A 55,031-nucleotide genomic window follows, 5' to 3' on the forward strand; every position below is an offset into this window, starting at 1 on the left:
GCGCCGGTTATGTCGCCCGCCAGGTCGCGGGCTGGTCGCGGCGTTTCGTGGACGCCCGCACCGACAATGTCAGCGATTTCGCCGCGGTGATGGCCTGGCTCGACGCCAACCAGCCCGCGGACGTCGCCACCACCGTCATCCACAACGACTTCCGGCTCGACAATCTGGTGCTGGACCCTGCGGGCTCGGGCGCGATCGTCGGCGTGCTGGACTGGGAGATGGCGACCCTGGGCGATCCCCTGATGGATCTCGGCGGGGCGCTGGCCTACTGGGTGCAGGCGGACGATGACGAGGTCATGCGCGCTTCCCGCCGCCAGCCGAGTCACCTGCCGGGCATGCTGACCCGCGCGCAGATCGTCGAGCACTATTGCGCGCGCACCGGCCGCTCGGCCGGGAACTGGCCGTTCTACGAGGTCTTCGGATTGTTCCGCCTGGCCGTCATCGCCCAGCAGATCTACTACCGCTATCACCACGGCCAGACCACGAACCCGGCGTTCAAGGACTTCTGGACGCTGATCAACTACCTGGACTGGCGCTGCCGGAAGGTCGCCGGGCTCGAGTAGGGCGGTTCGGAGACCCTCATCGCCCGAGCGCGATGGAGCCCATATCGGTGACGGTGCAGTTGTCCTGCACCGGCACTCCCGCGAACCGGTCGCGCAGCCAAGCGATCACGCGGTTCTCGGCGAGTGTGTTGAGGGTCAGGTGTTCGCTCGCGTGGTCGCGGATGTAGGTGACTCGCGCGGCGGGATCGCGGCAGTAGCTGGAGGCGAGCGCGTCGGCGGGGCCGATGGGGACGAGCCAGTCGGCGGTCGCGTGGTAGAGGAAGACCGGGGTGTCGGGGACCGACTTGCCCATCCTGGTCCGGTCGAAGACCGCGCGCAGCACCGGTGTGTGCAGTATGCCGCCTTGCACCAGGCTGTCTATGTCGAGGAATGGTTCCAGCGCGGCTTGGTGCAGCACGCAACCGCGGTCTTTCGCGGTCAGTAGCTGCCGTCCGCGTGGTGTGGCGTTCGCCCACAGGTAGGCGTCCAGTTCCGGTTCCTCGCGCGCGAGACCGATGATGGCGGCCGCGACCAGACCGGCGCCGGGCCCCTTGTTCGCCTCGCGGGACAGAACTTCGAGATCGACATCGGTGCCGCCGGAGACGACGCCGACGAGATTCACCTCCGGCGCGTAGGCGCTGCGCAGTTCCGCGCCGTGCAGCGTGGGGATCGACCCTCCCGAGTATCCCCACATCGCCACCTCGGTGGCCGCTCCCGGCAGGTGCAGCGGACCGAAACGCTCCGCGGCGCGGATGCCGTCCAAGGCGATCCGCGCGGCCAGCGGGCCGTGGGCGAACGCCGAATTCGGGCCTTGATGGTCCGGCACCACGACCGTCCATCCCTGCGCCAGCAACGCCGGGGCGCTGCGCAACGGGTCGATCTGCCCGTCCACCAGACCGGCCTGCGCCGACCGGCGCACCGTGTAGGACGGCGCGCAGAACAGTCCGGTGGAATCCTCGGCGGCGTGCAGGGACACCAATTTGCCGTTCGCCGCAGAGGGTTTCAGCAATGTCGCGACGGCGGCGATGGGCTGGTCGGCGCTGTTGCCGGACCGATAGGAGACCTGCCAGGCCTCGGCGTCCAGGGCCCCGTCGAGCTGATTGGCGATGGTGACAGGCCGCGCGGCGAGGATCTCACCGGGCCGCTTCGACGCGACCAGCTCGGCGGAAGGCCGATAGAAAGGATCCTGCTCGGGCGACGCCACCACCGGAAGTTCCGGCTCCGCCGCCGACGGTGCCGCCGGCAGCGCCAGCAGCATCGAAAAGGCCGTACCGGCAAGCACACACCACCGGGCGAACACCACCGACGACCTCCCCTGGAATCGATCGCAGATGCCATGCGTTTCGCGCCGATCAACCGCCCCGGCAGTGGCATCGTAGCGAAAGCCCACCTGCGCGAACGGCACAACGGAAGATCGGCCGAACTCAGTTCGGTGCGGCGATCTTGATGATGGTGGCCTTACCGTCGGTGGTGGCCACGGTGACGAATTGGCGATAGGTGCGATTGGCGGAGTCGGGGCGCAGCTCCGTGATGACCACGTCGTAGCGTCCGTCGAGCATCGGGGTGATCATGACGCAGTGCTGCGTTCCCGTGGGCACGGAGGCGATGCCCGCGTCGATCACGGCCACCGGCGGCACCGCGGCGTCCGGCACCGTCAACGATCGCGCGACCGCTCCCGAGCGAGTCACGTAGTAGGCGTGCTGAAACGCCAGGATCACCTCCGGCCCCGACGCGGTCGAGCCGGTGCCGTTTCCGCGCACCAACTGTCCGCCTCGGGTCGGCTCGCAGCCTGGGCCACCGCCGAGCACCGGGTCCGCCACCGTGGCCGATTGCCGTGGCGCGGAGGCCGCGTCCGTGTACACCAGGACCAGCGCGGCGGCGGCGAGCGATGCGGCCAGCCCGACGCCGCCGACCAGCCAAGCGCGGCGTGGGCCGCGACGAGGGCGGCGCCGAGCGCGGGACGCCCGATGCCGGTCGCTGCGGGGCGGCGGCTCCTGTCCGGAGATCATTCCCGGCCACGTGGGCACGCGTCCGGTCCGGACCTGGCCTCGGCGGGCGCGTCGGCCGCCGGGCTCGGACGTGTTCGACGACATGATCTCGCCGCACCCCCTTTTACCGGTGCCTACTCGGCCACCGTGGGTTCCCTCTCAATGCCGTTGCGCAATAACAACATTGCATATCTCCACGGATTCTGTCGGTCGAATGCTCAACAGAAGAGCCCGAATCGCGGCGCGGCGGTCGCGGAACACGCGATGCCGGCTGATCAGGACCGGGCGGTCGGTACGGTTCCGGACCGGCGGGCATGCCTCGGCCGCAACGGAATCGCCGCCGCCCGTAGCATCCCGCACATGAGCCAGCCGCCGCAGCCGTACTCGCAATATCCCGCGCACCAGCACCCACCCCAGCCGTATCCCCCGCCACCGCCACCCGGACCGCAGTTCCCGATCCTGGTCTCCACCATGAACGACGTGCCCGGCCAGGAGATCGTCCGGGTGTTCGGCGAGGTCGCCGGACTCACCGTGCGCAGCCGCAGCTTCGGGTCGAACTTCAGCGCCGGTTTCCGTTCGCTGGGCGGCGGGGAGATTCCCGAGTACACCCAGCTGCTCTACCAATCTCGGCACGAGGCGATCATGCGGATGTGCCAGCACGCGATGTCGTTCGGCGCGAACGCGGTCATCGCCATGCGCTTCGACTGCAACGAGATCGCGGGCACCATGAGCGAGGTGGCGGCCTACGGCACCGCGGTACTGCTTCAGCCCGCGACGTGACTCGGGCTATCCCCAGGTGAGCGGATCCAGATGGAGGAAGAACCGCTGCCGCTCGGCATCCAGATCGATGCCGTAGCGATCGGCGAAGACGCGGTCGGCGTTTCCGGCGCGCCGCTCGTCCTGCCACGACTCCCGAGCGTTGGCCAACAGCAGAGCGATATCGGCGTACGGATCGGCGATGCCGAGGCGGCCGAGATCGACGAATCCGGCGACGGTGTGCGTTTCCGGATCGAGGATGATGTTCGGCAGGCACAGATCGCCGTGGCAGACCACCGCTTCGGCGGACTCCTGCGTCATCCTGGGCTCCAACCGGGTGGCCAGCCTGGTGAGCAGGACGGTGGGCGGAGTGTCCTGCTGCTCCTCGGGAAGGAACTCGGTGCGCACCGCACCCCGGACCACCACATCCTGGGCGATCGCGAACATCCGCGCCAGGCCACGGTCGAACGGGCACTCCGCGGTGGGTAGATCGTGCAGGCGCCGCACCGTGTCCGCGATGGAATCCCATGCGAGCGCGAGATCTTGCGCGGAAACGGCGTTCGCGGGCACACCGGGCACGGCGCTGGTGACCAAGCAGGCGCCGTCGCCATCGGGCCGCCAGTCCAGTACCCGAGGGCCGGGTATATCGTGGCCGTCGAGCCAGGTGATCTTGTCCCGCTCCAGCGCGAGGGCGGCGACCTCGCCGGGGGCGACGCACTTGGCGTAGCGGGACCCGTCGGCGGACCGGAAAACCGGGGCGCCGGACTCCCCGCCGCCGACCGGCTCCCATCGGCAATCGGACGGCAGGGCTGCGCGGAAGCGAACAAGCGGCTCGGACACGCCATCGACGGTAGCAACGCGACTCGCGAGTGGCCCACCGCGCAGACCTCTGGCAACCCGGATGTATAGTTGCTCAAAGCAACTAGTTGTGGTTGCTAATCAAATCTGCTGGTGGGGAACATCGAGGTGGTGTCATGTCCGCAACCGCTCGCGAGCGCCGGGTCACGGCGGCCGAACTCGCGGCCGCCGACGAACTCGGTCAGCGACTGGTCCGGTTCATGCGCGCGGTCAACCGGGCGAAGTGGCTGCCCGCTAGGCCCGGTCCGGACGGCCTGGAACGACTCGCCTACTCCGTGCTCTTCTGCCTGGTGCACGAGGGACCACAGCGCGCGGGCAGGCTCGCCGAATTGCTGCACACCGAGGCATCGACCATCAGCAGACAGAGCAGATCACTCGTGGCGCACGGCCTGGTGGAGCGCCGGGCCGACCCGGTCGACGGCCGCGCGTGCGTGCTGGCGGCCACCGCGGAAGGCGTTCGCGTCTTCGAGGAGAACCGCGCACTGCGCAACCGGTGGCTGGCCGACATCCTGGCCGACTGGCCCGCGACCGACCGCGACACCTTGACCGCACTGCTCGACCGGCTCGCCGCAGGAATAGAGACCACCACTCCCCGACACCACGCCGATCCGAAATAGGGCTCATTCATGACGAACTCCACCACCCGGGCTCCGCGGAACCCGGACGCAGGCGCGGACACGTCACTGTCGCACCGGCAGATCCTGACCATCCTGTCCGGGCTGTTGCTCGGCATGTTCCTGGCCGCGCTCGACCAGAACATCGTCAGCGTCGCGATCGTCAAGATCGCCAACGATCTGCACGGTTTCGACGAGCAGGCGTGGGCGACCACCGCTTACCTGATCACCGCGACGATCACCACGCCGCTATACGGCAAACTGGCCGACATCTACGGCCGCAAACCGTTCTATCTCACGGCGATCGGACTGTTCGTCATCGGCTCGGTGGCGTGCACCTTCGCCGACTCGATGTACCAGCTCGCCGCGTTCCGCGCGTTCCAGGGCCTGGGCGCGGGCGGACTGATGTCGCTGGCGTTCACCATCATCGGCGATATCGTCCCGGTGCGGGAACGGGTGCGCTATCAGGGCTATTTCATGATGGTCTTCGGCACCGCGACGGTGCTCGGCCCGGTGCTCGGCGGCTTCTTCTCCGACTACGAAGAACTCGGCGGCATCGAGGGCTGGCGGTGGGTGTTCCTAGTGAACGTCCCGGTCGGCCTGCTGGCCCTGCTCGTGGTGGCCAAGGTGCTCAACGTGCCGCATCAGCGCCAGCACCACCGGATCGACTGGTTCGGCGCGCTGACGCTGACGATCGGCGTGGTACCGCTGCTGATCGTCGCCGAACAGGGACGCCACTGGGGATGGTCGTCGGAGAAGTCGCTGCTCTGCTACGGCATCGGGGCGGCGGGGCTGGCGCTGTTCGTCCTGGTGGAGTTCCTGATGAAGGACTCGGCGCTGATCCCCTTGCGGCTGTTCCGGAACTCGACCTTCAGCGTCACCATCGCCGGTGGATTCATCGTCGGTGTGGCGATGTTCGGCGCGATCACCATGGTTCCGCAGTACTTCCAGGTCGTGCGCGGCTACTCGCCGACGAAGGCGGGCCTGCTCATGTTGCCGCTGGTGCTCGGCATCACCGTCGGCTCGCAGGCGGCGGGGCGGATCACCAAGCAGACGGGACGCTACAAGATCCTGCCGGTGGCGGGCACATTCATCGTCGCGGTCGGTGCGGCCCTGTACGCGCAGGTGCACTACGACAGCCCGCTGTGGCAGCCGCTGGCGATCGGCGCGGTGATCGGGCTCGGGCTCGGCTGTTGCATGCAGACGCTGATCATCGCGGCGCAGAACGCCGGACCGCGTAAGGACATGGGTGTTTCCACCGCCGCGGCCACGTTCTTCCGGCAGATGGGCGGCACGCTCGGCGTAGCGGTGTTCCTGACCATCCTGTTCAACCTGCTGCCGAACCGGATCATCGACGCGTTCGGCGGCGCGCTGCCGCCCGGGTTCGGCGCCGACCAGCTCAGCGGCATGCAGTCCAACACCAGCGGCATCGCGGCGCTGCCCGACGTGCTGAAGGTGCCGATCCTCACCGGCTTCACCGACTCCATGCACGGCGTGTTCTACACAGCGGCCGGGGTCGCGCTGCTGGCCTGCGTGGTGCTGATGTTCATGAAGGAGATTCCGCTGCAGGACGCTCCGGCGCCTGTCGCGCAGACGCCGCTCGAGGAGCCGGAAGCCGCCGAGTCGCACTGGGACGCGGATCGGGTCTGGGAAGGCGCCGCGCAGGCGCTGTCGGAGCCGGAACCGGTGCTCGCCGCGGCCGCGGGCGGCTACGGCGCGGGCGATCCCGCGAGCAACGGCGCACACCGGCGCGAACCTCGGGCGAGCTTCGACAGCGCTGAGCACGAAGGGCGTTCGCTCAGCGGCTATGTCCATCGCGAGGACGGCCGTCCGGTGCCCGCGGCCGCGCTCACGCTGATCGACCAGCACGGGCGGCAGGCCGCGCGCACGGGCGGCGGCGCCGACGGCGGTTACCTCCTCGGCGCGCCCGACGCGGGCGGCTACGTGCTGATCGTCTCGGCCGCCGGGCATCAGCCCGCCGCGGTGAACGTCACCGTCGCCGACCGTCCGCAGCAACTCGACATCACCCTGCTCGGCTCCGGCGAGTTGTCCGGTGTGGTCCGGTCCGGCAGGCAAGGCGAGCCGCTGCCCGGCGCGACCATCACGCTGACCGACCTCGACGGCGAGGTGGTCGGCTCGGCCACCGCGGCGGCCGACGGCGCTTACCTGTGCCACGGCGTGGTGCCCGGCACGTACACCCTGGTCGCGGTCGCCGAACACATGCGTCCCAGCGCGGCCGCGCTGACCGTGCCGGACAGCGGGCTGCTGCACCACGACATCGAACTCACGCCGATGGCGGTGCTGGCCGGGTCGGCGTGGTCGGACGGCGGCCGGGCGGTCCCGGACGTACAGATCAGCGTGCTCGACGCCGCGGGCGTGCCGACCGCGACGACGCGCACCGACGAGAACGGGCGTTATGTCGTCACGGATCTCGCCGAAGGCGACTACACGATCGTCGCGCGCGGGTATCCGCCGGTGACCAGCCAGGTCACGGTGAGCGGCGGCGAAGTCGCGCACGATGTGCGGCTCGGTTACAGCAGCATCGAGGAAGAGGCGACCGGAAACGTCCCGCCCGCCCGCTGACGATCCGGCGGAGCGCTCGGAAGGGGCGGTGGCGATGCGGCCACCGCCCCTTGTCGTTTCCGCTCGCGCTGATCGAGGGGCGTCGCAGCTCGCACTGGCTCCGCGATCCCGAGCCGACGGGCGCTGAGGATCTCGGTGCCGGCGACCTCGTTCGGCAGCACCGGTACACCGCCGAGGAGACGGGCGCGATGTCCTCCACCCCTGAGCTGGAGTCGATGCCCGGTTTCGCTCCTGCGCGGACCCGATGCGTCGGCCGCTGTGCGAATTTCCGCGCGGCTCAGCAGGGGTTCACTCCTGCGCCCGATGCCGTTTGTGATCGCCGAACGGCTCGTCGCGTTCCCGGACCGCCTCGCGGAAACCGGTTGTGGCGGCACGCGTCTGGAAGGCGTATCCCTCGCTGGTGTGCCGGGAGATGCCGTCGAAGACGGTGCTGATCATGCCGGAGTTGGCCACCCCCTGTGCGTACAGCGCCGAGTTGAGCGCCAGCTTGGCCATAATCAGCTGGTTGACCGGCATGCACGCGATCCGGGCGACGAATTCCTCGGTGCGCGCGTCGAGTTCGGCGGCCGGCCAGGATTCGATGGCCAGGCCCCATTCCACCGCCTGCTTCCCGGTGAGGCAGTCGCCGGTGAACAGCAGGCGCTTGGCGCGCTGGTCACCGAGGCGATGCGCCCACATGCCCGCCGCCGGGACGCCCCAGACCCGGGTGGGCGGGTAGCCGATCTTCGTGTCGTCGGCACAGATGATCTGGTCGGCGAACAGCGCGATGTCGCTGCCGCCCGCGACGGCGAAGCCGTGCAGCTTGGCCACGGTCGGCTTGTTCGCCTGCATCAGGCTGGCGAAACCGCGGTTGAACCGGCTCATCATCGCGTAGTCGATCATCGGATCCCAGGTCCGCGCCGGATCGTGATTGCGGCCCTGCACCACCGGATCGACGACCGTTCCCGCCACCTCATCGGGCCCGCCCGTCACCGCGAAACTCTGCTCGGCGAACATGCTCAGGTCGTAGCCGCCGCAGAATCCCTTGCCGCGCCCGGATACCAGGATCACGTGCACTCGCGGGTCCAGATCCGCGCGTTCGACCGCGTGTGCCAGGTCGTGCGGCGTATCGGGCGTGATCGCGTTGCCTTTCTCCGGCCGGTCGAAGGTGATGCGGGCGATGCGGCCGTCCCGCTCGTAGGTCAGCGTCCGGTACTCGCGGGCGTCGTCCGGGTCGGGGCGTCCGGCCCACGGGGTATCCGGTGTCTCGGTCCAATTGCGATACCACGCGCCCGCCCCGCTGTCGGCCTGGCTGTCACTGTCGGTCATCGCTTTCCCTTCGACGCTGGTGCGAACCGGTCTCCGCAGTCTGGCGCACCCACCATTTGACAGTCAACATTGACTGTGAAAATGTCGCGCCGACGGGAGGAGCTGGTATGGCCGGACGACGCGAGGAACAGAAGCGGGCGACCCGCGTTCGCATCCTCGATGCCGCCGCCGACCTGCTGGCCGAGCAGGGCTACCGGGCGCTGTCCACGTTGTCCGTGCAGCGGGCCGCGAGCGTGAGCCGCGGGGCGCTGCTGCATCACTTCCCGACGCTCGGCGCGTTGATCGGCGAACTGGTCGGACATCTGGTCGCACGCAACGAGGCGGCGGTGCGAGAGGTCGCGGCCGGGCTCGGCACGGGGACCGATCCCCTACGCCGCGCCTTGACCGCCCTGTACGAGTCGATGGCGCGCCCGGCGGCGCAAGCCGAGTTCGAACTGTGGGCGGCCGCGCGGACCGATCCGGCGCTTGCCGAGGCGTTGCGCGCGGCCGAACGAAAAGCCGGGCGCGACTTGCGGCGCGTGGTGGACGCACTGTTCGGTCCGGACATGGCCGCCCATCCGCGCTACCCGGCCGTCCGCGACCTCACCATCGCGATACTGCGCGGCACCGCGATGTCCCGGCCGCTGCGCACCTCCGAGCGCGCCGCCGCGGCAACCATCGATCGATGGGCGGAGGCCATGACAGTTCTTCTCGCACAGGGCCACTAGCAATCGGCGAGCGCCGATGGTGCCGAATCGGCTGTGATACGCGTCACTTCAGACTCCGATTGTGCACTCTCCCACACTGTCGCTATCCTGGCTGCACTTTGAGACCAACGAGTCTCAATGCAGCCTTCGACGGGGCCGGGTCCGACCACCGCACGGCGCCCGCCGAGGCCGATTCCTGCCGGGGAGCGCCTGCGGCGCCTGTACTACCAGGAGCAAACGCCATGCGATCGAAGTTGATCTCGGCGGCCATCGGTTTCGCGGTGATGGCGCTGTCGTGTGTGGGACCGGGCAGCGGACCCGCCGTCGCCGCACCGGATTGCCCGAGTCTGTACGTGGTGGCGATCCCGGGAACATGGGAGACCACCGCGGACGGTGAGCGCCCCGGGCCCGGAATGCTGGCCGGAGTCACCCGCGGCCTGCCGTCCTCGGCGTGGGTGGACTACGTGAGTTACGCAGCGACCGCCTTCCCTTGGGAGAGCGAGGTATACGGCGCCTCCAAACGGGAGGCCGTCGACAACGCGCGCGGCATGATCGCGGCGATGGGCCGGGAGTGCGGCGCGACCAGGATCGCGCTGCTGGGCTACAGCCAGGGCGCGGACGCCGCCGGTGATCTCGCCGCCGAGATCGGCACCGGGCTCGGCGTCGTGCCGCCGCATCGGATCGCCGCGGTGGGGCTCATCTCCGATCCCCGCCGCTCCCCCACCGACGCGCTGGTCGGTCCACCGGTCGGCGGCGCGGGCGCGGGCGGTCCGCGCATCGGCGGGTTCGGTCTCCTCACCCCGCAGACCCGCACCATCTGCGCGATCGGCGATCTGTACTGCACCACGGCGTCGGACGATTTCGTGACCCGCTTCGCGGGCTTCCTGGCCCAGACCTCCCACCCCGATCCGGCCTACCTGTGGCGCTACCAGATGGAAATGGGCGCCATCCTCGGCGACCTGATGTCCAACGGCGGAATTCCCCTTTTGCAGAGCCAGCTCTCGGAGTCGGCGAACCAGGAACGGGCTCGGCTGCTGGACGAGTTCTACCGCTCCGAAGCGCACACCGCCTACGGCAACTACCCCGTGGGAGGCGGAGCGACCGCGCTGTCGTGGATGCACGACTGGCTCGCGTCGCTGGCCTGAGTCAGGGAGCGAGCCGCCGCGCGACCTCGCCCAGACTGTCCGCGACAGCGCCCTGCTGCGCGTCGGTGAGCACGTCGACGAGGACGCGGCGGACGGTCGCGACATGGCCCGGCGCGACCTCGGCCAGCCTTTCCCTGCCCGCCGCGGTGAGTACGGCGATGACCCCGCGCACGTCGGTCGGACAGGCCTCGCGTACCAGCAACCCGGCCTTCTCCAACTGCGTCACCTGATAGGTCAGACCGCTTTTGGAGGTGTAGAGCGCCTCGGCGAGTTCGGTCATCCGCAGGCGGCCCTCCGGCGCGTCCGCGAGCCGCACGAGCACCTCGTACTGGGTGTGCGACAGCCCTTCCCCCTTGAGCTGCCGCTCCACCTCGCGACCCACCAGCGCGCCGGCCGCCAGGAAGTTCTGCCACACCGCCATCTCGCGGACGTTCAGCCACGTGGTCTCCACGGCTCCACCCTATCGCTATTGTTCAAATTTGAACAACCAGCTACAGTCGAGTTCGAATTTGAACTACCTGAACGACCGAGCCGGGAGGAGCACTATGACCGTGGCCGCCGAGAGAATGCCGGTGCTGTATCTCTCGCATGGCGCTCCGCCGCTGGCCGACCACGAGAGGTGGCCCGCCGAACTGGCGGCGTGGTCGCGCGCGTTGCCGCGGCCCCGCGCCGTCCTGATCGTCTCCGCGCACTGGGAGGCCGCGCCGATCGCGCTCGGCGCCACCCGGACGGTACCGCTGGTCTACGACTTCTGGGGCTTTCCGGAGCGGTATTACCAGGTGCGTTATGCCGCGCCGGGCGCGCCCGAACTGGCCGACAAGGTGCGAAACCTGTTGCGCGGACCGGGCGCCGCGGTGGCGGACGTCCCGGATCGCGGGCTCGATCACGGCGCCTACGTGCCATTGAAGGAGATGTATCCGGGCGCCGACATCCCGGTGTTGCAGCTGTCCATGCCAACGCTGGACCCGCAGGTCCTGTTGCGCATCGGCCGGAAGCTGGCGCCGCTGCGCGACGAAGGCGTACTGATCGTCGGCAGCGGATTCTTCACGCACAATTTGCGCGCGCTGACCGCCGACGACGAGCACGTACCGTCCTTCACCGCCGAATTCGACGCGTGGGGCCGCGAGACGCTGGCCGCCCGCGACCTGGACGCGCTGCTCGACTTCGAGCGCACCGCGCCCGCGGCTAGCCTGGCCCATCCACGCGCCGACCACTTCGCACCGCTGTTCGTCGCACTCGGCGCGGGCGAGGAGGATCTCGGCACGCTGCGCACCGTCATCGACGGTTACTGGTTCGGCATGGCACGCCGATCCATTCAGCTCGGCTGAGCGCCGGTGCCGCCCGCCGCACCATCCGGCCTCCGCCGACGCCCGAGGTGATCGCGATCCGGCCCAGCTGGGTCGCGACGGACCCGGGCGGCGAGGGCCTCCGGAGTCGCGGTCGCCCGTCGGCACCTCGCCTGCTGAGGACCTGCCGCCGGAGGGCATCGACTGGAGCGCGCCGGGGCCGACGGTCCGCGCGGTGGCGGCACCGAGGTCGCGAGCCCGGAACGGCCGACCGCGTCATCGGATGCGCAGCGCCGTCAGCCGCCAGCCCGCCGAGCGGGTGCGCGCGATGCGCGCGGCCAAGGCGAAATGACGCCTGCCCCGGCCGTAGGTGGCGAAGACCTCGGCGGTCTTGGCGTCTACCAGCACCACGTTCACCCGCATCGGCACCGCGACGCCGAGGTCGCGGCCGGGCACGAGACCGGCGCCGATCAACGTGCGCACCGCGGCGACGACCGTGGCGTCGGCGACGACGGCCAGTTGCGGTACCGGCCTCCTTCGGTCGAGCACCTCGAGGACGACTCGCACCGCCGACTCGGCGAATCGGCGTGCCGCCGACCGTGACTCGTCCTCGGCCTGCGCCGTGGCGGCATGGCTTCGCCGCACCGCGCTGCGTATCCCGGCACTGGACCGACTGGAGGTCGCGTGCGGCCGCGGCCGGCACGGTAGCGCCCGAGCGGGTGCCGGATCGCAGGCCACCGGCTCCGCCTCGGCGCGGCGGCGACTGTCCAAGGGCGGCTCCGGATTCGGAGCAGGCACCAACCAATCCTGATAACCAGCCATGCACATCCCTTCGAGAACCCGGTGGTCGAAATCCTGTGGGGACCGATTCTGCGGACCGGCCACCGGAAGTCGCGCGTAGTCGGCTACCCGAATCCATCCCGGCACGCCACCACCGGAGACCGGCGGCCACGAAGACCGACCTATGTTGGAGCCGGCGAACCCGACCCTGAACCGGAGACCTTGATGACCGACGAGCGAGGAGCGGACGTGACCGTGCCCGGAAAGTCCGTGACCCCGCGTCGCCTGGTCCGCATCGGCCTGCTCGCGCTCGCCGGAGCGCTCGCCGCGTATCTCGCGCTCGCGCAACTGATCGCGATCCTGCCGGTTTCCTGGGTGATGCCGTTGCTCGGCAACGCGGTCGTGCAGTCGGCCGTGCTCTTGCTCGGCGCCGTCCGCGACGCGCTCGGCTCGTGGAACATGGTGCTGGCGGTGGTCGCGACCGCCCTCGCGCTGACGGTGTTTCGCGGGGGCGAGCGCGGACGGCGCCTCGCGGGCACGGTGACCGGCGTGGCCGCCGTCGGCCTGGTGCTGTCCGTGGTGACCAGCGCGACGCTGGTGTTCGCGGCGCGTGACGCCGCGGGCGTCTGGATCCCGTTCGCCCCGGCCGTGCCGTTCAGCACCGTCGGCGACGCGCCCGACGAGACCGTCACCTACGCGACCGTCGACGGACAGCCGATCCAGGCGGACCTGTACCTACCCGCTCCGGGGCCGCGACCGGCGCCGCTGGTGGTGAGCATTCACGGCGGCGCTTTCGTCACGGGCAGCCGTGGCACCGACGCCTACACGACCTGGCTGGCCGAGAACGGATACGCCGTCCTCGATGTGGACTACCGCCTCTCCGACGAAGGCAGCCACCGCTGGAACACCGCGGACGCCGATGTCGCCTGCGCACTGAGCTGGGCCGCCGCGAACGCGCAGCGATACGACTTGGACATGCGGCGAGTCGCCACGTTCGGCGAATCGGCGGGTGGCAATCTGGCCGTCAACGTCGCGAACAAGGTCAACGCGGGTGTCCTGCGGCCCAGCTGCGGCAGCGCCGCCGAGCTGCCGAAGGTGCGCGCGGCGGTGGCGCTGTACCCGGCGGTCGACCTCGCCGCGTCGGGCACCGAGACCGCGCTCGGCGTCGACGCCGCCCGGCAGTACCTCGGCGGAACGCCCGAGCGATACCCCGACCGCTATACCGCGACCGGCGCCGCCGCGCAGGTCACCGGCGACTCCCCGCCCACCCTGCTCATCCAGGGCGCCAATGATCACCTGGTGCTCGCCGAGCACACCGCCGCCTACGCCGCGGCCCTGGAGACCGCGCGCGTGCCGTACCGCTATGTCGAGCTCCCCTTCCTCGATCACGCCTTCGGCACCACCGAACTCGACACCGGCGCGCTGGTCACCCGCGAACTCACCCGCACCTGGCTGACGGAATACCTGCCGTAACCGACGCCACATCGCCAGAACGGGAATACCCGCGTACCCCACTCCGTTCCTTTGGTTGCCATATCCACCAAATTGAGACAGACTGAGAACGAAGGAGGCGTCGTGCAGTTCGGAATTTTCACGGTCGGTGATGTGACGACCGACCCCACGACCGGCCGGACGCCCAGTGAGCACGAGCGCATCACGGCCATGGTGACGATCGCGCGCAAGGCCGAAGAGGTCGGGCTGGACGTGTTCGCCACCGGCGAGCACCACAACCGGCCGTTCGTACCGTCGTCGCCGACCACCATGCTCGGCTACATCGCGGCACGGACCGAGCGGCTCCAACTCTCCACCGCCACGACGCTGATCACCACGAACGACCCGGTGAAGATCGCCGAGGACTTCGCCATGCTGCAACACCTCGCCGAGGGCCGGGTGGACCTGATGCTCGGCCGCGGCAACACCGGGCCGGTCTACCCCTGGTTCGGCAAGGACATCCGCGACGGCATCCCGCTGGCGATCGAGAACTATCACCTGCTGCACCGGCTCTGGCGCGAAGACGTGGTCGACTGGGAGGGCAAGTTCCGCACGCCGCTGCAATCGTTCACCTCGACGCCGCGCCCGCTGGACGACGTAGCGCCGTTCGTCTGGCACGGCTCGATCCGCAGCCCCGAGATCGCCGAGCAGGCGGCCTACTACGGCGACGGATTCTTCGCCAACAACATCTTCTGGCCGAAAGAGCACTTCCAGCGGCTGATCGCGCTGTACCGGCAGCGCTACGAGCACTACGGCCACGGCTCCGCCGACCAGGCGATCGTCGGCCTGGGCGGACAGGTGTTCATGCGCAAGAACTCCCAGGACGCGGTGCGCGAGTTCCGGCCCTACTTCGACAACGCGCCGGTGTACGGGCACGGCCCGTCGCTGGAGGAGTTCACCGAGCAGACCCCGCTCACGGTGGGCAGCCCGCAGGAGGTCATCGACAAGACGCTCACCTTCCGCGCGGCGTTCGGCGACTACCAGCGCCAGCTGTTCTTGATGGATCACGCGGGCCTTCCGCTGAAAACCGTCCTGGAGCAACTGGACCTGCTCGGCGAAGAAGTGGTTCCGGTGCTGCGCAAGGAATTCGCGGCTCTGCGCCCGGCGCACGTGCCGGACGCGCCGACACACGCGAGCCTGGTCGCCGCCCGTGACGCCGCACTGGAGGCGACCCGATGACCCGCATCGCCGTCGTCGCCGCGGGCCTTTCGCAGCCGTCCTCGACCCGACTACTCGCCGATCGGCTCGCCGCCGCCACCGGCGCGGCGCTGACCGCGTCGGGCGCGGACGTGGCATTCGATGTGGTCGAAGTACGCGAGCACGCCCGCGATCTGGCCGACAACCTGCTGACCGGGTTCGCGCCCGGCGGGCTGCGCGCGACGATCGACACGGTGACCGGCGCCGACGGCTTGATCGCCGTCACGCCGATCTTCAACGCGTCCTACAGCGGCCTGTTCAAGACGTTCTTCGACGTCCTGGAACCGGACGCGCTGGCCGGGATGCCGGTGCTGCTCGGGGCGACCGGCGGCTCGGCGCGCCATTCGCTGGCGCTGGAGCACGCCCTGCGGCCGATGTTCAGCTACCTGCGCGCGGTGGTCGCGCCCACCGCCGTCTACGCGGCGTCCGAGGACTGGGCGTCCGCGGCGGCGGGTGGACTGAGCACCCGGATCGACCGTGCGGCAGCGGAATTCGCCGCCCTGCTGACCGGCACACCGCGCGATCGCGCCGCCGATCCGTACGACGACCCGGTACCGTTCGCGCAGCTACTCGACACCCACTGACCCTTTCCCCACCGAGCGAACCCGACCCCCATCCAACTAGTTCAATTCTCAATCATCAAGGAGAACAACATGCCGACCGGAACCACCAACGCTCTCACCGCGGGCACCTGGGCCATCGACCCCGCCCACTCCACCCTGGGCTTCTCGGTACGCCACCTGATGGTCAGCAAGGTACGCGGCCGCTTCACCGACTTCTCCGGCAAGCTGGTCATCGGCGAGGACGGCAGCGCCTCGGCCACGGCCGAGATCCGGGTCGACTCGGTCACCACCGACAACGAACAGCGCGACGCGCACCTGCGCACCGCGGACTTCTTCCAGGCCGAGGAGTTTCCGGTGGCCACCTTCGAGTCCACCGGTTTCCGGGTGAACGGCGAGGACTTCATCGTGGACGGCGAGTTCACCATCCGCGGCGTCACCAAGCCGGTCACGCTGGACGTAGAGTTCCTCGGCGTCAACCCCGGCATGGGCCACGGGCCGGTCGCGGGCTTCGAGGCCAAGACCGTGATCAACCGCCGCGACTTCGGCATCACCATCGACATGCCCCTGCCCGACGGCGGCGCGGTGATCGGCGACAAGATCACGCTCACCCTCGAAATCGAGGTCGGTTTGCAGTCCTGAGTGATCCGGACGGTCCCGCGGGAGTCGCCTGCGGGACCGTTCTTCTCGTCAGAAGAGGGTCATCGGCTCGGCAGGTGTCGGCTCCGGCAACGGGTCGAGCTGTGGCAGCCGGGCGCGGACCTCGTCATGGAAGCGGCGGGCCAGCTCCAGCGAGCCCGCGTTGTCCGGGGTGTGCACGAACACCGTCGGCGACCGGCCTTCGCGCAGCCACTCGGCGACCGTGCCGACCCACGGCTGCCAGCCGCCGACGGTGCGGTCGACATCGTCGCGGCCGTGGTACCGCACGATCGGGTACTCGGTCAGGGCGCGCATCCTGCGCCGCACCCGCGGCTTCTTCGACGCCGCCTCCTGTTCCGCCGCACTGGTGGGCGGACCGTCGAAAAGCACGGTGGTGTCGAACGGAACCCATTCGGCGCCCACCCTGGACAAGACGTATTCCAGCCTGCGCGCCGCCTGCTCGTCGGCGAAGAACGCGGGATGCCGGACCTCGACGGCGGCCCGGTAGGTGCGCGGCAATTGCCGCAGAAATCCGGCCAGCGCACCGAGATCAGTGGGGCCGAACGAGCCGGGCAGCTGCACCCACAGGGCGTGGATACGTTCCCCGAGCGGCTCCATCGCGGCGAGGAACGAGCGCAGATCCTCCTCGACGCCGTTCAGCCTGCGTTCGTGGGTGATCGGCTTGGGCAGCTTGAGGACGAACCGGAACGCGGGATCGCATTGACTCGCCCACGATTCCACCGTGCGCCGCGACGGCGTCGCGTAGAAGGTCGTATTGCCTTCGACCGCATTGCACCACGTGGCGTACCAGCGCAGCCGCTCCCCCGGCGCGAGCTGCCTTTCCTGCCAAGCCGCGTGCGTCCACATCGCACATCCCACGTGAAGCCGCATGTTTCCGACGCTAACCCACCATCCCGACACGCTCGTCCCGGTGGCACGCCACCACGACCGGACTCACCGCCGCGCCCGCTTCGCCGACCGGACCCAGCCGAAGGTCAGCTCCACGGCGCGCTTCCAGTTGTCGTACTCCTCCGCTCGCAGCTCGGGGTCCATCCGTGGAACCCATTGCGCGGCAAGGCGCCGATTGTTCCGCAGACCTTCCAGGTCCGGCCAGTAACCGACGGCCAGGCCCGCGGCGTACGCGGCGCCGAGCGAGACCGTCTCGGCGACGAACGGACGCGACACCGGAACGTCGAGGACGTCGGCCACGATCTGCATGAGCAGGTTGTTGGAGGTCATGCCGCCGTCCACGCGCAGCGCCTCGGCGCGCAGGCCCGAATCGGCGTTCATCGCCTCCACCACGTCGCGGGTCTGCCAGGCGGTGGCCTCCAGTACGGCGCGGGCGATGTGGCCCTTGGTGATGTAGGAGGTCAGTCCGGCGATGAGACCGCGTGCGTCGCTGCGCCAATGCGGTGCGTAGAGCCCGGAGAACGCCGGCACGACGTAGCAGCCGCCATTGTCTTCGACGGTGCGCGCGAGGGTTTCGATCTCCGGCGCACTCGTGACGAGTCCGATGTTGTCGCGCACCCACTGCACGAGCGAACCGGTGACCGCGATCGGGCCCTCCAGCGCGTAGACCGGCTCCGGGCCGATCTGGTAGCCGATCGTGGTGAGCAGGCCGTGCCCGGAGCGCACCAGCTCACGCCCGGTGTTCATCATGAGGAATCCGCCCGTTCCGTAGGTGCACTTGGTTTCCCCACGCGCGAAACAGGTCTGGCCGAACAACGCGGCGTGCTGGTCGCCGAGCGCGGCGGCGATCGGGATGCCCGGCACCACCCGGCGCGTACTGCCGTAGGACGCGGTCGATGGTTGGATGCGCGGCAGCATCCCCGCCGGGATACCGAAGAACTCCAGCAGCTCGTCGTCCCAGGCGAGGGTGCCGATGTTCATCAGGAGGGTACGGCCTGCGTTGGTGACGTCGGTGCGGTGCAGGCCGCCGTCCGGACCGCCGGTGAGGTTCCAGATCAGCCAGGTCTCCATGGTGCCGAACAGCACCTCGCCCCGCTCGGCGCGTTCGCGCAGACCGGGCATCGTGTCCAGCATCCAGCGCAGTCGCGGTGCGGCGAAATAGCTCGCGAGCGGCAGACCGCACAGTTTGCGGATCCGGCCCGCGCCCGGTTTGCCCTCCAGTTCCCGGACCAGTTCTTCGGTCCGCACGTCCTGCCACACGATGGCGCGCCCGACCGGCGTGCCGGTGCGGCGGTCCCACACCACGGTGGTCTCGCGCTGGTTGGCGATGCCGAGCGCGACGATCTGATCGGGGGCCACACCGGAATCGCGCAGCGCCTGCGGCACGATCCGCTCGACGTTGCGCCAGATCTCCACGGCGTCCTGCTCGGCCCATCCCGGCCGCGGGTAGTGCTGCCGGTGCGGGCGCTGGGCGACCCCGACGAGCCGGGCACGCTGGTCGAACAGGATGCACCGCGTGGAGGTGGTGCCCTGATCGATGGCGAGCACGTAACGCTGCTTCATGCTGCTCCTGGAGGAAATCCGCTGGTCACCGGCGCGACGGCGGTCGGTCGCCCGCACCCAGATCGCGCGACACCGCCCGTGCGGCGTCCAGCACCCGGCCGACGAGCGCGGGTCGGTGCCGCGACTTCGCGTCACAGAGCCGGTCCACCGCGCCGGTGATGCCGATGGCGCCGACCACGAGCCCGCCCGGCGCCCGGATCGGCGCCGCGATACCCGCCTCGCCGGTCCGGAACTCCTCGATGTCGCCCGCCCATCCGGCCCGCCGCACGCCGGCCAGTTCCCCGGCGAGCGCGGCGCGGTCGACGAGGGTGCGGTGCGTGAGCGCGGCCGGCTCGACCCGGCGCACCGTCGCGGCCAGGTCGGCGTCATAGGCGAGCAGCACCTTGCCCAGCGCGGTGGCGTGCGGCGGCAGGAGTTCGCCGAGTTCGAGCGCCTGTTCGGTGTTGTCCGGCCGGAACACGTGGTGGACCACGACCACCGCGCCGTCCAGCGGCGCGCCGATCCGCACCGCCTCGCCCGTGCGCGCCGCCAGCGCGTCGGCCCAGTTGATCGCGCGGGAGCGCAACTCGTTCGCGTCGAGATACCCGCCGCCCAGGTGCGGCAACGCCGCGCCGAGCTGGTACTTGCCGGTCGCCGGGTCCTGGTCGACGAAGCCGACGCCCTGGAGCGTGCGCAGGATGCCGTGCGCGGTCGGCTTGGGCAGGTCGAGCGCGCCTGCGATGTCGCCGACGCCGAGACGACCGGAGCCGCGGGCCAGCAGTCGCAGCACGGCCGCCGCCCGCTCGATCGACTGGATCGGACCCGGCATGTCCGGAAACCTATCCCCCGTGTCGTGATTCGACAATCGTGTGCGACGCCCGGCGCACGCGGTATGAGCTGCGCCATACCTTCGCCTCGCCGGGCTCGGTAGCCATCGCGTTCTCCGCGACCATCCCGAGCGTTCGACATTGTCGAATGGCAGCGCTATCCGGGTCCGGCATTCCGCCGTAGTTTCCGTTTCGAGCACGGTCGCGCCCGCGGCCTGCGCGGCGAACGGAGGCTCAGCGATGACTCGGGGCGGAAGCCGGTACGTCGGCGCCATCGACCAGGGCACCACGAGCACCCGCTTCATGGTGTTCGACCACGGGGGCAACGAGGTCGCACGCCACCAACTCGAGCACGAGCAGATCCTGCCGCGCCCCGGATGGGTGGAGCACAATCCGACCGAGATCTGGGAGCGCACCCGCGCGGTCGTGCAGACCACGCTGACCAAGGCCGATCTCGTCGCGAGCGACCTCGCCGCGGTCGGCGTCACCAACCAGCGGGAGACCACGGTGGTGTGGAACCGCAGGACCGGGCGGCCGTACTGCAACGCGATCGTCTGGCAGGACACCCGCACCGATCGCATCGCCGCCGAATTGGAGCGGGCCGGGCACGGCGACACCATCCGGCGTAAGGCGGGCCTACCCCCCGCGACCTATTTCTCCGGCGGCAAGCTGCGCTGGATCCTCGACAACGTCCCCGGGGTGGCCCGGGACGCCGAACGAGGCGACGCGCTCTTCGGCACCACCGACAGCTGGCTGCTGTGGCAGCTGACCGGCGGGGTGGACGGCGGCGTACACGTCACCGACCCGACCAACGCCAGTCGCACCATGCTGATGGACCTGGAGACATTGGACTGGGACGACGAACTGCTGGCCTTGTTCGGGGTGCCGCGCGCGATGCTGCCCAGGATCGCGCCGTCGGCGAATCCGGACCTGTTCGGCCTCACCCGGCCCGACGGCCCGTTCGGGGGCGCGGTCCCACTGGCGGGTGTACTCGGCGACCAGCAGGCCGCCACCGTCGGACAGGTCTGCTTCCGGCCCGGCGAGGCGAAGAATACCTACGGCACCGGCAACTTCCTGTTGCTCAACACCGGGACCGAGATCGTGCGATCGCGACACGGACTGCTCACCACCGTGGCCTACCGATTCGGCTCGGAGAAGCCGGTGTACGCGCTGGAAGGCTCGATCGCGGTGACGGGCTCTGCGGTGCAGTGGCTGCGCGACCAGCTGGGCATCATCTCCGGTGCGGCGCAGAGCGAGTCGCTGGCCCGGCAGGCCGAGGACAACGGCGGGGTGTACTTCGTGCCCGCGTTCTCCGGATTGTTCGCGCCCTACTGGCGGTCGGACGCGCGCGGCGCGATCGTCGGCCTGTCCCGCTACAGCACCAACGCCCATCTCGCGCGGGCGACGCTGGAATCGATCTGCTACCAGACCCGCGACGTGGTCGAGGCGATGCAGGCCGACTCCGGCGTCCTGCTGGACGTGCTGCGGGTGGACGGCGGCGTCACCGCCAACGAGCTGTGCATGCAGTTGCAGGCCGACTTCCTCGGCGTGCCGGTGTCGCGCCCGGTGGTCGCCGAGACCACCGCCCTGGGCGCCGCCTACGCGGCCGGGCTGGCGGTCGGCTTCTGGAGCGGCACCGACGAACTCGCCGAGAACTGGAACGAAGCGAAGCGCTGGCACCCGACCTGGTCGCCACCGCAACGTGAGCGCGGCTACAGGCGCTGGAAGAAAGCGGTCGCCCGCACCCTCGACTGGATCGACGACGAGGACTGAGCCGGCGACCCCGTCGTACCCGAATATCCCCGAACAAGGAGAGACAGCGCTGTGTCCGCACGATTGGACGCCCGATACCGCGACCGCGCGGTGAACTCGCTCGGTGACACCGAGATCGACGTGCTCGTCATCGGCGGCGGCGTGGTCGGCGCCGGCGCCGCACTCGACGCCGCCTCCCGCGGCCTGACCGTGACCCTGGTGGAGGCAAGGGACTTCGCCGCGGGCACCTCGAGCCGCTCCAGCAAGCTCATCCACGGCGGGCTGCGCTACCTGGAACAGCTGGACTTCTGGCTGGTGCGGGAGGCGCTGAAGGAACGCGGCCTGCTGCTGCACCGGCTGGCCCCGCACCTGGTACGGCCGGTGTCGTTCCTGCTGCCGTTGCGGCATCGCGTGTGGGAGCGCGCCTACATCGGCGCCGGCGTCGCGCTGTACGACACCATCGGCGGCGCCCGCGCCCTGCCGATGCACCGGCACCTGTCGCGCACGCGCGCGCTGGAACTCGCGCCCGCCCTGCGCGCGGACGCGCTGACCGGGGCCATCCGGTACTTCGACGCGCAGGTCGACGACGCCCGGCACACGATGATGATCGCGCGCACGGCGGCCGGGCACGGCGCGACCGTGCTCACCCGCACCAAGGTGACGGCGCTGCTGCGCGACGGCGAGCGCGTCGTCGGCGCGGAGGTCACCGACCTGGAGACCGGGCGGGTGCACACGGTCCGGGCGCGCCGGGTGATCAGCGCCACCGGAGTGTGGACCGACGAGATGAACCGGATGACCGGCGTCGAGTTCCCCTTCCACGTCCGGATGTCCAAGGGCGTGCACATCCTGGTGCCGCGCCATCGCCTGCACCTGGACACCGGCCTGATCATGCGCACCGAGAAGAGCGTGCTGTTCGTCATCCCGTGGCACGGCCACTGGATCATCGGCACCACCGACACGGATTGGTCGCTGGACAAGGACCACCCGGCCGCCAGCGACGCCGATGTGCGGTACCTGCTCGATCACGTCAACCGGGTGTTGCGGGAGCCGCTCACCCGAGACGACATCGTCGGCACCTACGCGGGTCTGCGCCCGCTGCTGTCCGGAGCGTCGGCCGACACCGCGACGCTCTCCCGGGAGCACGCGGTCGCCGAACCGGCCCCCGGCCTGTTCGTCATCGCGGGTGGCAAGTACACCACCTACCGGGTGATGGCCGCCGACGTCGTGGACGCGGCGGTGGCGGGACTCGGCCGCGCGGTCGCGCCGTCGGTGACCGAGCACCTGCCGATCCTCGGCGCGGTGGGCTACCAGGAACTCGCCGCCGACCTCGACAGCCTGGCGCAGCGCACGGGCCTGCCGCGAGCGACGGTGCGGCGGCTACTCGGCCGTTACGGCTCGACGATCACCGACCTGTTCGACCTGATCGCCCGCGAGCCCGGGTTGGGTGAGCCACTCACCGGAGCACCCGAATACTTGGGCGCGGAGGTGGTGTACGCGGCGACGCACGAAGGCGCACTGCACTTGGACGACGTGCTCACCCGCCGCACCCGGGTGTCCATCGAAACGGCCGACCGCGGCCTGGCCGCCGCTCCAGGGGTGGCTCGGCTGATCGGCGCGCACCTCGGCTGGGACGCCGCCGCCACCGAGCGGGAGATCATCCGCTACCGCGATCGGGTGCAGGCCGAATTGGCCGCCAATCAGGCGGCCGACGACGAATCCGCCAACGCGGCCCGGCTGATCGCCGTTGCCTGAGCCCCTGGCACGGTTCCCGCACGGAACCGTGCCAGGCTTACTGATCCATGCCGCTGTGCCCGCTCGGCGTCGACTCGTCGGTCTCGAGTTCGGCGCCGGCCGGGTGCTCGTCGGCGTGCGTCGGCTTGGTGTGCTCGTCGGCGAAATCCGCGTCCTGCTGCATCGACTCCGCCGTCGTCGGATCGACATTCGGTGTGCTCATAACCCGCGCGTACCCAGCGGTGCGGCCCTGACGCACGCACCCCGGCCTCGGCGGGAAAGCAGGCTCGACAGTGGCGGGTTGACCTCGAGCACGGTTGAGGATGGAACATGGTGAGCATGACTCGTCCAGCTGATTTCTGGAACACCGTCTATGACAACGACACCGCCCCCTGGGTGATCGGCGAGCCGCAACCGGCCATCGTCGCGCTCGAGCGGGACGGCGGCATCACCGGACGCGTGCTCGACCCGGGCTGCGGCGCCGGTGAGCACACGATCCTGCTGACCAGGCTCGGGTACGACGTGCGCGGAATCGACATGTCGCCGAGCGCGGTGGCGTACGCGCGGGCCAACGCCGCCGAGCAGGGTGTGCCGTCGGCCGTCTTCGAGGTGGCCGACGCCCTCGCGCTCGGCGACCGGCCGGAGTTCGCCGGTGATCCGCCCGGCTCCGCGCCCGCGTTCGACACCATCGTCGACAGCGCGCTGTTCCACGTCTTCGGGACCGAGGACGAGCCGCGCGCCGCCTATGTCCGCAGCCTGCACGCGATCTGCAAGCCGGGCGGCACCGTCCATGTTCTCGCGCTCTCCGATGTCGAGCCGGGGTTCGGCCCGCGGATCAGCGACACCTTGATCCGGGAGTCGTTCCGCGACGGCTGGACGGTGGAAGACGTGCGGCAGGCGCGCTACCGGGGGCGGGTGACCGACCCGGTGGCCCAGGACGCGGCCAACCTGGAGGTTTCCGCGTCCGGCCACGTCGACCTCGCCGCGTGGCTGGCCCGGATCCGCCGCCTCTGAGTCACACGCCCTTCGGCGCTCTGCTTCCCATGAAACCGAACAGGTAGCCCGCCACCCGCCGCATCTGGATCTCCTCGGCGCCCTCGGTGATCCGGTAGCGCCGGTGGTGGCGGTAGATGTGCTCGAACGGCTTGTGCCGGGAGTAGCCGAGGCCGCCGTGCACCTGCATAGCGCGGTCGGCGGCCTCGCAGCACAACCGGTTGGCCCAGTAGTTGCACATCGAGACCTGCTCGGAGACGGCGAACGTGCCGTAGGTGTCCATCGACCAGGCGGTCTTGTGGATCAGGGCGCGCAACATCTCGCACTGGGTGTGCAGCTCCACCAAGGGGAACTGGATCGCCTGGTTGGCGGCCAGCGGCTTGCCGAAGGGCTTGCGCTGTTTGGCGTAGGCCACCGACTCGTCGATGCAGTACTGCGCCGCACCCAGACTGGACGCGGCCTGGCGGATCCGGTTCTCGTTGAAGAAGTGCTGCACCACCGCCAGGCCGCGCCCTTCGCCACCGAAGACGGCGCTGTCGGGGACCCGGACGCCGTTCAGGGAGACACGGGCGTGGTCGGTGGGCATGTTGAAAGTCCAGAGGTATTCCTCGACGACGAAGCCCGGGGCGTCGGTGGGCACCAGGAAGGCGGTGATGCCCGCCGCGTCGCCGGGGCCGCCGGAGGTGCGCGCGAAGATCAGGTCGGCGTCGGCGATGTGCACGCCGGTGTTCCAGGTCTTCTGCCCGGTGATCACCCAGTCGTCGCCGTCGCGGACCGCCGCGGTCTCCATGTGGGTGGCGTCGGAGCCGTGCTCGGGTTCGGTGATGCCGAAGGCGAAGAACTTCGTCCCCGAGGCCAAGCCGTCCACCCACTCCGCCCGCTGCGCGGGTGTGCCGTGTTCGAGCATGAGCAGCAGGCCGACGTTGTTGGCGACGATGGCGTGCTCGTTCTGCAGATCGCAGTGCAGGCCGAGGCCGCGCCGGGCCAGGTGCTCGCGGATCACGGCCATGCCCAGGTTGGTGCCGTCCCGGCCGCCGTACTGCGCGGGGAACGCGTACCGCAGGTGCCCGGCGGCGTCGGCGCGCCTGCGCACCTCGGCCAGCAGGTCCTCCCATCGCGCGTTCGGCAGGCCGCCGCGCTCCCAGTCGGTGCGGGCGTCCTCGCGGCGGTGGTCGAAGAAGCGGATGTTGTCGTCGGCCTGCTCGAGCGGCGTGATCTCGCGCTCGATGAACGCGTCGAGTTCGGCCAGGTAGTCGACCAGTTCCGCGGGTAGCTCGAAATCCATCGGGCATCAGCCTTTCGCAGTGGGTCGGATCTGCATCAGCAGGTCCCATTCGATTTCCGACACGCGGCGCCCGCTGGCCGCCATCACGATGTCTCGCACGCTGCCGTCCGAGTGTGCCGCGGCCTGCCCGGCAAGCCCGATGCCCCAGGCGAGCGTGCACATCACCTTCCACCAGCGGAACCGGTCCTCGTCGAAACCGCCGCCAGCGCGCCGGTAGCCGCGCACGAACGCGGCGCGGCCCGCTAGCCCGCCGAATTCCCGGTCGTCCGCGCGGAAGCGCCACATGCGCAGCGCGGGCCAGGCCACGTCGCGCATCGGATCGCCGTGGCGCTGCGCGCCTTCCCAGTCCAGCACGGCTCGCAGGCCGTCGGGCCCGACGACGATGTTGCCGTTGCGCATGTCGGTGTGCAGCAGCGCGGTGCGGGGCGGCGCGGGCGGGCAGTGGCGTTCCAGCCAGCGCAGCGCGAGGGCGAACACCGGCCGGTCCGGCAAGAGCGCGCGCACGTGCTCGCCCGCCTCGGTCAGCTGGCGTTCCGGATCGGCGGCCGCTTCGGGCAGGCGATCGGGCGCGATCGCGGGGTCGATGGCATGCAGACGGCCCATGGCCTCACCGAGCTGTTCGGCCACTCGTTCGCCGAGACCCGCCGCCTCCGTCAGCCGTAATACCTTGCGGGGCACGGTTTCCCCGTTCACCCGTTCGGAGACCACGAAAGGCCCGCCGACATAGGCGCTGTCGGTACAGATCGCCACCACGGGAGGTACCGGCACACCGTGCGTCCGTGCCAGTTCGCGGACGGCGGCCTCCACGTCGACCGGAACCAGCTCGATCGCGCTCGGCACGATGGTCGCGACCAAGCGTCGCGTCCCGCCCTCCAGGTCGGTTTCGAAGGCGACGTTACGGCGACGGGCGCCCGCGGAGAGGTATTCGACGTTCGACACCGTCACCGCGTGGCCGCTCCCCGACTCGAGGAACCGGGCCAAACCGCGTGCCAGGTCGGCGCTCACTCGCCCGCCCAGGCGTCGTACCCGGGTTTGGCGATCGCCAGATCGGCCCGCACGATCGAAACCAGCGCTTCCCAGAGTCGCTCGTCATCCCCCTCGGCCACCGCGTCGAGCAGCTCGCGCTCGTGCTCGGCCGCGGCGGGTCCCGATTCGATCTCCCTGCGCACGATCCTGGCGAGATTGGCGCCCACCCGCGCCTTGTGCTGCAACCCCGCGGGCAGGGCGGGCAGCAGCGTCTGCTCGAGCAATTCGGCGATCGATTCCAGCAGCTCCGCTGCCGATGGGCGATTCTGCATGCGTTCCCCTCGGTCGGTTCCGGCCCCCAGCATGGCACGCACCGGTACCCTCCCGATCGGCACTTTCGGCCGTCGCCCCTGGCCGCGCATCCGCGACGATCCCGCCGGCGAGTCGCTTTCTGTGTGCTGGCTGGGAATCTGCCGTGGACCCTTCTTCGCACGAGGTCGCGCATGGTCGCGGTCGGTAAAATGCGAGAGGGCAGTAGGCGCGGGGTGCGCCATTCGTTGTGGTGGGCTGAAACAGGAGAAATGCATTGGCGACCAGTCGCGTCCGATCCGGAGTCGTCGCGGGGATCGCCCTGGTCATGGCGGTGATCGTGGCGGCGTGCTCGTCGTCCGAGCCGGGCGGTACGCCGGGAGCGGCAGGCCCTGCGCCCTCGCCCCTCACCATCACGCCCGCGTCGGGGGCCCGCAACGTCGATCCGCTCGCCCCGATCCAGGTCAGCACCTCCGAGGGGCAACTGACCTCGGTCACCATGACCAACGAGCAGGGCAACGCCGTCGAGGGGATCATGACGCCGGACAAGACGGCCTGGAAGCCCACCGAGCCGCTCGGCTACGGCCGCACCTACACGGTGACCGCGGAAGGGCTCACCGTCACCGGCAGGACCGGGCCGGCCACCGCGACCTTCTCCACGCTGACCCCGAACAATCAGACGAAGGTGTCGCTGACCACCACGGGCGGCACTCCACTGTCCGACGGCGGCACGTTCGGGGTGGGCACCGTGGTGGTGGCCCACTTCGACGAGGACGTCCCCGACCGCGCCGTCGCCGAGAAGCACTTGTCGGTCACCACCGACCCGCCGGTGGAGGGATCCTGGTACTGGCTGGACGATCGCAATGTGCACTGGCGTCCGCGGGAGTACTACACCCCGGGCACCAAGGTCAGTGTGGCGGCGAACATCTACGGCCAGGAACTCGGCCGCGGCCTCTACGGCCAGGAGGACACCAAGACCACGTTCACCATCGGCGCGTCGCACGTCTCGATCGCCGACGACAACACCAAGCAGATCCAGGTCTTCGAGAACGGCAAGCTGATCCGCACCATGCCGACCTCTATGGGCATGGGCGGCAGCGAGGTCATCGGCGGCAAGACGCTCACGTTCTGGACCCAGCCCGGGATCTACACGGTGATGGACAAGGCCAATCCGGTGATCATGGACTCCTCCACCTACGGCCTGCCGATCAACTCCCGCCTGGGCTACAAGGAGTCCATCGGCTGGGCGACCCGGATCAGCACCGACGGCATCTACCTGCACCAGCTCGACTCCACGATCTGGGCCCAGGGCAACACCGACGTCTCGCACGGCTGCCTCAATCTCAGCGGCGAGAACGCCCAGTGGTTCTTCAATTTCGCCGTCCCCGGTGACGTCGTGGAGATCCGCAACACCGGAGGCGCCCCGCTGGAGGTCTGGCAGAACGGTGACTGGGGGCTGCCGTGGGATCAGTGGGTGCAAGGCAGCGCGCTTCGATAGGGTCCGTCCGGCCGACACGCTGGCCGCCCTTGCCGATGCCGGGAAGCTGCACTACATTCCTGCACTCGCGAGACCAATCGGTCTCCAATCCCTGCGCGGCGTACCCGCGACGGCACCGCGCGGGACCCGCGTTGACGATCGGAGCCGGCTCGATGGCGATGCTGCTGTACTACCTACTCCTACCGCTCTATCTCGCCGAGGCATTAGTCAACCAGCTGCACTGAGCGCCGCTCGGCCGCAACACACTTCAGCGGGCCGCTCCCGCGATCGACGCGCTGCGCTCCGCCTACCCGCTCTCCTACCGCTCGGACCAGGTGACGCCCACCGCGAGTTCGATGCGACGTCAGCGCCGATGCCCGGATGCTCGGCCCGAGCGATCTTCTCAACCGGCCTGTTCGGGGCCCGGTGGCTGGTGGAAGCCGGGGCCCGCCTTCGGTTCGACCTCGCGTGGGTCGATCGGCTCGCGGCAGTGGTCGCAGACCAGCATGGGTGAGGTCTCCTCCCCGCAGGTGCGATGTTCCAGGACGACCGGCCTGCCCTCCGGCCCGACCAGGTGGTGATCACCCCAGACCATCATCGCCGTGACGATCGGATACAACTCGCGGCCCGCGGCGGTGAGGTGGTAGTCGACGCGCCCGCCGCCGTGGTCGGTGCGAGTGAAGATGCCCGCGTCGATCAGCATGCGCAGGCGGCTGGTGAGCAGGTTGCGGTTGGTGATGCCGATATTGCGAGCGAAATCGCTGAAACGATGCACCCCGAAGAACGCCTCGGCGATGAGCAGGATGGTCCACCGGTCGCCGAGCAGTTCGACGACGCGGGTGACCGAATCGTCGACCGGGCGCCGCAGTGTCATGGCGCTATTTTCGCATCCCGTCACGGTATTGCTTTCCTACTGGCGGTATCGGAATAATACCGGCAAGACCGATGCCCGTTCCGGGCCGGACAGCTGGGAGCGTCGATGACGACCACGAACCACCCGACCGACGATTACGTGCGCCTGCTCGACCCCGCGGTGCGGCCGGATCCGTACCCGCTGTTCGCGCGGCTGCGCGACTGCGGCGCGTTCCGGATCGGCACCGCGCCGGTGGTCGTGCTGACCCGCTACGCCGACTGCGCCGCGGTACTGCGCGATCCGCGCGCGAGCGTCGACCGGTCACTGGCCCGGTTGCAGCTCGGCTCGATGCCGATCTACGACGGGACCCGCGAAGACGGTGCGGCACAGGCGAAACCGTCGTTCCTGTTCCTCGACCCGCCCGATCACACTCGCCTGCGCCGCCTGGTGTCCAAGGCGTTCACCCCGCGCGTCGTGCGGCAGCTGGAGCCCCGGATCACCGAGATCGTCGACGACTTGCTCGACCAGCGCGCTCCTACGGGACGATTCGACGCCGTCGACCACTTGGCCTATCCGCTGCCGGTGACCGTCATCTGCGAACTGCTCGGCGTCCCGCTGGCGGACGAGGCGCGGTTGAGCGCCTGGTCGGCGCTGCTGTCTCGCACGCTCGACCCGACGTCGCGCGCGGCCGCTCAATTCCGCGCCGACCCCGCCGAGATCCGGCGCGCCGGGACCGAATTGCACGCCTACTTCGAAGAACTCATCGACCGCCGCAGGCGCACCCCGGGCCCGGATCTGCTGTCCGAACTCATCGCCGCCGAAGACGCCGGGGACGTGCTCACCCACGCGGAACTGATCTCGACCTGCGCGCTGTTGCTGGTCGCCGGGCACGAGACCACCGTCAACCTGATCGCCAACGCGATCCTCGCCCTGCTGCGCAGGCCGGAGGAACTCGCCGCCCTCCGTGCGGATCCGGACCGGGCGGCGGGCGTCGTCGAGGAGACGCTGCGCTTCGACCCTCCGGTCCAGCTGATCCCGCGCGTAGCCGCCGACGGGCTCAGCATCGGCGGCATGGATATCGAGCCCGGCGATCTGGTGGTACTGCTGATCGCCGCCGCGCACCGCGACCCGTCGGTGTTCGGCGACCCCGACCGATTCGATCCGGCGCGCGAGAACCGCCACCTGGCCTTCGGCCTCGGGGCGCATTTCTGCCTCGGCGCTCCCCTGGCTCGCTTGGAGGCGCGAGTGGCGTTGACCCGGTTCGCGCAACGAGTCGAAGACCCCTCGCTGCCGGTGGACCCGCCGCCGTACCGGAAACACGTGAATCTGCGCGGGCCCGCGCATCTGCCCGTCGAGTTCGCGGCGATCCGGCCCAGGTAGTCAGCCGTCGTAGGAGACGTGCGGCGTCCACCCCTCGACGGGGCGGGTGGCCGCCGCGTGCAGCGCCGCGGCGACCCGGTCCCGCGTGAACGCGCCTTCGCCCAGCACCCCGTTGACCTGCACCGCGACGGCCCGTACGCCGACGGGCGCGAGGGTGGCGTCCAAGCTGGTGACCAGGTTGCGCACCGCCGCCTTCTGGACGCCGAGCGAGGCGGCCCGGTGCCACGGCTTGTCCGCGGCCGCACTGCCGGTGACCAGCACGCGGGCGCCATCGGCCAGGAATGGACGCGCCGCCTGGACCGCGGGCAGCAAAGCCGCGGCGCCCACGGTGAAGTCCTCGATCAACGCGGCGACCGAGAGCTGCAACGGATCGGCCTCACGGAAGATGCTGGGATTGAAGTGCAACACGTCGATGCGGCCGTAGCGCTCGCCCACCTCGGCGACGACCCGGCCCACATCGGCGGGATCGCGCAGATCCACCCCGGCGCCCTCCGCGTGGAACCCCTGCTCGCGCAACCGCGCCGCCAGCGGTTCGGCCTCCTCGGGTAACCGGCAGGCCAGCACGGTGGTGAAGCCGTCGGCGGCGAACAGGCCCGCGACCGACAGCCCGACACCGGGACCGGCGCCGAGCACGAGCAGCACGGGAGCAGTCGCGGTTTCCGTGGCCGGGCGGCTGTCGGGCGGGGTCATTCGACGACGGCCTTGATCCGGTTCAGCGTCTCGCGCATGCCCTCGACGTTGGTCTTGCCGCGCGTCCACCCGGCGAGCAACCAGTACAGCCGCAGCACAGGGTTGCTGTGCAGTTGGAACGACTCGGTGACATCGGTGCCGCCGTCGACCGGTTCGAAGACGTAGCGCCATGTGTTGACCGGCATGCCCTTCGGTCCGAGCACGGTGAACGCGAACTCGCGACCGGGCTCGCAGGCGACGATGCGGCACACGGTGGCGTACTTCAGCCCCCAGCCGTTGCGGTTGACGTGGCCGCGGAACTTCACGCCCACCGCGGGCCCGGTGGCGCCGCCGAGCCACTCCGCGGCGAACGTCTCCGGACTGAACCGCCCGGTGTTCTCGATGTCACTCACCAGTTCCCAGATCTTGTCGGCGGGGGCGGCCATCCGGACGGTCACGCTGTCATGCATGCGCCGAACGCTAGCAGGCGGTCCCCCCGTCGCCTCCGGGTCGAACCGGGCTGCCGTCAGGCGGGCCGCCCAGCCATCCACGTCGGACAGCCGATGTCCGGGTTGCAGCACCCAGCAAGCGGCCAGCAGATCGTGGCCGAAGTGCGCGAGGGCCGCGTGCTCCGGCCAGTACTCGCTGGTCCACTCGGGATCGTCGGTCGCCGAGTCGATGCCGCTGCGGACCACGCCGACCAGTTCGAATTGCAGATGCTGGACCAGCACCCACGCTTCGGCGTCCATCGGCTTGCGGCGCAGGTGGTCGAGCAGGGCGCGGGCGGCGGCGCGCACCCGGTGTTCCATCCAACGGAAGGTGCGCCGGTGCCCGTGGGGCGCGACGCCGTGCAGTGCCAGCACGGCGACGGCGACGCCGATCATCGTCTCCCACAGCCGATCGCGGATCACCGGCCCGATCGGGCCGCCCGTGGTGGCGACCCCGCCCGCGATCAGCGCGACCGGCGTGATGAAGACGACGGCCAGCGCGTAATTCCGCGGCACGAACAGCTCGATGCAGAACTGCAACGCGGCGACCAGTGCGATCAGCGCGTACCCGGTCGGCCCGAGCTGGTAGATGAGCGCGAACAGCCCGAGGCCCGCGATCGTTCCGACGAACCGGTGAATGGCCCGCACTTGCCCGCGCACGCGATCGGGCCCGGCTTGCAGGACGATGAGGGCGCTGAGCACCGCCCAGTGCGGCCGGTCCAGACCGAGCAGCGCGCTCAGCGCACCCGCGCCCACACAGCCGACGGCGACGCGCATCGCGCTGATGGCCGCGTGCGAGGAGAACGACACGGAGCGCCGCAGCCGGAAGCCGACGCCCGGCCGGGCGAACGAGACCAGCGGATCGACCAGCAGATCGTCGGTGTCGTCGTCGGGAACGTGCCCGGCGAGGCCGCGCCGCGCGCCCTGCAGGGTGGCCAGCAGTTCGGCTTCCCGGGGGTCCGAGGGCAGGCCCGCGTCGTACACCGCCGCCCACGCGTCCGCCATCGCCGCGCCCGCCCGGTGGCGCAGGTCGATGGCGGGCGTCCCCGCCTCCCGGGCCGCGACGTAGGCGTCGACCGCCCGGACCGCCGCGTCGACCGCGATCCGTTCGGGCTTGCGGCGATCACGCAGCACCCCGGCCATCGAGACGACGACCGACGCGACCACACCGCAGGCCGTACAGAGCAACAGCGTCTCCACAGCGGCCCCGGCCTCGGCGGCTTTCATCGCTCCGGCGCAGACCAGCGCGAAGAACAGCGCCCCCGGCGGACCGAGCCGCAGGGCATCGATGACGAACACGGCCACGACCGCGATCGCCGACACCACGAGCACCATGAGCAGCGACGAACCGAACCCCGCGTCCAGCACTCCGCCGATCAGCGCGCCGGTGCCACAGGCGGCGAGCAGCGCCGATCCGGCCGTCAGCACGACCCGGCCGCGCACCCGGAACGGCCGCCCCTCGCCGTAGAGCACCGCGAAGGCGCCGAACATGACGAACACGGCCGCGTCCCCATGTCCCAGACCGGTGACGATCGCGGCGGGGACGGCGAACGCCAGCGCGGCACGCACCGCCACGCTCCACCGCCTGCCCGCGGGCGGCAGGGCGAACAACAGCGAGCCGACCCGGCCCTTCGGCGGCACCGGATCCGGATATGTCGCCGCCACCTGCTGTCCTTTCCGCTCTGGACGAGCTGCCTGCTGCACACATTAGATTCGGGGGATGACCGCCGACGCTCATATTCCACTACCCACGCGCGTCCACGCCTTTGGTGACGACGCGCTCGGTGACCACGACGCCGTCGCCCTGGCCGCCCTGGTGCGCGACGGCGAGCTCTCGCCAGGTGAACTCGCCGCCGCCGCGGCGGCGCGCGCCGGGCAGGTCGAAGAGCTGGCGGCCGTCGCCTACCCGAGCTATGCGCAACCGCTGCTGCCCGCCGACCGGACCGGCGCCTTGTATGGCGTGCCCAGTTTCGTGAAGGACAACACCGACGTGGCCGGGATGCCGACGAATCAGGGCACCGCCGCGTTCCGCGCGCGCCCCGCCGGTGCGCACAGCGGCTACACCCGGCAGTTCCTCAGCACCGGCCTCACCGTTCTCGGCAAGAGCGCCATGCCCGAATTCGGCTTCAACGCCAGCAGTGAGACGCCGCACCTCGCGCCCACCCGCAACCCGTGGCACACCGCCTATTCGGTGGGCGGCTCGTCCGGCGGGGCCGCCGCGCTGGTGGCGGCGGGTGTCGTCCCGATCGCGCACGGCAACGACGGCGGCGGATCGATCCGGATTCCCGCGGCGTGCGCCGGACTGGTCGGCTTGAAGCCGACGCGGGGACGGCATGTGGTGTCCGGGCTGGCGCGCACGTTGCCGGTCGACATCGTCAGTGAAGGAGTGCTGACCAGGACGGTGCGCGACACGGCGGTGTACACCGCGGCGGCCGAACAGTACTGGCGCAATCCGGCGCTGCCACCGATCGGCCGCGTCGACGGCCCTCCGACCCGGCGCATGCGGATAGCGGTCGTGCTCGACAACCTCGCAGGGCCGCTGGCCGCCGGTCCGACCCGGGAGGCAGTCGAAAATGTGGCGCGTGTCCTCGAGGCAGGAGGCCATTCGGTCGAGCCGGTCCCGCTGCCGTTCGACGCGACGATCGAACGCGCCTTCCTGCACTACTGGGGCCTGCTCGCGGCCGCGATCACCACGACGGGACGGTTCCTCGACCGCCGATTCGACGCGCGCCGCGTGGACGACCTCACCGTCGGCCTGCGCGCCCTCTTCCTCCGCCGGGCCTTGCACGCTCCGCTCACGCTCTACCGACTACGCGCGGCGGCGGCCACCTACGAACAGGCACTCGGGCCCTACGACGCGGTGCTACTTCCCACGCTCGGCCACACCACGCCGGAACTCGGCTACCTCAGCCCGACCGTGCCGTTCGACGAACTCATCGACCGGTTGCGCGCCTACGTCTGCTTCACTCCGATCAACAACATCACCGGGACGCCGGCCGTCACCGTTCCCGCGGGCCTGACCGATGCGGGGCTGCCTGTCGGTGTGCAGTTCGCCGCCACCCGCGGCAACGAACGCACCCTGCTGGAGCTGGCCTATCTGGTGGAGGCCGAGCGGCCCTTCCCCCGCCTGGATCGCTGACCGTTCCGGCCCGAATAAGATTAGGCTGAGTCCGCTCGTCCGGGCGGACGGCCTCCTGCGCGACCCGGACTGCGTCCGAATATTCGACGCACTCGACTACGAGCGGGCCTTCGGCGCGCCCGACGGCACGCACGCGGTGCGGTCGCTGCGTTTCGATCAGGCGCTGCGGCCCTGGCTCGCGGCGCATCCCGGCGGCACCGTCGTCGCCACCGCACTACACGGTGCCGCCGATGCCGCGGGGCGTCAAACGTAGCCACGCGGCGCGACTGCTGCGCGAATGGAGCCCGCGGGTGGCGGAGGTGACGACGACGTCGTTCAGCCCTTCCCGCGGTCCGCTCGCGGTGAGCCTTCCGCTGTTCGAGCGCCTTCCGGTGCTACGGGACATCCCGCCCGCCATCGTCCATGCGCGTGGTGCCCGGTAGGTCAGGACGCGGCGTTCGCCGCGGACGACGGGCGGTCGCGGTGCACCGGGCCGTGGGCGTCGTCGCAGTGGTCCTCCAGCACCGGCAGCAGGCGCTGCGCCTCCGCGCCGGCCGAGGAGGTGACGGCGTGGCTGTGATCGACCTGCAACGTGGTGTGGGTGATGCCGTAGTCGTGGTCGAGCAGATGCTCGATCCGCTGACGCAGTCCGTGGCAGTCCACACCCGCGCCCACCAGCACATGCGCCGACAGGGCGATGTCGCCGGAGGTGATCTGCCAGACGTGCAGGTCGTGCACCTCGTCGACGCCCTCGATGTCCACCAGCCCGCGCCCGAGCGCGTCCGGATCGACGCCCGCGGGCGCCGCCTCCAAGAAGATCCGGCCGGATTCGCGCACCAGCCCGAGCCCCGCCTTGACCATCAGCGCGACGACGATCAGCGTGGCGATCGCGTCCGCCCTGGCGAAACCGGTGGTCAGCACGACCAGGCCGGCCACGGCGGTGGCGATGAACCCGTAGAGGTCGTTGAGCACATGCTGGAAGGCGCCCTCCACATTGAGACTGGAGCGGTTGGCCTTGCTGATCGCCCAGGTGGCCGCGATGTTGACCACCACACCGGCCAGCGCGGTCGCCAGCACGAGGCCGCCGGTCACCTCGGGCGGCTCCAGCAGACGGCGCACGGCCTCGTAGGTGAGCCAGCCCGCCAGCACGAGCAACGTGACTCCGTTGGCCTGCGCCGAGAGGATCTCGGCGCGCTTGTACCCGTAGGTGTACTTGCCGTTCGCCGGGCGGGCCGCGAGCCGGATCGCGATGAGCGCGAGGACAATGGACGCGGCGTCGGTGAGCATGTGCGCCGCGTCCGACAGCAGGGCCAGCGAGTTTGCCAGCACGCCGATCACGACCTCGACCGACATGAAACCGACGATGAGGGCCAGCGCGATGGTCAGCCACCTGCGATCGGCCGCACCCGACAGCCCGTGCCCGTGCGCGTGACCATGTTCGTGTCCCATCGACCCAGACCCCTTCCACCACCGAATGTATGCGCATATCTGCATCTGTCACGTCAGCTTAGCCGACCCCGAGCGGCGTGCGACAGCGCAGTGGAGTGAGCTGGATCACGTCGCACACGCGCTCGTCGGCGCGGGTCAGCCGAACAGGGCGTGCACTGCCGCATAGGTCGACACCGTCGCGATCAGCCCTGCGCAGACACTGACCACCACGTTCATCGCCGCGAAGAAATAGGCGCCGCGCTCGGCCAGCCGCACGGTTTCGTAAGCGAAGGTGCTGTAGGTGGTCAGCGCCCCGCAGAATCCGGTGCCGAGCAGGACGAACAGCGGCGAGGCCAGCGCCGTCCCCGCTCCGCTGAGCGCGCCGAGCACGAGACAGCCGATCAGATTGACCGAGAACGTGCCCCAGGGGAACAGGCTGTCGCGGCGATCCTGCACCGCACGGTCGATGAGATACCGCAACGGCGCGCCGATCGCACCCCCTACGAGAACCAGAAGCACGGTCATGACGCCCTCCTCCACCCGCGCCGCAGGCGCTCGTATCCGGCCCTGGTGAGCCACATGGCGATGAGGGTGGCCAGGAGGGCGCAGATCAGGGTGCCCGCCAGATAACCGGCCGCGACGACGATCGTGCCCGGTCGCAGCAGACCGCGGACCTCGTTGGCGTACGTCGAGAAGGTCGTGAACCCGCCCAGCACGCCCACCCCGAGGAAAGGACGCAGCAACCGGTGGACAGTCCAGATCTCGGTCACCGCGACCATGAGCACGCCGATCGCGAAGCAGCCCGCGACATTGGTGACGAAGGTGGCCAGCGGGAAGTGCCCCTGGCGGCCGGGCAACCCCTGGGCGAGACCGTAGCGCGCGAGCGCACCGAGCGCCCCACCGAGGGCGACGACCACCGAGGCCCAGCCGTGGGTTCGCCAGAAATCCCGCCGTCGCGCGGTGCCTCGCGCGCGATCGGCGATGCCTGCCGGTTGCTCGGTCAGCTCATCGGTCACGCAGAACTCTTACCCGAAGCCTGCGCGGCGGCGCCACCGCGGGCAACGACGCCGCACTCACCGCTGCCCGGCCTTCTCGACGCCGTCGTGTGCGACGAGAACCGAACACCCGACGTGCCGTGCGGCCTTCTCCGCGGTGCTGCCCATGAAACGCCCCCAGATGCCCGAGTGCCCACTGCGCCCAAGCACCAGCAGGTCGGCATCGTGATCGGCGGCGGCCGTGGCCAGTTCCCGCGCCGCCTGACCCGCGCGGAGTTCGGCCCGCACCGCGATGCCGCGCTGTTCGGCGGTCTCGGCGGCGGTGGCGAGCCATCGGCGGCAGGTCTGTTCCCCGATCGAGCGTTCGTCCTCGATCTCACCGACCACCGGGCCGTAGTGCGGCAGATACTCTTCGACCGCGACGACCGTGAGGGCGGCGTGGTGCACCGTCGCCAAGTCGAGCGCCATCGTCAAGGCGGCCCTGGCGCCGGGCGAGTCGTCGTAACCCACCACGATCCGCTGGAACACCTCTCCATTGTGATCCCTCCCCCAGGCCGGAGCCAGCCTTCTGGCAACCTTGCGGCAATCAGGCTGTGGCGACGGCACGATCGGCCGCCAGCACTTCGGCGGCCGCGCGCTCGCCCGAGCGGATCGCCCCCTCGATGTAGCCCGACCATTCCGTGGCTGTTTCGCTTCCGGCCCAGTGGATCGCGCCGACCGGGTGGCGCAGCGCCGAGCCGAGGGTGGTCAGGACGCCCGGCGGGAAGAAGGAGTTGTAGCCGCCGCGGGCGAATGGGTCGTCGGCCCAGACCTTTTCGTGCCACTCGATCGGCTCGCGGGCGACGTGCCCGAAAGCGCGCACGAGCGAACCGATGATCATGGCGCGTCGCTCGCCATGGGGAAGGGCGGCCAGCCGTTGCGCGGCCCGGCCTGGCACCAGCGCGCCGAGCACGCCCGGACCGCCGGGGCGGGTCGCGTCGAAGGTGACCGGCACTGGATCGTGCAGGTTCAGCGACTGGCCGGTGAACGAGTCGTCGCGCCAGAACGGCCGCTCGTAGACCGCGAACGATTTCAGGACCGAGCCCATCGGCATGCGCTGGGTCAGTTGGTCCCGCGCGGCGGGCAGCGGTGGGTCGTAGGCGATGCGTCCGGCCAGGGTGGGCGGCACCGCCACGACCACGTGCCCGGCGTCGACGTCACCGGAGTCGGCGCTCACCCGCACACCGTCCGCCCTCCGACGGATACTCGTGACCGCCGCGCCGAGACGCACCGCGTCGCCCAGTTCGGCGGCGATCGCCAGCGCGGGCCCATCGGCGCCGTCGACGAACAGGCGGGTCACCGTCTCGGCGGTGATCCCCGCCTCGACGCCGCCCGCCGAGCGAATCGTGGTGAGCAGACCGAGCATCGAGATGCTGCCCACGTCGACGCACAGCTCCTCACCGATCATCACCTCCGCCAGGTTCCGCGCGCGCCGCTCCGGCACGTTCCGGCGCAACCAGGTCGCCGCGGTCATCGCGTCCAGCCGGTCCGCGCCCGGTGTGGTCCACGGGCGGGCGAGGTCGATGCGGGCGGCCATCCGTTCCATCCGCCACATGGCCTGGGCGAGCACGAGCAGGACGAACGCCGGAAGCGGCGGGCGGGCGCCCGCGAACGGCCGCCGGACCACTCCCTCGACCAGCAGGTCGACCCCTTCGGGCGGCGCGTAGGTCGCGGCGCCGTACTGCTCGGCCAGCGCGGCGAATCGCGTGTGCGCGCCCGAGATCCACTGTCCGCCCAGATCGACTGCCCATCCGCCCCCGACCCGCGCGGTCAGCGTGCGACCGCCCACACGGTCACTCGCCTCCAGGACGACGACATCCCGACCGGCCGCTCGCAACGTCCGCGCCGCACACAGCCCGGCATATCCCGCCCCGACGACTACCACGTCCGCACGGTCCATGGTGGCCTCCCGTCGCCGCACCGTAACTCGACAACCACTGTCGATCACCCGTGGCCGATCCGCAACCGGCACGGAGATCCGCGTGCGAGCCGACGGCCATCGGTGCCGTGCGGCCCGGGCCGCATGGCGGTGAACAGCAGTCGACGGTGTGCCGACCAGTTCGTGCATCGGTGGGCAGTCACCGCGCCACGCTCGGCGCGGACCCGTGTCTCGCTACTGCATCGTTCGTCACGTCCCGGCCTCGTGGTGAGCAGCGGTCGCGTCGAGCGGCTGACGCCTCAGCGTGGCGAGGGCGGCTACGGCGGCATCCTGGAAGGTCGCGGTCAGCGAGCGCGGCGGCGGCGACACGCGCCCGCGCACCCATTGCCTGCAATACTCCTGCGCCGGTCCGACGCAGATCGCGTGGGCCACCGGATAGCCCTCGCCGCCCACGTCCTCGGTTCCGAGCAACTCTCGGTACCTGCGCCGCAGCGCGCCGAAGAAGGCCCGATTGTGCTGTGCCAGTTCGGGCTCGGCGGCGCGCGCCACCTCGTCCGGCAACGTGGCGAACAGGAAGCGGGCGAGATCGCGATGATCCTGCACCCAGCCGAGATGGGCCGCGAGCATCGCGCGGATCGCCTGCTCGGGAGCGATATCCGGCGCGTCGAGGTGGTCCAGTACCGTCCGCTGATAGTCGAGCATCCCGGAGACGTAGACCGCGGCGGCCAATTCGGCTTTCGACCCGAACGCGTGGAACATGCTGCCGCTGGACAAGCCCAGCCGATCGCGCACGGCGGCCATCGTGAACGACGGATACCCCTTGGCCAGGAGCTGTTCGGTCGCCTCGGCCAGGATCCGCTCCCTGGTGCGCACGGCCCGCTACGCGGCGAACTCGGCGTCGATGCCGGAACGGATCGCGGCGAGCACCTGCGCACGCACCCGCAGTTTCGTCCCGGCGTGCGCCGCGAAGTCGATTCCGGTCAATCGGCGCGCTTCGGCCGTCGCGCGCGTGCGCAGGTCGTCCGCGTCGGCGGCGAGCACGTCGAGAAAGCCCGATTCCCTGGCTTCCTCGGGCCCGACCAGGATTCCGGTGTTCGCCGCCCGGTCGAATCCGGGCGCGGTGAGCCGGTGCCGTGCCGCCTCCACGCCGTAGTGCGGGATGGTCAGCCCGATGGCGACCTCGTTGAGGCCCAATTTGAAATCCCCCGTGACACCGAATCGCACGTCCGTGGCCAGCAGCGTGAACGCTCCCTGGGCGATCGCGTGCCCCGGACAGGCCGCCACGACGGGATACGGGAAACCGAGCAGCCGATGGACCAGGTTGCCGCCCGCTCGCAGGGTACGGCGGATGTCGTCGGCGGAACGGGAGAACGTCGCCAGATCGTAGCCGGCCGAGAACATCCCAGGGCGCCCGGTCAACAGGACGACCGCCCGGTCGGCCTCGGCCCGGTCCAGGGCGGCGGCGATGGCGGCGATCATGTTCTCGGACATGACATTCGCCTTGCCGTCATCGAGCGTGATCGTGGCGACCCCGTCGTCGAGCCGGTAGGTGACGAGTTCGGTCATGGCAGCCTCCTCTAGAGCGAGACTCTAGAGTAGCACTCTAGGAGCTGGTGCAGCTAACCCTGGGCTCCGGGCCGGAGGGTGGGCCTCGGACCAGGTGTCGTTACGGCAACGAGACGAAACGGCAGCCGCGGATCCGCCGATACAGGAAACACATGATGCTGCCGAAAAAGCCTGGCACGTCCGGGCTTCGGACTAGCCTCGGGACAGGCTCAGGTGAAGGAAGCGACATGACCGCAGCAACCGTCATCCGCCCGCTGGCGCCGAGCGAGGCGATCTTCGCCAACAGCGAAGTGCTCGTCGGTTATTCGCTTCGGGTCGCGGGCCGGTTGGATCTCGCCGCGCTGTCGTCGGCGTTCGAAGTCGTGGTTCGCTCCCGCCCGATCCTCGGCGCCCGCCTGGAGCCGGACGGGCGCGGCGGGCACCTTCTGCTCGAATCACCGTCAGCCGCACCGGAGCTGACGGTCGCCGAGGGCGATCCCGAGTGGTTGCTCACCGGCGCCCGGCTGGACCAGCGCACCGCGGTCGCCGCGCTGGGCGTCGTCCGCGACGGCGCAGGCGCGGGGGTCACCTTGGTGACCCACCACAGCGTCGCGGATGCCTATCATTCGCTGGCCGTGTTCGGCGAGCTGTGGTCCTGCTACACCGACCTCGTGCGGCGCGGGCAGGCCGACCTGCCGCAGCACGGCTTCCCGCGTTCGGTGGAAGACCTGCTGCACGAGCGGGGCGTGCGGAAGATCGACGCCCCGGCCGGGCCGCACCACCCCATGGAGATCGCCCGGAGTCGCTCGGGCCCCGAGGATCCCGGCTACCTCGTCCCCCGCACCGCGCGCTGCAGGCTGACCCGCAAGCAGACCGCGGCGCTGGTCGAGCTGGGGCACCGGGAGCACACCACGATCAACGGCCTCGCCTCCGCCGCGATCCTGCTCACCGAGGCCGAGTTGCGCGGGCTGCCGCTGACCGACCTGTCCTACACCTACTCGGTCGACCTGCGCAGCCGGGTGACGCCACCGATCGGGATGACCGAAGGCACCAACGTGCTCGGCTTCGCGAACTTCGTCCCGGCGCGGCGGACCGGCGCGACGCTCGTCGATCTGGCCCGCGACATCAGCGACACGCTGCGCGCCGGACTCGACACGGGCATGGTGCAGCAGACCCCGCTGCACATCCCCGAGATCACCGCGGGCCCTCCGCCGCGCGCACCGGGAATCGTGCTGGCCACCAACTGGGGACGCGTGCGCAGACCACGGGTGCCGGACGAGCTGCGGATCACCGACTTCCGCTCGATCATGCTCGGCAAGCCGGACAAGACCGGGCACCGGCTCCAGCAGCCGAGCGGCACCATCATCATCAGCACCTTCGACGACCGCCTGAGCATCGAGATCCACCACCCCGAGGAAACCACCGAGGAACAGCGGGTGCGCGTACGACTGCTCGCCGGCCACCTGTCGGAGTTCAGCGCGGCGGGGGCCGCGTGAATCCGGCCGGAATCCTCAGGCGCGCGCGGCCGACGGCCGGGCCGGCGTCTGCAACGGATCGGTGAGCACGTCGGTGAAGGCCAGTTCCGCGGCGCCGATCAGGGTCGCGTCGCCGCCGAGCGCGCTGGTGCGCAACCGGACCCGTTCGCGGACGGCTTGCAGGCCGTTCACCGCCAACCGGCTGCGCACCTGCGCCGCCGAGGCCAGATAGATCTCCCGCAGCACGCCGCCGAACACCACCACCGACGGATTGAAGACGTTCACCAGATTGGCGACGCCGTACCCGAGCCATTCGCCGACCTGGCGCAGCGCGTCCCGCGCCGTCGTGTCGCCGCGGGCGGCGGCCTCGACGATCGCGTCCACCGCCGCTTGCCCGGGCGGATCGCTGCGTCCCGCCGCCGCGATCAACCCGAGTTCGCCCGCCTCGGCCTCCAGACAGCCCCGGGATCCGCAGGCGCAGGGCCGCCCACCCGGATTCACGATCATGTGGCCGACTTCCCCGCCGTAACCGCCGTCCCCACCGAGCAATTCGCCGTTGACGATGATGCCGCCGCCGATGCCGACATCGCCGTGCAGGTAGATCGAGTTCGCCAGGCCGACGCAGACACCGCGTTCGCGTTCGGCCAGCGCGCCGAGGTTGGCGTTGTTGCCGACCGCGACGCGCAGGCCGAGATCGAGTTCTCTGGTCAGCTCGGCGCCGAAGGCGACGTCCACCCAGCCGAGATTCGGCCCGTAGCGCACCACGCCGTCCTCCTCACGGACCATGCCGCAGAACGCGACCCCGACGCCGACGCACCGAGCGTCGGGCGCGGCCGTGGCGATCATCGCCCTGGCCATCGCCGCGAGCGCGGCGATCACCTCGTCCGGGTCGAACGCGCCGCCGGGACGGGCGGTCTCGGTGCGCTCGAGCACCGAACCGCCCAGCCCGACCCGCGCGGCGGCGAGGCGGTCGGCGCCGACGTCCAGCGCGACGACGTAGACCCGGTCGGCCCGCGGCCGCACCACCAGCGACGGCCTGCCCGCCCGTCCGGTCTGCCCTGGCAATTCCTCGCTCACCAGACCCGCCGCCGCCAGATCGGTGGTGAGCGCGAGAATCGTGCTGCGGTTCAACCCCATTCGCTCGGCGAGCGCGGCGCGCGACACCGCGCCGTCACGGTGCACATGCCGCAGCAACGCGGCGAGATTGCGCGTGCGGATCTCCTCGGGCGAAGGTGCTGCTCGCATTCACCGGGCTTTCGTCACGGGGCTGGGGGGTTCATCGCTGGAGGAGCGCACGCCTACGGGACAGGGCGTCCACTCCGGCCGCCAAGAGCAGCACGAATCCTGTCACAACGAATTTCGTGCCCGCGCTGTAGCCCATCAGCCCCATGCCGTTGTTGATCACCGCGACCACCGCGGCGCCGAGCACGGCGTCCAGCATCCGCCCGCGGCCGCCGAACAGGCTGGTGCCGCCGATCACCGCCGCGCCGACCGCCGTGAGCAGCACATCGCTGCCGCCGGTGTTCGGATCGACGGAGTTCGCGCGCGACGCCGCGATGAGTCCGCCGACCGCCGCCATCGTCGAACACAGCACGAAAGCGGTGATCTTCACGCGATCCACGGCGATGCCCGCGCGCCGGGCGGCCTCGGCATTGCCGCCGACGGCGTAGATGTGCCTGCCGAACGCGGTGCGGTCCAGCACGAAAGTCCACAGCAGTAACAGCGCCACGATCAGCGGCACGACGATGGGCATCCCCGCCAGCGAGTGCAACGCGGGGTTGCGGCTGCGCTCGCCGTTGAGCACCAGCACCGCCGCGCCCGCCACGATCGCCAGCAGCACGACGCGCACCACGACCGCCCGCGCCGTCGTTCCGGTGAGCCCGAGTTTCGTGCGCGCCCGCAACTTCCGGTACTGCACGAGCGCGAATCCGGCGACCAGCACCGCGTACAACGCCCAGCCGATCGCCGGCGGCACGTTCTTGTTCGCGATCGCGACGATCGTCTCGTCGCGGATGGAGATGTTGCGGCCGTTGTCCATGATCTTCAGCGCCACGCCCTGTAGCGCGAGGAACGCCGCCAGCGTCACCACGAACGACGGGATCCCGATCTTCACCACGACCGTGCCGATCACGAGCCCGATCACCACGCCGGTGAGCAGCGACACCAGCACCGCCGCGTACCACGGCCATCCTTTGTCGGTGAGCAGCACGGCGAGCACGGCGGCGCACACACCGCTGGTGAACCCGGCCGACAAATCGATCTCGCCGAGCAGCAGCACGAAGATCAGCCCCATCGCGATCACCGCGATCGCCGCACCCTGCGTGAACAGATTGGCGAAGTTGGCCTCGGACATGAAGACCGGGCGCGCCGCCCAGAAGACGGCCGAGAGCACGACGAGTGCGATCACCGAGGGCAACGCCCCCATGTCGCCCCCGCGCACCCGGCCGACGTAGCCGCTCATCAGGGCGGTCACCGGCGCCGCCGCCGGTCGCCGCTCGGTGGTCACCGCGGTCATCGGGTCGCTCCGCTCGCCTCGAGGCCGAGCGCTCCGCTGCGCCCTGCCGTGATCAATTCGACGACCTGCGCGTGCGTCACGTCGGAGGTCCGTACCTGGGCGGCCATCCGGCCGAGATAGAGCGCGGCGATCCGGTCGGACACCGCGAAGACGTCGTTCATGTTGTGCGAGATGAGCACCACCGCCAGCCCCTGGTCGGCGAGCCTGCGCACCAGCTCGAGCACCTGCTGGGTCTGCGCGACGCCCAACGCGGCCGTCGGCTCGTCGAGAATCACCACCTTGCTGTTCCACAGCACGGCTTTCGCGATGGCCACCGTCTGGCGCTGTCCGCCGGACAGGCTGGCGACCTGCTGCCGGACCGATTTGACGGTGCGCACCGACAGGCTCGCCAGCGTCTTCCCGGCGAGTTCCTCCATCGCGTATTCGTCGAGCACGAGACCGCGCCTGCGTTCCCGGCCGAGAAACATGTTCTGGACGATGTCCAGGTTGTCGCAGAGCGCGAGATCCTGGTAGACGATCTCGATGCCGAGCGCCGCCGCGTCGCGCGGGCTGTGCACCTGCACCGGCGTGCCATCGAAGAGGAATTCGCCCGCGTCGATCGGATGGGTGCCGCCGATGCATTTGACCAGCGTGGACTTGCCCGCGCCGTTGTCGCCGACGAGAGCGGTCACCTCGCCGGGATAGGCGCTGAAGGCGACTTCGTGCAAGACGTGGACGGGACCGAAGCTTTTCTCTACTCCGCGTAATTCGATGACCGGCAGTTCGGACATTGGGTAGCTCCTCCGAAGGATGGAGCCCCTTCCGCAATCCCCTCATCGAACCGCGGAAGGGGCGTGCGATATCAGATCCCGTTGTCCGCGCAGAGTTTCGCGAACTCGCCGGTGCACAGCTCGGCCTTGGTGACGTAGCCGTCGGCCACCACGTCCTTGACGTCGCGCGGGTAGATCGGCTTGGGCTCCAGCAGCACCGACGGCACGTCGGCGTTCGACTCCGGGTCCCGCACCGCGCCGTTGGTGCTGCCCTGCTCCCCCTTCACCAGGGCCACCGCGAGTTTCGCGGTCGCCTCGGCCTCCTTCTGGATCGCCTTGTAGACGGTCATGCACTGGTCGCCCGCCAGGACGTTCTGCAGGCCCTGGACCGTGGCGTCCTGCCCGCTGACCGGCACCTGCCCATTGAGCTTCTGTTTCTTCAGCACCGCGATCGCGGCGTTGGCCAAGCCGTCGTTGGCCGCGACAACACCCCCGATGTCCGGCCGACCGGTCAGCATCTGTTCGAAGATGGTGCCCGCCTTCGTGTTGTCCCATTCCGGGACGGCCTGATCGGGCCCCTTGACGTACTGGCCCGCGTCGAACCGGGCCTTCAGCACTCCGTCGTAGCCGGTCTTCAACAGCGTGGCGTTGTTGTCGGTCGGTCCGCCGTTGAGATACGCGACCACCGGACGCGCCGCGTTGCGATCGGTCAGGCACCGCGCGACGCCCTCGCCGAGCAGGCTGCCGACCTTCACGTTGTCGAAGGAGACGTAGTACTGGGCGCCGCCGCCGAGAGTGAGCCGGTCGTAGTCGATCACGGTGACGCCCTGCGACTTCGCCTTCTGGATCACCGCTTTGCCGGTGCCGCTGTCCAGGTTGGTCATCACCAGGACCGTGGCGCCGTTGGTGATCATCTGGTCGGCGATGGTCTGGAAGGCGTTCTTGTCGCCCTGGGCGTTCTGGATATCGGCCTGGACGCCCGCGGCCTCGAACGCCTGCTGTAAGTATTTGCGGTCCGCCGTCTCCCAACGGGCGGAGGTCTTGCTGTCCGGGAGGATCACGCCGATCTGCGTTTTGCCGCCGGAACTCGCGGAATCGTCGCCGCACGCGGTGAGCGTGGCGGCCAGGAGCGCGAACGACAACGCGGCAGCGCTGAACATGCCCTTGCGCATGAGTGGGCCTTTCATCACCGGCCGGGACGAGGTCCCGGCCGGTCGGAGTGGAGCGAATGTTGTTCACAGCAACATATTGGACTGTGACGGAGCGCACAACAGCTAATTTGTTGTTCCGAATAACAATCTCGACACGCGCGCGTTTGCTCAGGTGGACGCCGATGCGGCCGGTGCGACGAAGGGCGTGAACAGGGACGTCGGCCGACGCCGGGGACCATGCCCGCGGACGCGGCGGGATCGCGCTCTTGCCGCGCCGCGCGCCGCACACGCGGAAGGGTGGCAGCTATGCGAAACGGACCACCCGGGATCGGGCGCATGACAGCGCTCCGGCACAGTACCCTTGGCGGTGAATCATGGCGCGGTAGCGACAGACTGGGATCCGGGAGGGGAACAGTGGACACGCTCAAGCTCGACCCGGCGGCGATGGCCGCCTACACCGCGATTGCGGACGCGGTGTCGAAACAATTGGCGTCGGCGGCCACGGTCGCCTCCGGCGCGGTGGATCCCGACCGGCTGGCCGCCGATCTCGGCTTGGTGGGCGCGGAATTCGCGGCGCGCTTCTCGGCGGCCGTATCCGAACACGCGGAAGCGTTGTCGACCGCCGGACAACTGGTCGGCGCCTACGGCCGGGTCCTGCGCGGTTACAGCGAGAACGCGCAGGAGGTCGACGCCGAGACGGCGGGCGCGATCACCCGTACCGGGGAGGCACTGGCATGAGAAGCCTTATGGGACTGCGGAAACGCTCGCACACCACCCAGCCCGCCGCCGAGACCACCCGGCCGTCGAGCGCCGAACCGGGGGCCGACCCGCCGATCGTGGCCGCGCTGGTCCGCCCATTGCTGACGCTGCGCTCCTCGCTCGGCACCGGCGTCGGGGTGCCCAGCGCGGCCGCGACCGGGGCGCTCTCGGCCGCCTCCACCCAGGTGGCGGACACCGAGGGCCCGCACCGCGAAGGCCTGCACGCGCTGGAGTCCACCTGGACCTCCCGCGCCGCCGACAGCGCGGTGCCCGCGATGCGCACGACGCAGACCCAGATCGGGGACATCTCCGATCGGGGACCCGCCTACCTGTCCGTCCTCGCCGACGCGCACGCCACCTCGGGGCGGGCGGCGCGGCAGGTCGACCAGATCATCGCCGACTTCCGGCGCGACGCACGGGAGATCCTGGACAACTCGACCTCCGCGCCGGAGACCGACGCGGTCATCGCGCGCGCCACCCAGGCGCTGCGCGACGCGCTCACCACCGTGACGGCCGCGCGCACCGAAATGGACGACCACACCAGGAGACTCGACGAGATGGGACCGCTCACGGTCACCGCACCGTCCGGCGTCTCCCACGGACAGGGACAAGCCGTCTACCCCGGCAACTCCGGGCAGGTCGTACCGGGCGCCACCACGCCCGGCGCCACGACGCCGGCCACCACGACGCCCATGGATCCGGCCATGGCCGCGCAGCTCCAATTGCAGCAGCAGCTGATCTCCGCGGGGGTGGACCTCGGCACCACGGCCATCAACGCGGGCGTCGACATCGGCACGCACATCATCGACAAGATCGCCGAAGTCGGTATCCACGGCATCGACACCGTCGCGGCCGCCGCGGACAAGGCGATCCCGGAACTGATCAACCCGGGCTCGACCACCAACTCCGGTACCTCCGGCACGAATGGCGACGACTCGAAGAATTCCTCGAAGCTGTTCGACTTCGGCGGGTCGCAGGAGCACAAGCCGTCGACCGGCCCCGGTTCGGTGATCCCGCCCGGCAATTCCGCGCCCGCCGCGCGGGCGGACGTGCCGAAGCCGGAAAGCAAGCCGGCGCCCGCGGTCGCACCGCCGGGCGACGCCACGCCGCCGACGCCCGCGGGCAGCCCGGACCGCCCCGTTCATCCCGGCCCGCCCGGCGGCATGATGCTGCCGCCCGCTCCTCCGCCGGGCGGCGAGGACCACGAGCACAAGCCGCGCGACGGACAGCTCGGCGTGACCATCCCGTCCGCTGTGACAGCGGTCGTACCGGTGCTGGGCGAATTCGACGATGACACCCCCTGACCGGGAACATCCCAGTCAGGACGCGGGCCAGGCCAATCCGTTCGACACGGGTCTGCCGATGCTGCGCATTCCCCCGAGCAAGCCGTCGAAGCGACGGCGTTCACCCGGACGCCGCAAGCAGATTCGTCGACGGGAGCCGGAGTACGAGGCCGCGGAACCGCCGCGACCGCCGGAACGGCAGAGTGTCCCTCCGCGCCTCGGCGAGTGGGAGCAATGGCTCGAACCCGCGCCACCGGCCGCGCGAGTGCCGCGACCGGTGTCCGCGCAGCAGCGCCCCGCGCCCGCGGAGCCGGAACCGGTCGAGTCCGAGGACGGCACCGTCACGACGCCCGGGATCGTCAATCGCTCCGGCATCCATCCCGGCACCCCGGTGCGCCATCCTCGGCGCACCGATCAACAGCGCGGCAACCGCTCACTGACGGTCTTGATCGTGCTCGGCATCGTGGTCGCCACCGTCTCCATCGGCCTGGCCATGATCTACGGGTCCGACGCGAATTCGCGCAAAGTGGCGGCGACGTCGCCACCGCGCGCGGCCGGGCCCGCGCCGACCACCTCGGCATCCACCTCACGCGTCAAGCCCCCGTGGGCGATCGCCACGCTGGGATGTGAGCAGAAGCGCACCGCCGACGTCGTTTCGGGCACCGATCCGGGCGGCACCGGCAACGGCCCCGACGCGATCTTCGCCTTCGAGTACGCCTATTACGCCGAACGGTCCGGGTACCGGGCCCGCGCGGTGGTGGCCCCCGACGCGGCGGTCTCGCCCGCCGATCAGATCCAGCGCGGCATCAACCAAGTGCCTGCGGGCACCCGCTACTGCGTCGAGATCTCCCGGGCCGGGGACGGCCCGGACGGCCAAGCGCGGTGGCAGGTCCGGTTGACACAGCAGTTCCCGGACGAGGAGCCGAACACCTTCACCCAGTTCATCACCACCCGTACCGGAACCGATCAAACGCTGATCACCGGGATCACGGCAGGCTGACCCCTCCGCGCGGCGTGAACCGGCCAGGCGCAGCGCTCCGCTGGATCGCGCCCGCTGCGCCGAATTTTTGCGAACAACACTATTCGTAGAGGCTCGGGTGCTCTAGATTCGGCTGCGGGAGTGAATGTTTCGATACCCCGCCGAGCGAAAGGTTCGACCGTTGCGTCGTCTGATCCGCGTAGCGCTCGCCATCGCCACCGTCGTCGCGGGCCTCACCGTGCCATTCCTGTCCGCGCACCCCGCGTACGCGGCGCCGACGGTGCGCTGGGAGACCCGGGTCAGCGACCGCATCCTCGACATCGGCGTCTCCTCACCCGACCTGGAGGGTCCGGACTGGTCGGTGAAAGTGGTTCGGCTGCTGCTGCCGCCGGGCTGGTCCAAGGACGCCACCCGGACCTGGCCGACCGTGTGGGTGCTGCACGGCGGGTTCGACGACCACAAGTCCTGGACCGACAAAGGCGATCTCGAGGCGCTCACCGCGGGCCGCCAAGCGATCTTCGTATTGCCCGAAACCAGCTGGTGCAGCGCGTATTCCAATTGGTACAACGACAATCACGGCGGTCCGCCCGCATGGGAGAGCTACCTGCTGGACGACGTGCGCACCTTGCTGGAGACCGGCTACCGCGCCGGTACGACCCGCGCCATCGCGGGCAACTCGATGGGCGGCCTCGGCGCCATGAAATTCGCCGCCGCGCATCGGGGTTGGTTCGCCTCGGCCGCTTCCTTCAGTGGCAACGTCGATCCGCTGCACGACTCCGGAGCCCCCGGCGAACCGGACAAGCCCGGCGGTGGCTGCGGCGCCGACTGGAAACGGGTTTGGGGCGACTACGCCGTCAACCGCGATATCTGGCTGGCCAACAACCCCTACAGCCGGGCCGCCGACCTCACCGGCATCCCCCTGTTCGTCTCCTACGGCAAGGCCGATCCCGTGGAATCCGCCGCCTACGAACAGAACTATCGCTTCGTGGACCGTCTGCGACAACTCGGGGCGCAGGTGGACGAACGCTACGTCCCAGCCCAGGGCCACAACTGGGACGCCTGGAAGATCCAGATGCGCGACGCCCTGCCGATGCTGCTGTCCTCGGTGGGCGCGGGATGATCACGCTTCCGGCTGCCGCGGCGCGGTCGCAACGCGGCTACGAACCATCACGTTCCCGGCCGACTCGGGCCGCTGCCGCCACGGCCTGCCGCGATCGATCGAACCGCGCGCCGGCTCCGCTCAGCGCGGCGTCAGCTTGACGACCGGAATCACCCGGTCGGTCTTCTCCTGGTACTCGGCGAAGCCGGGCATCACCTCGACCATCGCGGCGTAGAGGCGATCGCGCTCCGGCCCTTCGGTGATCGGAGTCGCCGTCGCCTCGAGGGTTTCGGTGCCGATCTCGAGCGTGACCGTCGGATTGACGCGCACGTTGTGAAACCAGTCCGGATTGGTCGGAGCGCCCGCTTTGGAGGCGATGACCACGATGTCGTCGCCGTCGCGAATGAACGCGAGCGGATTGGTGCGCGGAAGACCTGATTTGGCGCCGATGCTGGTGAGCAGCAGCAGCTCGCGGCCCTCGAAGGGTCCGCCGACCTTGCCCTGGTTGGCGCGGAATTCTTCGATGATCTGGGTGTTCCAGTCGCCTGCCATGACTTGTCTCTCCTGCGGAGTCGGGTGCGCCGGGTCGTCGCGAGCCTACCCAGGCCGGCGGCCCCGGGCCGAACTAACGGCCAACCAACAGCGGCAGGGGGCACGATGACGGGGTGCGGGTGCTTGTTGTCGAGGACGAGACATTGCTGGCCGACGCGATCGCCGACGGGCTGCGCCGACATGCCATGGCGGTCGACGTGGTGTACGACGGCGCGGCGGCGCTGGAGCGTACCGGCGTCAACGACTACGACGTGGTGGTACTCGATCGGGATCTACCCGGCGTCTCCGGTGACGCGGTGTGCGGCACGCTCACCGCGTCCGGCGGCTCGGCCCGGATCCTGATGCTCACAGCGGCGAGCGCCGTGGCCGAACGGGTCGCGGGTCTGGGACTGGGCGCCGACGACTACCTGACGAAACCGTTCGCGTTCGCCGAGCTGGTCGCCCGTATCCAGGCGCTCGGGCGCCGGGCGCGCAGCGCCGCTCCCCCCGTGCTGGAACGCTCCGGCATCCGGCTCGACCCGCACCGGTTCTCCGTCACCAGGAACGGCGAACCGGTAACGCTGTCGCGCAAGGAGTTCGCGGTGCTGGCCGAGCTGCTGCGCGCGGACGGCGGCGTGGTCTCGGCCGAGCAGCTGCTGGAGAAGGCCTGGGACGAGCACATCGACCCGTTCACCGGCGTCGTGCGGTACACGATCATGAACGTGCGGCGGAAGTTGGGCCAGCCGCGGGTGATCGAGACCGAACCCGGCGTGGGGTACCGGATCCGATGAGCGGGCGCACGATCCGGCTGCGGCTCACCCTGCTGTACGCGACGGCGTTCTTCCTGGCCGGTGCGGTACTCATCGCGTTGATGTACTTCTACCTGAACCAGTCGCTGGAGCGACGGCCCGGCGGCGGCGCGCAGCAGGTGGTACGGGAGTATCTGCTCGAACGAGCCGAGCGGAACCGGGCGCCGGTCTCCACGGAGTTGTTCAAAGCGCTGACCGAGCAGGCCCAGCGGAATCGGCGGGACACCTTGCGCGCCATGCTGGTCTGGTCGCTGGTATCGCTCGGCGCGGTGGGGATCGCCGCGGGCGGATTCGGCTGGTTGCTGGCCGGACGCGCCCTGCATCCCTTGCAGCGCATCACCGCGACCGCGCGGCGAGTCGCCGACACCAGCCTGCACGAGCGCATCGCCCTCGACGGTCCGCAGGACGAGATCAAGGATCTGGCCGACACGTTCGACGCGATGCTCGAGCGCCTGGACCGGGCCTTCGACGGACAGCGCCGGTTCGTGGCGAACGCCTCCCACGAGCTTCGTACACCGCTGACCATCAACCGGACGCTGATCGAGGTGGCGTTGGAAGACCCCGGCGTTCCCGAGTCCACCCGCCGGCTCGGTGCCACGCTCCTGGAGGTCAACCGCAGGCACGAACGGCTCATCGACGGCCTTCTGGTGCTGGCCACCAGCGAACAGCGGCTGACCGAACACCGTCGCATCGATGTCGCCGACATCGCCGACGACGCGGTCGGAACATGCGCCGCGCGGCCGGGGGCCGAGATCTCCGCCGATCTCGAATCCGCGACCGTGCTCGGAGATCCGCTGCTGCTGGAACGCCTCGTGCTCAATCTGCTGGACAACGCACTGCGCTACAACCTCCCCGAACACGGCTGGGTGGCGATCCGGTCCCGAGCGATCGGTGACCGCGCCGTGCTCACCGTGGAGAACAGCGGTGCGCCGGTCCCCGCTTTCGAGGTCGAGGGCCTTTTCGAACCGTTCCGCCGACTCTCCACCACCGAACGCTTGGCCGATTCCGGCGCACGCGGCGCCGGGCTCGGCCTGTCGATCGTGCGCTCCGTCGCACAGGCCCACGGGGGCACGGTCCGTGCGGCGGCGCGTCCGGACGGCGGTCTCGCGGTCACCGTCGAATTCCCGCGCGCCCAGGGATAACGCACCGGACGAGGCCGCGTCGAGGTCGACGCGACCCCAGCGCGGCTACTCGAGGGGTACGGGCGAGTCCGACACCTCGCCCGTCCGGGCTCAGTAGTTGTGGCAGGTCTCGGCGAGGACGCGCATCTTGTCGCGGTGCTCCTGCGCCTGCGGCGAGTCGCGGCGCTCCTCGAGCCTGCCCTTTGCCTCCGGGTGCTTGTCCAGGAACTCCTCGGCACGCCGCTTGCGCTGCTCGACCGGGAGACTCAGGAACTCCTGCAACTTCGCCTTTCGGTCGGGATGCGCGTCGAGCCGGGCGGCGAGATCGGGGAACTGCGCGTGGACCGCGGCGTCGAGCTGGGCGAAGCTGCACGTCGTCTCCAGCAGTCCACCCGGCCGCGGCTGCGCGGAGGCGGTCGCCGGAACCAGCAGCGCACCCGCGGCGAGCAGGCCGCCGAGAGCGAGAGTGGCTCGAACGATTCTCGTCATGTCGGATATCCCTTTCGGTTGGACGTTCGGGTCGCTGCGACGCGGCCCGGCGTTCAGTCCATCAGCAAGGGTGTTTGGACGGCGCTAGGCGATGACGTCCCCTGCGCGCCCGCCGCCGGGCTACGGTGGGGGTCGCTGTTGTGTCCCAATCGGCTGATCACCGCTGCTGGAGGCGTCTTGCGCACCATCGCTCGTGTACTGCTCGTTCTCGCGGCCCTCGTCTGCGCCGCGGTGTCGACACCGCCCGCGCTCGCCGCCCCGGACGCCGTGCGGCTCGACGATTTCACCGCGCGCAAGCTCGACGAAGTGCTGTCGTTGCGCGCTCAGGCACCCGCTTCGGCGAGCAAGGCGGAGTTGATCGAGCTGCTGTCGCGTCCGTTCCTCGGCACGCCCTACGGCGCGAACATGCTGGTCGGGTCGGCGACCCAGCCCGAACAACTGGTCATCGACTTCCGCAGGGTGGACTGCTTCACCTACCTCGATTACGTCGAGGCGCTCAGCAGATCCGCCGACCGCGACCAGTTCACCAGGAACCTGATCGAAACGCGTTACGCCGACGGCCGAGTCGATTTCCGGCAGCGCAAACACTTCTTCACCGACTGGGCGCACACCACCGGAGTCGCGGCCACCGACGTCACGGCGGCGGTGAGCCCCGCGGCGGTGACCGTCACCAAGCACCTCAACGCGAAAGCCGACGGCGGCAACTACCTTCCGGGGCTGCCCGTGGTCGATCGCGCGATCACCTACATTCCCGGCGCGGCCGTCGACCAGGACGTCGTGAAGGGGCTGCGCACCGGCGACTACGTCGGCGCCTACACCGACCAGCCGGGCCTGGACGTCACCCACGTCGGCATCTTCGTCATGACCGACGCGGGGCCGGTCTTCCGCAACGCGTCCTCGCTCGCGGGCAACGACAAGGTGGTGGACTCGCCCTTCACCGAGTACGTGCGGTCCACCCCGGGCATCGTCGTCCTCCGCGCGCAATAGGTCGCCTCGGCGCGGAATAGGTCGCCTCCGCCGAGCTAGGAAACGGGCACCGGCGGCCGGACCGCCGATTTCGGCGTGCCGGTGAGCGTCTTGTCCAAGTCCGTGCGCAGGGTGGTCGCCGAGTCGAGCAGGTAGTTCTGCCGCACCTTCCACGGATGACGGTCGCCTTGGCGGGGGAAGTCGCCGATGGAGCGCTGGATGTAGCCGGAGGCCAGGTCCAGCAGCGGGTGTTCGCCGAGATCGCCCCGCGGCTCGGGCACCACGGCGGCGTAGCCCTTGCGGTCCATGTGATTGAGCACTTTGCAGATCAACCGAGAGGTGAGATCGGCGCGCAGCGTCCACGAGGCGTTGGTGTATCCGATGCACACGGCGAAGTTGGGGACGCCGGTGAGCATGGTCCCCTGCCAGACGAACTGGTCGGACAACTCCACTCGCGCGCCGTCGACGCTGGGCGTGATGCCGCCGA

At 70.1% G+C, this 55,031-nt stretch carries 56 protein-coding genes and 1 pseudogene (2 of these 57 cut by a window edge); 26 read left to right on the top strand and 31 right to left on the bottom strand.

Going from position 1 to position 55,031, the window contains the following annotated elements:
* On the top strand, positions 1–563 hold the 3' portion of the coding sequence (locus ACZ6DL_RS28295; protein ID WP_466055791.1) for a phosphotransferase family protein. The gene continues 436 nt to the left of window position 1, outside the view; 563 of the gene's 999 nt are visible here — the last part of the coding sequence; its start codon lies off the left edge, out of view; its stop codon occupies positions 561–563.
* A gap of 16 nt (positions 564–579) precedes the next feature.
* Here the strand turns inward: ACZ6DL_RS28295 and ACZ6DL_RS28300 are convergent, their stop codons facing one another.
* Together ACZ6DL_RS28300 and ACZ6DL_RS28305 are read right to left on the bottom strand one after the other, a co-directional pair.
* Complete coding sequence (locus tag ACZ6DL_RS28300) at positions 580–1,800, bottom strand: lipase family protein (RefSeq protein WP_466055619.1); 1,221 nt, start codon at positions 1,798–1,800, stop codon at positions 580–582.
* 166 nt (positions 1,801–1,966) lie between these two features.
* Positions 1,967–2,551 (bottom strand): DUF8176 domain-containing protein, encoded by a 585-nt coding sequence (locus ACZ6DL_RS28305; RefSeq protein WP_466055621.1) that lies wholly within the window; start codon positions 2,549–2,551, stop codon positions 1,967–1,969.
* 435 nt (positions 2,552–2,986) lie between these two features.
* Between ACZ6DL_RS28305 and ACZ6DL_RS28310 the strand changes: the two genes are divergently transcribed.
* Positions 2,987–3,310 carry a YbjQ family protein gene (locus tag ACZ6DL_RS28310; RefSeq protein WP_217999093.1) on the top strand — a complete coding sequence of 108 codons (324 nt, stop codon included), beginning with the start codon at positions 2,987–2,989 and terminating at the stop codon, positions 3,308–3,310.
* A gap of 6 nt (positions 3,311–3,316) precedes the next feature.
* On the opposite strand, the gene ACZ6DL_RS28315 is transcribed toward ACZ6DL_RS28310, so the two are convergent.
* On the bottom strand, positions 3,317–4,126 hold the full coding sequence (locus tag ACZ6DL_RS28315; protein ID WP_466055623.1) for an APH(3'') family aminoglycoside O-phosphotransferase: 810 nt from the start codon (positions 4,124–4,126) through the stop codon (positions 3,317–3,319).
* 134 nt (positions 4,127–4,260) lie between these two features.
* Between ACZ6DL_RS28315 and ACZ6DL_RS28320 the strand changes: the two genes are divergently transcribed.
* A complete protein-coding gene (locus ACZ6DL_RS28320; protein ID WP_466055625.1) occupies positions 4,261–4,761 on the top strand; it encodes a MarR family winged helix-turn-helix transcriptional regulator in 501 nt (166 codons plus the stop codon).
* A gap of 9 nt (positions 4,762–4,770) precedes the next feature.
* Positions 4,771–7,341: an MFS transporter gene (locus tag ACZ6DL_RS28325; protein ID WP_466055627.1), complete on the top strand. Its 2,571-nt coding sequence runs from the start codon at positions 4,771–4,773 to the stop codon at positions 7,339–7,341.
* A gap of 288 nt (positions 7,342–7,629) precedes the next feature.
* Here ACZ6DL_RS28325 and ACZ6DL_RS28330 read toward each other — a convergent pair whose 3' ends face one another.
* Positions 7,630–8,649, bottom strand: coding sequence for a crotonase/enoyl-CoA hydratase family protein (locus tag ACZ6DL_RS28330; RefSeq protein ID WP_466055629.1), 1,020 nt, complete (start codon positions 8,647–8,649; stop codon positions 7,630–7,632).
* Positions 8,650–8,756: 107 nt separating this feature from the next.
* Between ACZ6DL_RS28330 and ACZ6DL_RS28335 the strand changes: the two genes are divergently transcribed.
* Both ACZ6DL_RS28335 and ACZ6DL_RS28340 read left to right on the top strand, forming a co-directional pair.
* The gene (locus ACZ6DL_RS28335; protein WP_466055630.1) at positions 8,757–9,356 is read left to right on the top strand and encodes a TetR/AcrR family transcriptional regulator; all 600 of its coding nucleotides are present in this window, start codon (positions 8,757–8,759) and stop codon (positions 9,354–9,356) included.
* Positions 9,357–9,577: 221 nt separating this feature from the next.
* The gene (locus tag ACZ6DL_RS28340) at positions 9,578–10,480 is read left to right on the top strand and encodes a cutinase family protein (protein ID WP_466055632.1); all 903 of its coding nucleotides are present in this window, start codon (positions 9,578–9,580) and stop codon (positions 10,478–10,480) included.
* A gap of 1 nt (position 10,481) precedes the next feature.
* Here the strand turns inward: ACZ6DL_RS28340 and ACZ6DL_RS28345 are convergent, their stop codons facing one another.
* The gene (locus ACZ6DL_RS28345; RefSeq protein WP_466055634.1) at positions 10,482–10,931 is read right to left on the bottom strand and encodes a MarR family winged helix-turn-helix transcriptional regulator; all 450 of its coding nucleotides are present in this window, start codon (positions 10,929–10,931) and stop codon (positions 10,482–10,484) included.
* Positions 10,932–11,025: 94 nt separating this feature from the next.
* On the opposite strand from ACZ6DL_RS28345, the gene ACZ6DL_RS28350 reads away from it, so the two are divergent.
* On the top strand, positions 11,026–11,808 hold the full coding sequence (locus ACZ6DL_RS28350) for a dioxygenase family protein (protein WP_466055636.1): 783 nt from the start codon (positions 11,026–11,028) through the stop codon (positions 11,806–11,808).
* A 234-nt stretch (positions 11,809–12,042) separates the two neighbouring features.
* On the opposite strand, the gene ACZ6DL_RS28355 is transcribed toward ACZ6DL_RS28350, so the two are convergent.
* On the bottom strand, positions 12,043–12,411 hold the full coding sequence (locus ACZ6DL_RS28355) for an Rv3235 family protein (RefSeq protein ID WP_466055638.1): 369 nt from the start codon (positions 12,409–12,411) through the stop codon (positions 12,043–12,045).
* A gap of 360 nt (positions 12,412–12,771) precedes the next feature.
* Here ACZ6DL_RS28355 and ACZ6DL_RS28360 point away from each other — a divergent pair, with 360 nt between their 5' ends.
* From ACZ6DL_RS28360 to ACZ6DL_RS28375, 4 genes are all read left to right on the top strand, one after another.
* Positions 12,772–14,019, top strand: a complete 1,248-nt coding sequence (locus ACZ6DL_RS28360) for an alpha/beta hydrolase (protein WP_466055640.1) — start codon at positions 12,772–12,774, stop codon at positions 14,017–14,019.
* 102 nt (positions 14,020–14,121) lie between these two features.
* Positions 14,122–15,216 (top strand): LLM class flavin-dependent oxidoreductase, encoded by a 1,095-nt coding sequence (locus ACZ6DL_RS28365; RefSeq protein WP_466055642.1) that lies wholly within the window; start codon positions 14,122–14,124, stop codon positions 15,214–15,216.
* A complete protein-coding gene (locus tag ACZ6DL_RS28370; protein WP_466055644.1) occupies positions 15,213–15,818 on the top strand; it encodes an FMN reductase in 606 nt (201 codons plus the stop codon). Before ACZ6DL_RS28365 ends, ACZ6DL_RS28370 begins: the two co-directional genes overlap by 4 nt.
* Positions 15,819–15,887: 69 nt before the next feature.
* Positions 15,888–16,436: a YceI family protein gene (locus ACZ6DL_RS28375; protein WP_393236751.1), complete on the top strand. Its 549-nt coding sequence runs from the start codon at positions 15,888–15,890 to the stop codon at positions 16,434–16,436.
* Positions 16,437–16,484: 48 nt separating this feature from the next.
* Here the strand turns inward: ACZ6DL_RS28375 and ACZ6DL_RS28380 are convergent, their stop codons facing one another.
* The 3 genes from ACZ6DL_RS28380 to ACZ6DL_RS28390 form a co-directional block, all read right to left on the bottom strand.
* The gene (locus ACZ6DL_RS28380) at positions 16,485–17,324 is read right to left on the bottom strand and encodes a DUF72 domain-containing protein (protein ID WP_466055646.1); all 840 of its coding nucleotides are present in this window, start codon (positions 17,322–17,324) and stop codon (positions 16,485–16,487) included.
* A gap of 63 nt (positions 17,325–17,387) precedes the next feature.
* The gene (gene glpK, locus ACZ6DL_RS28385; protein WP_466055648.1) at positions 17,388–18,905 is read right to left on the bottom strand and encodes a glycerol kinase GlpK; all 1,518 of its coding nucleotides are present in this window, start codon (positions 18,903–18,905) and stop codon (positions 17,388–17,390) included.
* Between the two features lie 25 nt (positions 18,906–18,930).
* Positions 18,931–19,713 carry an IclR family transcriptional regulator gene (locus ACZ6DL_RS28390; protein ID WP_466055650.1) on the bottom strand — a complete coding sequence of 261 codons (783 nt, stop codon included), beginning with the start codon at positions 19,711–19,713 and terminating at the stop codon, positions 18,931–18,933.
* A 238-nt stretch (positions 19,714–19,951) separates the two neighbouring features.
* Between ACZ6DL_RS28390 and glpK (ACZ6DL_RS28395) the strand changes: the two genes are divergently transcribed.
* Both glpK (ACZ6DL_RS28395) and glpD read left to right on the top strand, forming a co-directional pair.
* Entirely contained in the window at positions 19,952–21,484 is a 1,533-nt protein-coding gene (gene glpK, locus ACZ6DL_RS28395) for a glycerol kinase GlpK (protein WP_466055652.1), read from the top strand.
* 51 nt (positions 21,485–21,535) lie between these two features.
* Complete coding sequence (glpD, locus tag ACZ6DL_RS28400) at positions 21,536–23,215, top strand: glycerol-3-phosphate dehydrogenase (protein WP_466055654.1); 1,680 nt, start codon at positions 21,536–21,538, stop codon at positions 23,213–23,215.
* Between the two features lie 37 nt (positions 23,216–23,252).
* Here glpD and ACZ6DL_RS28405 read toward each other — a convergent pair whose 3' ends face one another.
* Positions 23,253–23,417 (bottom strand): hypothetical protein, encoded by a 165-nt coding sequence (locus tag ACZ6DL_RS28405; RefSeq protein ID WP_168434229.1) that lies wholly within the window; start codon positions 23,415–23,417, stop codon positions 23,253–23,255.
* Positions 23,418–23,533: 116 nt separating this feature from the next.
* Here ACZ6DL_RS28405 and ACZ6DL_RS28410 point away from each other — a divergent pair, with 116 nt between their 5' ends.
* Complete coding sequence (locus ACZ6DL_RS28410; RefSeq protein ID WP_466055656.1) at positions 23,534–24,208, top strand: class I SAM-dependent methyltransferase; 675 nt, start codon at positions 23,534–23,536, stop codon at positions 24,206–24,208.
* A 1-nt stretch (position 24,209) separates the two neighbouring features.
* Here ACZ6DL_RS28410 and ACZ6DL_RS28415 read toward each other — a convergent pair whose 3' ends face one another.
* Genes ACZ6DL_RS28415 through ACZ6DL_RS28425 form a run of 3 tightly spaced genes read right to left on the bottom strand, consistent with a single transcriptional unit; the run spans position 24,210 to position 26,770 of the window.
* Positions 24,210–25,472, bottom strand: coding sequence for an acyl-CoA dehydrogenase family protein (locus ACZ6DL_RS28415; RefSeq protein ID WP_466055658.1), 1,263 nt, complete (start codon positions 25,470–25,472; stop codon positions 24,210–24,212).
* 6 nt (positions 25,473–25,478) lie between these two features.
* Positions 25,479–26,477: a phosphotransferase family protein gene (locus tag ACZ6DL_RS28420; RefSeq protein ID WP_466055660.1), complete on the bottom strand. Its 999-nt coding sequence runs from the start codon at positions 26,475–26,477 to the stop codon at positions 25,479–25,481.
* Positions 26,474–26,770: a DUF6285 domain-containing protein gene (locus ACZ6DL_RS28425; RefSeq protein ID WP_466055662.1), complete on the bottom strand. Its 297-nt coding sequence runs from the start codon at positions 26,768–26,770 to the stop codon at positions 26,474–26,476. Before ACZ6DL_RS28425 ends, ACZ6DL_RS28420 begins: the two co-directional genes overlap by 4 nt.
* Positions 26,771–27,075: 305 nt before the next feature.
* On the opposite strand from ACZ6DL_RS28425, the gene ACZ6DL_RS28430 reads away from it, so the two are divergent.
* Entirely contained in the window at positions 27,076–28,245 is a 1,170-nt protein-coding gene (locus tag ACZ6DL_RS28430) for a L,D-transpeptidase (RefSeq protein ID WP_466055794.1), read from the top strand.
* A 382-nt stretch (positions 28,246–28,627) separates the two neighbouring features.
* Here the strand turns inward: ACZ6DL_RS28430 and ACZ6DL_RS28435 are convergent, their stop codons facing one another.
* Positions 28,628–29,098 (bottom strand): winged helix-turn-helix transcriptional regulator, encoded by a 471-nt coding sequence (locus ACZ6DL_RS28435; protein ID WP_466055664.1) that lies wholly within the window; start codon positions 29,096–29,098, stop codon positions 28,628–28,630.
* A 105-nt stretch (positions 29,099–29,203) separates the two neighbouring features.
* On the opposite strand from ACZ6DL_RS28435, the gene ACZ6DL_RS28440 reads away from it, so the two are divergent.
* Positions 29,204–30,457, top strand: coding sequence for a cytochrome P450 (locus tag ACZ6DL_RS28440; RefSeq protein ID WP_466055666.1), 1,254 nt, complete (start codon positions 29,204–29,206; stop codon positions 30,455–30,457).
* On the opposite strand, the gene ACZ6DL_RS28445 is transcribed toward ACZ6DL_RS28440, so the two are convergent.
* From ACZ6DL_RS28445 to ACZ6DL_RS28455, 3 genes and pseudogenes are all read right to left on the bottom strand, one after another.
* Positions 30,458–31,147, bottom strand: coding sequence for an SDR family NAD(P)-dependent oxidoreductase (locus tag ACZ6DL_RS28445; protein WP_466055668.1), 690 nt, complete (start codon positions 31,145–31,147; stop codon positions 30,458–30,460).
* Positions 31,144–31,596 carry an SRPBCC family protein gene (locus ACZ6DL_RS28450; protein ID WP_357959871.1) on the bottom strand — a complete coding sequence of 151 codons (453 nt, stop codon included), beginning with the start codon at positions 31,594–31,596 and terminating at the stop codon, positions 31,144–31,146. Before ACZ6DL_RS28450 ends, ACZ6DL_RS28445 begins: the two co-directional genes overlap by 4 nt.
* Before the next feature lie 399 nt (positions 31,597–31,995).
* Positions 31,996–33,105, bottom strand: a pseudogene (locus ACZ6DL_RS28455) (FUSC family protein); the annotation flags it as partial.
* Positions 33,106–33,334: 229 nt separating this feature from the next.
* Here ACZ6DL_RS28455 and ACZ6DL_RS28460 point away from each other — a divergent pair.
* The gene (locus ACZ6DL_RS28460) at positions 33,335–34,753 is read left to right on the top strand and encodes an amidase (RefSeq protein WP_466055670.1); all 1,419 of its coding nucleotides are present in this window, start codon (positions 33,335–33,337) and stop codon (positions 34,751–34,753) included.
* Positions 34,754–34,983: 230 nt separating this feature from the next.
* Positions 34,984–35,175 (top strand): hypothetical protein, encoded by a 192-nt coding sequence (locus ACZ6DL_RS28465; protein ID WP_466055672.1) that lies wholly within the window; start codon positions 34,984–34,986, stop codon positions 35,173–35,175.
* A gap of 1 nt (position 35,176) precedes the next feature.
* Here the strand turns inward: ACZ6DL_RS28465 and ACZ6DL_RS28470 are convergent, their stop codons facing one another.
* From ACZ6DL_RS28470 to ACZ6DL_RS28500, 7 genes are all read right to left on the bottom strand, one after another.
* A complete protein-coding gene (locus ACZ6DL_RS28470) occupies positions 35,177–36,181 on the bottom strand; it encodes a cation diffusion facilitator family transporter (protein ID WP_466055674.1) in 1,005 nt (334 codons plus the stop codon).
* Positions 36,182–36,316: 135 nt separating this feature from the next.
* Positions 36,317–36,685, bottom strand: coding sequence for a fluoride efflux transporter CrcB (crcB, locus tag ACZ6DL_RS28475; RefSeq protein WP_062971773.1), 369 nt, complete (start codon positions 36,683–36,685; stop codon positions 36,317–36,319).
* The gene (crcB, locus tag ACZ6DL_RS28480) at positions 36,682–37,176 is read right to left on the bottom strand and encodes a fluoride efflux transporter CrcB (RefSeq protein WP_466055677.1); all 495 of its coding nucleotides are present in this window, start codon (positions 37,174–37,176) and stop codon (positions 36,682–36,684) included. The genes crcB (ACZ6DL_RS28475) and crcB (ACZ6DL_RS28480) overlap by 4 nt, the downstream gene beginning before the upstream one ends.
* 57 nt (positions 37,177–37,233) lie before the next feature.
* Positions 37,234–37,683, bottom strand: coding sequence for a universal stress protein (locus ACZ6DL_RS28485; protein ID WP_391469025.1), 450 nt, complete (start codon positions 37,681–37,683; stop codon positions 37,234–37,236).
* Positions 37,684–37,741: 58 nt separating this feature from the next.
* Positions 37,742–39,094 carry a flavin monoamine oxidase family protein gene (locus tag ACZ6DL_RS28490; protein WP_466055679.1) on the bottom strand — a complete coding sequence of 451 codons (1,353 nt, stop codon included), beginning with the start codon at positions 39,092–39,094 and terminating at the stop codon, positions 37,742–37,744.
* A 228-nt stretch (positions 39,095–39,322) separates the two neighbouring features.
* Positions 39,323–39,946 (bottom strand): TetR/AcrR family transcriptional regulator, encoded by a 624-nt coding sequence (locus tag ACZ6DL_RS28495; protein ID WP_466055681.1) that lies wholly within the window; start codon positions 39,944–39,946, stop codon positions 39,323–39,325.
* A 6-nt stretch (positions 39,947–39,952) separates the two neighbouring features.
* Positions 39,953–40,639, bottom strand: coding sequence for a crotonase/enoyl-CoA hydratase family protein (locus ACZ6DL_RS28500; RefSeq protein WP_466055683.1), 687 nt, complete (start codon positions 40,637–40,639; stop codon positions 39,953–39,955).
* Positions 40,640–40,866: 227 nt separating this feature from the next.
* Between ACZ6DL_RS28500 and ACZ6DL_RS28505 the strand changes: the two genes are divergently transcribed.
* Positions 40,867–42,114, top strand: coding sequence for a phthiocerol/phthiodiolone dimycocerosyl transferase family protein (locus ACZ6DL_RS28505; protein WP_466055684.1), 1,248 nt, complete (start codon positions 40,867–40,869; stop codon positions 42,112–42,114).
* Between the two features lie 15 nt (positions 42,115–42,129).
* On the opposite strand, the gene ACZ6DL_RS28510 is transcribed toward ACZ6DL_RS28505, so the two are convergent.
* From ACZ6DL_RS28510 to ACZ6DL_RS28525, 4 genes are all read right to left on the bottom strand, one after another.
* Positions 42,130–43,338, bottom strand: a complete 1,209-nt coding sequence (locus ACZ6DL_RS28510) for an ROK family transcriptional regulator (protein ID WP_062971637.1) — start codon at positions 43,336–43,338, stop codon at positions 42,130–42,132.
* Between the two features lie 31 nt (positions 43,339–43,369).
* A complete protein-coding gene (locus tag ACZ6DL_RS28515) occupies positions 43,370–44,608 on the bottom strand; it encodes a sugar ABC transporter permease (RefSeq protein WP_396986671.1) in 1,239 nt (412 codons plus the stop codon).
* Positions 44,605–45,378, bottom strand: coding sequence for an ATP-binding cassette domain-containing protein (locus ACZ6DL_RS28520; protein ID WP_393236729.1), 774 nt, complete (start codon positions 45,376–45,378; stop codon positions 44,605–44,607). Before ACZ6DL_RS28520 ends, ACZ6DL_RS28515 begins: the two co-directional genes overlap by 4 nt.
* A gap of 71 nt (positions 45,379–45,449) precedes the next feature.
* Positions 45,450–46,544, bottom strand: a complete 1,095-nt coding sequence (locus ACZ6DL_RS28525; RefSeq protein ID WP_466055687.1) for a sugar ABC transporter substrate-binding protein — start codon at positions 46,542–46,544, stop codon at positions 45,450–45,452.
* A gap of 378 nt (positions 46,545–46,922) precedes the next feature.
* On the opposite strand from ACZ6DL_RS28525, the gene ACZ6DL_RS28530 reads away from it, so the two are divergent.
* The 4 genes from ACZ6DL_RS28530 (at position 46,923) to ACZ6DL_RS28545 (ending at position 50,649) form a co-directional block, all read left to right on the top strand.
* Positions 46,923–47,246 (top strand): hypothetical protein, encoded by a 324-nt coding sequence (locus ACZ6DL_RS28530; protein WP_466055689.1) that lies wholly within the window; start codon positions 46,923–46,925, stop codon positions 47,244–47,246.
* Positions 47,243–48,571 (top strand): hypothetical protein, encoded by a 1,329-nt coding sequence (locus ACZ6DL_RS28535; RefSeq protein WP_466055690.1) that lies wholly within the window; start codon positions 47,243–47,245, stop codon positions 48,569–48,571. The genes ACZ6DL_RS28530 and ACZ6DL_RS28535 overlap by 4 nt, the downstream gene beginning before the upstream one ends.
* Positions 48,558–49,550, top strand: coding sequence for a DUF8176 domain-containing protein (locus ACZ6DL_RS28540; RefSeq protein WP_466055692.1), 993 nt, complete (start codon positions 48,558–48,560; stop codon positions 49,548–49,550). Before ACZ6DL_RS28535 ends, ACZ6DL_RS28540 begins: the two co-directional genes overlap by 14 nt.
* Positions 49,551–49,710: 160 nt before the next feature.
* Positions 49,711–50,649 carry an alpha/beta hydrolase gene (locus ACZ6DL_RS28545; protein WP_466055694.1) on the top strand — a complete coding sequence of 313 codons (939 nt, stop codon included), beginning with the start codon at positions 49,711–49,713 and terminating at the stop codon, positions 50,647–50,649.
* Between the two features lie 120 nt (positions 50,650–50,769).
* Here ACZ6DL_RS28545 and ACZ6DL_RS28550 read toward each other — a convergent pair whose 3' ends face one another.
* Positions 50,770–51,180, bottom strand: coding sequence for a nitroreductase family deazaflavin-dependent oxidoreductase (locus ACZ6DL_RS28550; RefSeq protein ID WP_062971649.1), 411 nt, complete (start codon positions 51,178–51,180; stop codon positions 50,770–50,772).
* A gap of 113 nt (positions 51,181–51,293) precedes the next feature.
* On the opposite strand from ACZ6DL_RS28550, the gene ACZ6DL_RS28555 reads away from it, so the two are divergent.
* Together ACZ6DL_RS28555 and ACZ6DL_RS28560 are read left to right on the top strand one after the other, a co-directional pair.
* On the top strand, positions 51,294–51,950 hold the full coding sequence (locus ACZ6DL_RS28555; protein ID WP_466055696.1) for a response regulator transcription factor: 657 nt from the start codon (positions 51,294–51,296) through the stop codon (positions 51,948–51,950).
* Positions 51,947–53,110, top strand: coding sequence for a sensor histidine kinase (locus tag ACZ6DL_RS28560; RefSeq protein ID WP_466055698.1), 1,164 nt, complete (start codon positions 51,947–51,949; stop codon positions 53,108–53,110). The genes ACZ6DL_RS28555 and ACZ6DL_RS28560 overlap by 4 nt, the downstream gene beginning before the upstream one ends.
* Before the next feature lie 90 nt (positions 53,111–53,200).
* On the opposite strand, the gene ACZ6DL_RS28565 is transcribed toward ACZ6DL_RS28560, so the two are convergent.
* Positions 53,201–53,578 (bottom strand): hemophore-related protein, encoded by a 378-nt coding sequence (locus tag ACZ6DL_RS28565; RefSeq protein WP_466055700.1) that lies wholly within the window; start codon positions 53,576–53,578, stop codon positions 53,201–53,203.
* Between the two features lie 177 nt (positions 53,579–53,755).
* Between ACZ6DL_RS28565 and ACZ6DL_RS28570 the strand changes: the two genes are divergently transcribed.
* Positions 53,756–54,565, top strand: a complete 810-nt coding sequence (locus ACZ6DL_RS28570; RefSeq protein WP_466055702.1) for a DUF1460 domain-containing protein — start codon at positions 53,756–53,758, stop codon at positions 54,563–54,565.
* A 35-nt stretch (positions 54,566–54,600) separates the two neighbouring features.
* Here the strand turns inward: ACZ6DL_RS28570 and ACZ6DL_RS28575 are convergent, their stop codons facing one another.
* Positions 54,601–55,031 carry the 3' portion of a flavin-containing monooxygenase gene (locus ACZ6DL_RS28575; protein WP_466055703.1) on the bottom strand. Its footprint extends 1,075 nt past the window's final position, so 431 of the gene's 1,506 nt are visible here — the last part of the coding sequence; the start codon falls outside the window, past its right edge — the gene reads right to left on this strand; the stop codon is at positions 54,601–54,603.

Source organism: Nocardia sp. NPDC041819, assembly GCF_055590505.1.

What these genes read in the sequence shown, in the direction of transcription:
- ACZ6DL_RS28540 (WP_466055692.1), top strand. Translation starts at nt 48,558, where the DNA reads ATGACACCCCCTGACCGGGAACATCCCAGTCAGGACGCGGGCCAGGCC.
- ACZ6DL_RS28505 (WP_466055684.1), top strand. Translation starts at nt 40,867, where the DNA reads ATGACCGCAGCAACCGTCATCCGCCCGCTGGCGCCGAGCGAGGCGATC.
- ACZ6DL_RS28390 (WP_466055650.1), bottom strand. Translation starts at nt 19,713, where the DNA reads ATGCCGGGTCCGATCCAGTCGATCGAGCGGGCGGCGGCCGTGCTGCGA.
- ACZ6DL_RS28325 (WP_466055627.1), top strand. Translation starts at nt 4,771, where the DNA reads ATGACGAACTCCACCACCCGGGCTCCGCGGAACCCGGACGCAGGCGCG.
- ACZ6DL_RS28375 (WP_393236751.1), top strand. Translation starts at nt 15,888, where the DNA reads ATGCCGACCGGAACCACCAACGCTCTCACCGCGGGCACCTGGGCCATC.
- ACZ6DL_RS28440 (WP_466055666.1), top strand. Translation starts at nt 29,204, where the DNA reads ATGACGACCACGAACCACCCGACCGACGATTACGTGCGCCTGCTCGAC.
- ACZ6DL_RS28335 (WP_466055630.1), top strand. Translation starts at nt 8,757, where the DNA reads ATGGCCGGACGACGCGAGGAACAGAAGCGGGCGACCCGCGTTCGCATC.
- ACZ6DL_RS28465 (WP_466055672.1), top strand. Translation starts at nt 34,984, where the DNA reads ATGCCGCGGGGCGTCAAACGTAGCCACGCGGCGCGACTGCTGCGCGAA.
- ACZ6DL_RS28550 (WP_062971649.1), bottom strand. Translation starts at nt 51,180, where the DNA reads ATGGCAGGCGACTGGAACACCCAGATCATCGAAGAATTCCGCGCCAAC.
- ACZ6DL_RS28415 (WP_466055658.1), bottom strand. Translation starts at nt 25,472, where the DNA reads ATGGATTTCGAGCTACCCGCGGAACTGGTCGACTACCTGGCCGAACTC.
- ACZ6DL_RS28340 (WP_466055632.1), top strand. Translation starts at nt 9,578, where the DNA reads ATGCGATCGAAGTTGATCTCGGCGGCCATCGGTTTCGCGGTGATGGCG.
- glpK (WP_466055648.1), bottom strand. Translation starts at nt 18,905, where the DNA reads ATGAAGCAGCGTTACGTGCTCGCCATCGATCAGGGCACCACCTCCACG.
- ACZ6DL_RS28450 (WP_357959871.1), bottom strand. Translation starts at nt 31,596, where the DNA reads ATGCATGACAGCGTGACCGTCCGGATGGCCGCCCCCGCCGACAAGATC.
- ACZ6DL_RS28360 (WP_466055640.1), top strand. Translation starts at nt 12,772, where the DNA reads ATGACCGACGAGCGAGGAGCGGACGTGACCGTGCCCGGAAAGTCCGTG.
- ACZ6DL_RS28370 (WP_466055644.1), top strand. Translation starts at nt 15,213, where the DNA reads ATGACCCGCATCGCCGTCGTCGCCGCGGGCCTTTCGCAGCCGTCCTCG.
- ACZ6DL_RS28300 (WP_466055619.1), bottom strand. Translation starts at nt 1,800, where the DNA reads ATGCTGCTGGCGCTGCCGGCGGCACCGTCGGCGGCGGAGCCGGAACTT.
- crcB (WP_062971773.1), bottom strand. Translation starts at nt 36,685, where the DNA reads ATGACCGTGCTTCTGGTTCTCGTAGGGGGTGCGATCGGCGCGCCGTTG.
- ACZ6DL_RS28445 (WP_466055668.1), bottom strand. Translation starts at nt 31,147, where the DNA reads ATGACCCCGCCCGACAGCCGCCCGGCCACGGAAACCGCGACTGCTCCC.
- ACZ6DL_RS28435 (WP_466055664.1), bottom strand. Translation starts at nt 29,098, where the DNA reads ATGACACTGCGGCGCCCGGTCGACGATTCGGTCACCCGCGTCGTCGAA.
- ACZ6DL_RS28410 (WP_466055656.1), top strand. Translation starts at nt 23,534, where the DNA reads ATGACTCGTCCAGCTGATTTCTGGAACACCGTCTATGACAACGACACC.
- ACZ6DL_RS28380 (WP_466055646.1), bottom strand. Translation starts at nt 17,324, where the DNA reads ATGCGGCTTCACGTGGGATGTGCGATGTGGACGCACGCGGCTTGGCAG.
- ACZ6DL_RS28460 (WP_466055670.1), top strand. Translation starts at nt 33,335, where the DNA reads ATGACCGCCGACGCTCATATTCCACTACCCACGCGCGTCCACGCCTTT.
- ACZ6DL_RS28565 (WP_466055700.1), bottom strand. Translation starts at nt 53,578, where the DNA reads ATGACGAGAATCGTTCGAGCCACTCTCGCTCTCGGCGGCCTGCTCGCC.
- ACZ6DL_RS28330 (WP_466055629.1), bottom strand. Translation starts at nt 8,649, where the DNA reads ATGACCGACAGTGACAGCCAGGCCGACAGCGGGGCGGGCGCGTGGTAT.
- ACZ6DL_RS28500 (WP_466055683.1), bottom strand. Translation starts at nt 40,639, where the DNA reads ATGACCGAACTCGTCACCTACCGGCTCGACGACGGGGTCGCCACGATC.
- ACZ6DL_RS28525 (WP_466055687.1), bottom strand. Translation starts at nt 46,544, where the DNA reads ATGAAAGGCCCACTCATGCGCAAGGGCATGTTCAGCGCTGCCGCGTTG.
- ACZ6DL_RS28350 (WP_466055636.1), top strand. Translation starts at nt 11,026, where the DNA reads ATGACCGTGGCCGCCGAGAGAATGCCGGTGCTGTATCTCTCGCATGGC.
- glpK (WP_466055652.1), top strand. Translation starts at nt 19,952, where the DNA reads ATGACTCGGGGCGGAAGCCGGTACGTCGGCGCCATCGACCAGGGCACC.
- ACZ6DL_RS28405 (WP_168434229.1), bottom strand. Translation starts at nt 23,417, where the DNA reads ATGAGCACACCGAATGTCGATCCGACGACGGCGGAGTCGATGCAGCAG.
- ACZ6DL_RS28510 (WP_062971637.1), bottom strand. Translation starts at nt 43,338, where the DNA reads ATGCGAGCAGCACCTTCGCCCGAGGAGATCCGCACGCGCAATCTCGCC.
- ACZ6DL_RS28320 (WP_466055625.1), top strand. Translation starts at nt 4,261, where the DNA reads ATGTCCGCAACCGCTCGCGAGCGCCGGGTCACGGCGGCCGAACTCGCG.
- ACZ6DL_RS28535 (WP_466055690.1), top strand. Translation starts at nt 47,243, where the DNA reads ATGAGAAGCCTTATGGGACTGCGGAAACGCTCGCACACCACCCAGCCC.
- ACZ6DL_RS28515 (WP_396986671.1), bottom strand. Translation starts at nt 44,608, where the DNA reads ATGACCGCGGTGACCACCGAGCGGCGACCGGCGGCGGCGCCGGTGACC.
- ACZ6DL_RS28560 (WP_466055698.1), top strand. Translation starts at nt 51,947, where the DNA reads ATGAGCGGGCGCACGATCCGGCTGCGGCTCACCCTGCTGTACGCGACG.
- ACZ6DL_RS28425 (WP_466055662.1), bottom strand. Translation starts at nt 26,770, where the DNA reads ATGCAGAATCGCCCATCGGCAGCGGAGCTGCTGGAATCGATCGCCGAA.
- ACZ6DL_RS28470 (WP_466055674.1), bottom strand. Translation starts at nt 36,181, where the DNA reads ATGGGACACGAACATGGTCACGCGCACGGGCACGGGCTGTCGGGTGCG.
- ACZ6DL_RS28305 (WP_466055621.1), bottom strand. Translation starts at nt 2,551, where the DNA reads ATGATCTCCGGACAGGAGCCGCCGCCCCGCAGCGACCGGCATCGGGCG.
- ACZ6DL_RS28490 (WP_466055679.1), bottom strand. Translation starts at nt 39,094, where the DNA reads ATGGACCGTGCGGACGTGGTAGTCGTCGGGGCGGGATATGCCGGGCTG.
- ACZ6DL_RS28430 (WP_466055794.1), top strand. Translation starts at nt 27,076, where the DNA reads ATGGCGGTGATCGTGGCGGCGTGCTCGTCGTCCGAGCCGGGCGGTACG.
- ACZ6DL_RS28520 (WP_393236729.1), bottom strand. Translation starts at nt 45,378, where the DNA reads ATGTCCGAACTGCCGGTCATCGAATTACGCGGAGTAGAGAAAAGCTTC.